The organism is Micromonospora sp. NPDC049836 (genome assembly GCF_044465125.1).
Lineage (GTDB): Bacteria > Actinomycetota > Actinomycetes > Mycobacteriales > Micromonosporaceae > Micromonospora.
Genome location: NZ_JBITLH010000005.1, coordinates 224,436 through 280,381, shown reverse-complemented (window position 1 = coordinate 280,381; position 55,946 = coordinate 224,436). Strand labels below are relative to the sequence as shown.

Sequence of the window (55,946 nt, the reverse complement as noted above, 5' to 3'; positions counted from 1 at the left end):
TCTCGGATGTCGGCAAAGCCACCAAGTTTCAGAATGGCACCGGGCGTAATAGTCTCGAAGTGCAGCGGCTTGCGATGGAAGCGAAGGCAGTGCTCGGTGGCTACTTCCGTGAATTCACCTTCGCCAAGAAGCGCACAGTTGGCTGGACTGACTGCGGGCACGGCACACCCGCGCGTGGCGTAGTCCTTGACCCCTTCGCTGGCACTGGGACAACTTTGAAAACCGCAAATGCAGAAGGCCGCGACGCGGTCGGTGTCGATCTAGTACCCCTAATGAATCAGACCGAGGTCGGCGGCTGACCGATGGGTAGCCCGGCGAGGCTGGCCATGGTCGACGCCATGTCGGCCAGTGCTTCATCGGTGCCGTCGTCCGTAGACAGATCAAGCCTGTAGTCGTAGACGTCGACGGAGCGCACGCGACCGACGTAAACGAGCCCCTTCGTACCCTTGAACCACGGGTGGATTAACACGGTGAAGTTGAGGCCGTAGCGCAGCGCGTAGGTGACTGCCTGCTCGACCTCATCACGCTCGGGCAGGACGTCTTTCGCTTTTGCATTCTTACCGTGAACTGTATTTTTGACCTCGGCTATGAGCCGGAAGCTGCCGTCGGTCCCCCGCAGGACGACGTCGGGCTGCGCCTTTCCCGGATCAACACTAGCGAGCGCGTTAATCGGCGTTCCGAGGGGCGAGGGCAGAGGGTCTGGCACATCGTACAGGTCGACTCGGCCCTCGGCGTTTCCGTCGAGGACCTCCACCGGCCAAGACTGTCTGGCTGCATCTTTCGCCAAGCTGACGCGAACAAAGTTCTCGAACAGCTTATTGGTGTCGATGAGGAGCGAACTCAATCGCACGTCGGTGCCGCCAAGTTCCAGCCCAATACCGATGCCACGAAGGATCACGACCGACAGGTCAAGCGCCGATCGGTAATAGGCGCGCGAGTCGGGCAGTGGCGTCAGCCCGAGCACCACTGAGTCATCGAGAAACCGGAATTCGGGGTCTTCGCCGACCTCCTCGAAGGCGAGCAACTGTCCAGCTAACCGGGCGAGCTTTGCGCGGTCGCCCTTCCGCGGCTTCGCCTTTGACTTCATCAGATAGGCGTGGACCGCCTCCATTGCCGCCTTGATACAGCGGTTGACCGGGGTGTCAACGGTGCGCTCGAACCACGAGTAGGCGGCTTTGTTCGGCACGGCACGCGCGGTGAAGCGCTGCATAGTCTCAGTGAAGTCGATGCGGCCATGTGGGAAGTGGCCCTGATCTTCACGGCGCTCATAGGACCGCATCATGCCGGCGTCGAGTAGCTCATCTAGGTAGTCGAGCAAGGCGTCGGCGTAGACGTTCATGGCCCAGTCGTCGGCAGTGCCGCGGCTGGAGTACTCGCGGAAGGCGGATAGAGCCAGTACGTCATGCCCAGTCTCGATTACCATGCGCGTCAAGTTGGCGATCGGGACGCGAGGCTTAACTCGGACAATGACTCGGTCGTTTAGGGGGATGACACCGACGTATGACGTAGCCTGGAGCCGAAGCACGCCCCTGCGGAAGCTCGCCCGGAGGATATCCCGCCCGTCGATCTCCGAGTTCAGGATCAACTGGTGATCGTCATTCAGCCAGAGCGCTGCGTCGATCTCGATACTGTCGTGTTCAGCGCACTCCACTATGACTAGGTTCGCGGCGGCTTCGGTCACTTCGGCGGCTCAGGTGACGGCTGTCCGGTCGGGGCAGTTGCCAGTTCCGGCGTTGGAAAAATATGTGTCCATGCCGTCTCCAGATCGGCCCGGGTACTCTCGTCGCGGCGAAAGGCTCGCTGCACGAGGTACTTTAGCTGGTACTCCCAGATGTCCCGAAGAGATGCCTCGTCCGTCGCGTTGGAGAAGTAGGCGTGTCCCACTGAGGCGGCAGGGTTTTTCCGGGCATGCCCGTTGATCCGTCCGAACCAGCGAATCACCCCTGCCTTGAGCTCTTCCTCCATCCCGTTGTCATCGAGCATCTCCTCTAGGACACCCCTGTCCGGATCCATTGAGATCTTGGCGAAGCGCCGCTCAAAGGCAGCGTCAACGTCGTCCACTCCTCGATCGAAGGGATTCATCGTCGCCAGAATGACTAGGTTGGAAGGCACCCAGATCTCTATACCGTTGGCGATGGTGAAGCGCAATTCGCGCTTGCTGCGATCGACATATGTCAGCGCCTCGCCGAACACCCGTCCGACATCGGCGCGGGACAACTCATCGATGACGAGGACGTAAGTGTTGCCCCGATCCAGATGCGCGGCGGCCGCCAGCCTTAGGAACGGTCCCACCTTGAATTCAAACCCGCGTGGCGTAGGAGCGAATCCGAGCATGAAATCTTCATATTGATAGCTGGCATGGAACTGAACAAATGCGCAGCGAGCCTTTTCGCCGCCTGCAAGCGCCAGCGCCGCCGCGTGAGCAAAAAACGACTTGGAGGTTCCCGGCGGACCAGTGAGGATCACGCCACCGTAGATGCCGGCAAGGCGGGCGATTTCCTGCACACGAGGGTGATCTCCAGGGATTACTGGCGCGTCCGGAGCAGAGGAGGCATGACTGATCTCCGCCTTCGCCGTTGCGCCAAGACCCAGGTCGTCGGCGGTCAGCGTTCGAACATTGGGGATGAGTTTCTCAAGCATTGGCCGCCCTCGGTCAGGCGTTAACGGTGAAAGAGGGATCTGATTCTGCGAACCATTCGAAATCAACGTTCATTGGCACGTCCGTCTTGAATAGGGTCGCGAACTCCTCCTGTACATCGTCGGGATAATCAAATTTCAACCGGAACGCTGCGATCAGGTCACTGGGACCTGCAGCGCCTGAGATGATGAAGCCGTCGTTGCGCAGAAAATAGGCTCCCAGCGCGAGCGCCGAGACCGGTGCTTGGTAAAGCAATTCGCGCAACGCTCGGTCGACGTGATCCTCAGGAAGTGCGTACCCGCCGGTCGAGAGGCCCATCCATCCGCCGCCCTTGAGGCGGTAGATTGAGCCTGGTGACCAACTACCAGGAATGTTCTCCGCGCGCCAGAAGCTGGACAATAGTTGCCCTGGATACCGCTTCCCGCGGTCTATGAGCGGAAAGTAGTACGGCTTCGCCGGGTTGCCAGGCATCCGGATCAGGGCAAGCAACTCGTCTGATGACGCAGATGCCTCGCCCAGCTTCCCTGCTCGCTGCTGTTTGCGCAGATGGAGGTACATTACGAACGTCGGGTGCAGCCGCTGGGACGCGAGAGTTTCAATCCCCCAGCGCACGGCTTCGGCTGTCAGGACGTGCATCGGCGTGTGTTCGCTGTCAGGCACCCGATGAGCCTAGCGATGCATCCACAGTTGCCCCAGGCTTACATGCCCCAGGCTTACACCTTTGCCGATTTGGTCTGTTCTGGATCAAGGCGCCGCGCTCCGCGCGTCGCGGGGCGGTAACCCGGGCCGGCGGCAAGCCGCCCCGGCTGCCTTCGGCGCCGGGGCGGAGAGCCACCGACTGCCGCCGGACGGCCGCCCCTAGTCTGTTGATCCGGCCGGCGCCACGATCACGGCCAGGCGGTACGGAAGCCGAACCGGTCGACCTCGTCGACGATCAGGGCTTCCGACTGCCGCGCCAGTCCAACCCCGGGACTGGCTTGCCCCCGGCCCCTCTCTCGCAGCCTGCGACATCTCACCGCGGTCCCCTCAGCCGACCGCTACACGCACGGACTCCGCCGGACCGGACCCGGACACCAACCCCAGCGTTCGCAGCCCAGAAGAGCCCTCAGAGGGCAAGATCGACCCGCCCACCATCTGCCCACAACCAGTCGTAGACGGCTGGACCAAGCCGGACCCGACCGGACAAACGACAACGGCCCCCGATCAGCATTTCTGCTGGTCAGGGGCCGTTCTCGCACCTGGTGGCGGGTAGAGGATTCGAACCTCTGTAGCTTTCGCGACGGATTTACAGTCCGCTCCCATTGGCCGCTCGGGCAACCCGCCAGGGCACACCACCGCGTCGCAACGCGGCGGCGGAAGCAAGGATAGCGGTTGTCCCCCGGGCCGCCGCAAGCGGGTACCGTCAGGGGGCCCCACCCGGTCAGGGTGGGATGGAACAGGACAGACCGCCGGACAGCAGGAGCATGAGCATGGCAGCGAACCCGTCCTTCGACATCGTGAGCAAGGTCGACCGGCAGGAGGTCGACAACGCCGTCCGCCAGACGGAGAAGGAGCTCGCGACGCGGTTCGACTTCCGCGGGACGGGTGCGGAGATCTCCTGGTCGGGCGAGGAGGCGATCAGCCTCCAGGCGGAGACCGAGGAGCGCGTCCGGGCCGCGCTGGACGTCTTCAAGGAGAAGCTGATCAAGCGGAACATCTCCCTCAAGTCGCTGGACGCCGGCGACCCGCGTTCCTCCGGCAAGATCTTCAAGGTTGACGCCAAGGTGATCCAGGGCATCGACTCGGACAAGGCCAAGGCGATCAGCAAGAAGATCCGCGACGAGGGCCCCAAGGGCGTCCAGGCGCAGATCCAGGGCGACCAGCTCCGGGTCACCGGCAAGAAGAAGGACGACCTGCAGGCCGTCATCGCGCTGCTCAAGGGTGAGGACTTCGGCGTCGCCCTGCAGTTCACCAACTACCGGTAAGTCGGCTCCGGCCGGCCTCAGGACGAGGCCGGCCAGTCCCTGTCACCCGGGCGCCCAGATCACGTGGTCAGTGGCCGAGCGGGCGGTACCGCAGGTGGACGACGCCGTTGCCGAAGCGGCGCTCGTCGAGGAGCGCGAAGTCGGTGCGCACGTCGGTGGGCAGCCCCGGCTTGCCGCCGCCGACCGCCGTGGGCCAGACCAACAACTGGCACTCGTCGACCAGTCCGGCCCGGATGGCCTGTGCCGCCAGGTTGGCGCCTCCGATGGCGATGTCGCTGCTGGCCGTGGCCCTCAACTGGCGTACGGCGGCGGGGTCGAAAGTGCGCTCCACGCTGGTGGCGGCCGTTGACACCGCGGTGAGCGTCGTGGAGTAGACGACCTTGTCCGCCGCTTGCCAGACGCGCGCGAAGTCAGCCATGAGGCTGGACCGCGCGGCCAGGGAGGGGTCGGTCTCCCAGACCGCCATCTTTTCGTACAGGCGCCGCCCGTACAGGAGCGTGCCCACCGACCGCAGGAGGTCGGTGGTGAACGTGAACACCTCGTCGTCGGGCGGGAACCAGGCGAAGTCCCCCTTTTCGTCCTCGATGTAGCCGTCGAGCGACACATTGGTCACGTAGATCAGCTTTGCCATACCTCTGCCTCCCGGTGCGCGTAGGACCCGTTGGGGACGTCACCCTCGCCTGCTGGCTGGGCGTCACGTCCGTTCCGGGACCGGGCAGACCTCTCCGCCCTCGCCCGTACTACGAACGACTCGGCCCGGATCCGACGCCATCCCGAGAGAAAGTTCCACGGACTCCGCTGCTGTCGCTGACCGGCGTCCTGAGCGGCTCCAGGATGGCATGCCCAGCGACGGGCGGCCCGCCCAGTTGCACGCTGAGACAGCCGAGCCCGGAGCGGCAGCCAACTGGCGCCCCTCGGGTGCAGCTGATCTGTAACGGATCAACTAAACCGACGATGCCGGGGAGGCGGTCCGGCCCACCGCCGCCGGCTCCCCGGGCGATCCGTGCGGGGAGCCGGTCAGCGGGTGAAGATCAGCAGCAGCACCACGGTCAGGATCGCGCTGATCAGGATCGACCCGAGACAGCCGATCCGGTTCGAGAAGAAGAGGAACATCCCGCCCGGGTACCCATCGGAACGGATGTGATCCGTCCCGGTCAGGCGGCCACCGGCTGCTCGGCGCGGACCGCGGCGGCCTCGGCGCGGGCGATCGGGCCGGTGGGGAGCGCGGCGACCGCGGCCCCGACGGCGACCGCCGCGCCGGCGAAGACGAAGGCCCACGGCACGCCGCCGGCATGGTCGACGATGAGGCCGGCCACCGCGCCGCCCGCGGCGCTGGCCGCCACCGACATGGTGACCACCCAGGTGTACGCCTCGTTCAGCATGCCCGTCGGGGCGATCCGGCCGACCAGGGTGTTCTCCAGGGTCAGCGCGGGGGCGATGGTGGCCCCGCCGATCACCAGGGCGACGCCGAGCGCCACCGGGCCGGGCATCAGCGCGAAGACGCCGAAGCTGGCCGCCACGGCGCCGAGCAGCCAGGCGAACTGGCGGGTCATGTTGGCGGCCGGCGGGCGTACGCCGAACCAGAAGCCACCGGCGGCGCTGCCGATGCCCCAGACCGCGAGCAGCACGCCGGCCAGGCTCTCCGGGTCGCCGGTGCCGGCGGTCCCGGCGAAGGCCGGGACGATCACGCCGGCCGCGCCGAACGCGATGCCGATGGTGGCGATGCAGAACAGCAGGGCCGGGAAGCCGCCGACCCGCAGCGGGCCGAGGCCCTTGGCGTGGTGCTCGCGCGGATGCGGCCGCCAGCCGCGCATCACCCGGCCGAGCGCGACGGCGGTGGTGCCGACCAGGGTGACCACGGCGGCGCCGACCAGCGCGGCGGCGGCGTCGGCGAGCAGCACGAACGCGGCCACCAGCAGCGGACCGAGGACGAAGACGACCTCGAAGAGCGAGGTCTCCGCGGCAAGCGCGGTGTTGCGCAGGTGGGCCCGGCCGGAGGCCGGGGCGGTGAGGTCGTTCCAGGCACCCCGGAGGGCGGCCGTGAGCGGCGGGTAGGTGGCGCCGGCGACGCCGGCGGCCAGGTAGATCAGGCCCAGGTTGCCGGCCCCGGAGCGGCTGGCCCCGAGCAGCCCGAACAGGGCGAGCGGGTGGGCGACCGCGGTGGCCAGCAGCACGGGGGTGGGGCCGACCCGGTCGGCGATCCGGCCGGCCACCGGGCTGAGCGCGGCCCCGGAGAGGGCGTAGACGCCGCCGGCGACGGCGGCCAGCGCGTACCGGTGGGTCACGTCCTCGACCACGAGCAGGAGCGCCAACGGGGTCATGCCGATCCCGAGCCGGCCGACGATGCCGAGCACGAGCAGCATCGGCGCGCCGGGGATCCGCCAGACGCCGAGGTATTGGCGCAGTGCGGCCAAGGGTGCACCTCCGGTAGGGAGTGGTAACGAGTGGATTTCCCTCCGACCCTAACGCCGCAGGTCGCCGGGGAGATGGTCGGCTGGCTCACACCACCGTCCGGGGCGGGGGTGCTTCGACAGCGCGGAAAGGGTAGGTTGCTGATCGAACTGGGTCCATGGCTCCGCAGACTCCGCCCGACGCCGTACGGAGGTTTGATGACCGGCACCGCTGTCGAGTCGCCACCGGTCGGGGCTGGGCCCCGGCGCGGCGGGAAAGCGGACCAGCCGAGCCGATGACCGACGCCGACGAACGGCTCGCGCCACCCCCCGGCTACCGGGCGCTGTTCCGCCACCCGGTCGCGTCCCGGCTGGTCATCGCCCGCGGCGTGTCCGAGTTGGGCGACTTCGTGGGGCTGGCCGCGCTGCTGCTGCTCGCCTACGACCAGACGCAGTCGGTGCTCGGCCCGGCCGCCGTGTACGCCGCCCGCGCGCTGCCCGCCCTGCTGGTCGCCACCGTGTTCAGCGGCTGGCTGGACGTGCCGGCCCGGCGCACCATGCTGGTCGGGCTGTCGCTGGCCGGGGCGGCGCTGATCGCCGTCCCCACGGTGACCCCCCGGGCGCTGCCGGCGATCGTGGCGGCCGGCCTGCTGGGCGCGGTCCGGGCCGCGTACTCGAGCGTGAACGTGGCGATCGCCGCCGAGGCCGTGGACACCCCGCTGCGGCTGCCGCTCTTCGGCCTCTCCGCGTTCGCCAACCAGGTCGGCCAGGTGACCGGCCTGCTCGCCGGGGCCAGCGTGACCGTGGCGCTCGGCCCCCGGGTGGCGCTCCTGGCGGACCTCGTGTCCTTCCTGATCGCCGCGGTCATCCTGGCCGGGCTGCCGGCCGGCGGGGGGAAGCACCGGACGGCGCGGCCCCCGGCCACCGCGGGCGTACGCACCATCGCCGGCCATCCGGTGCTGCGCGGCGTCGCGGTGCTCACCCTCGGCACGGTGCTCTCCGGCGCGCTGCCCGAGACCCTGGCCCCGGACCTGGCGGGCGGCGGCTGGCGCCCCCTCGTGCTGGCCGCCGCGCCGCTCGGCGGCGCGATCTTCGTGCTGGTCGCCGGGCGGCGGGCGTGGCTGGGCCGGGTCGGCGGTCAGGTGGTCGCGGTCGGGGCGCTCGGCGGGGCGTTCCTGCTGGCCTCGGCACTGGTCGCCGGGCACGCGCCGGTGTGGGCGCTGGCGGCGGCGAACGCGTTGATCGGCGCGGGCGGCGGCTGGCTGATCGGGGCGCAGGCCACCTTCGCCCGGCTCGCGCCGAAGGAGCGGATGGGGCAGGTCGAGGCGACCATCGTGGCCTCGAACATCGTCGTCGCCGGCTGCGGGATCTTCGTGCTCGGCAGCACCGCCGAGCTGTTCGGCCCGGCCGCCGCGTACCTGGCCGCGGGAGTGGTGCTGCTGGTCGCGGTGCTGGTCACCCGCCCCGATCGGCTGCCCGGGGCCACCGCCTGAGGCACCGTTCCGGCTGCGACACGACTCCGCCCGCGTCCGGGCGGACGCGGGCGGAGGTCGCTGGGATCAGCGCTGGAACTGCACCGGACCGGCGTTGCCGGCCATCTGCTCCAGGCGGGCCACCCGCTGTTCCATCGGCGGGTGGGTGGCGAACATCGCGGCGATGCCGCCGCCCCGCTTGAACGGGTTGTCGATCATCAGGTGCGCGGTGCTGGTGAGGTTGCCCTGCGCCGGCAGCGGGCGCAGCTGCGTACCCGCGTGGATCTTGCGGAGGGCGCTGGCCAGCGCCAGCGGGTCCCGGCTCAGCTCGGCCCCGGACTGGTCGGCCTGGAACTCGCGGCTCCGGCTGATCGCCAACTGGATCAGGGTGGCCGCGATCGGGCCGAGGATCAGGGTGAGCAGCAGCACGGCCGGGTTCGGGCCGTCCTCGTCGTCGGAGGAGCCCAGCGGGATGAACCAGGCCAGGTTGGCCAGCATGGTGATGATGCCGGCCAGGCCGGCCGCCACGCTGGAGATCAGGATGTCCCGGTTGTAGACGTGCGACAGTTCGTGCCCGATCACGCCGCGCAGCTCCCGGTAGTCCAGGACCTCCACGATGCCCTGGGTGACGCAGACCGCCGCGTGCTGCGGGTTCCGCCCGGTGGCGAACGCGTTCGGCTGCGCCGTCGGGCTCACGTAGAGGCGGGGCATCGGCTGGCCCGCCTGGGTGGAGAGCTCCCGCACCATCCGGTACAGCTCGGGGAACTGTGCCTCGCTGACCGGTTGCGCCCGCATCGAGCGCAGCGCGAGCTTGTCGGAGTAGAAGTAGGTCACGCCGTTCATCAGCAGCGAGATGACAACGGCGATGACGAGCCCGCCGCTCCCGCCGAACCAGTAGCCGACCGCGAGGATGAGCGCGGTCAGCAGGCCGAGCAGCGCTGCGGTCTTGAAACGGTTGTGATGCACGATCGCTCCTTCGGTGCGCGGGCCCGCGCGGGGACCCGCTGACCGGTTCAACACACCGGTACCCGTCAACCATCCGGCCCATGGCTGAAAGTTGGCTGAGGAATCCTGTGTGCCGGCTGTGCAGGTCGGGCACCGGGGGACGAAACGCCCCCTCAGCGGCCGGCCACCTCCAGCACCACCTGCGGGGCGAAGCCGAGCAGCACCGCCAGCGCGGTGGCCACCCCGAGCGCCAGCGCCACCGTCCGCGCCGGCCGGGCGGTCGCCGGGCCCGGCGCCGCGTACAGGGTGGCGGCCAACCGCAGGTAGTAGGCCAACCCGAGGACCGCGTTCACCGCCACCACCAGGGCCAGCCAGCCGGCGTGCCCGGCGAGCAGCGCGCGGACCACGGTGACCTTCGCGAACAGCCCGGCCAGGCCGGGCGGCAGGCCGGCCAGCCCGATCAGCGCGAGCGCGAAGGCGCCACCCACCCAGGGGTGCCGGCGGGCCGCGCCGGACAGGTCGGCCAGGGTGCCGCCGTCACCGGCCGCCGGCCGCAACGCCACCACCCCGGCGAACGCGGCCAGTTCCAGCAGCACGAAGAAGACGGCGTACGCGACGGCCGCCGCGTACGCGCCCGCCCGGGCGTCGGCGGTGCGGCCGCCGGCCAGCGCCAGCGCGCCCAGCGGGGCGAGGATGTAACCGGCCTGGGCCACCGAGGACCAGGCGAGCAGCCGGACCGTCCGCCGCTGCCGCAGCGCCACCAGGTTGCCCACCGTCATGGTCAACACGGCCAGCGCCGCCAGCACCGGCCCGGTGACGCTCGCCGGCAGCGCCCGCTCGACCACCGCCAGCACGGCCACCACGCCGCCCAGCTTCGAGGCGGTGGAGAGGTACGCGGCGACCGGCAGCGGCGCCCCGTCGTAGGTGGCCGGCGCCCAGGCGTGGAACGGCACCGCGACGACCTTGAAGGCCAGCCCGGCCACCACCAGCGCCACCGCGACCGTGGTCAGCGGCAGGTCGAGCAGGTCGTCCCGGGCCGCCAGGGTGGCCCCGAGCCGGTCCAGGTGCAGGGTCCCGGCGACCGCGTAGAGCAGCGCCGCGCCGAGCAGGGTGAGCGTGGTGGCGACCACGCTGACCACGAAGAAGGTGACCGCCGCCTGCGCCCCGGCCAGGCTGCCCCGGCGGAGGCCGACCAGCACGTACAGCGGCAGGGTGAGCGTCTCCAGCGCGACGATCAGGGTGATCAGGTCGCCGGCCGCGCCGAGCACCACGCCACCGGTCAGCGCGCAGGCGAGGAGGAAGCAGTACTCCCCCACCGGCACCCGGCCGGAGCGCAGCAGCGGACCGGAAAGCGCCAGCACCCCGAGGGTGAGCAGCGCGAAGACCACGGCGACCAGGGCGGCCCGGCCGCCGTACAGCCAGGAACAGTCGGCGCCGACGCAGAAGGTGCGGCGGGTGCCGCCCGTACCGGCCAGGCCCGCGCCCAGCGCGGTGACCGCCGACCCGGTCGCCGCCACCGCCACGGTCACCGCGGGACGGGCCAGCAGCAGGTCGACCAGGAGCACCAGGACGGCCGTGCCGCCGGCCAGGTACGCCGGCAGCAGCGCCACGTGGTCCACGCTCTGCACCAGGCTCATGCCGGCACCTCGCCGCGCTGGCAGGCCGCTCGCCGACGCTCGCTGATCATCGGGTGACCACCCCCAGCAGGGCCGCGACCGGGCCGGCGGCGTAGGACAGGACGAGCGCGGGGACCAGCCCCACGGCGAGCGCGAGCAGCACCAGCGGCGTCCAGGCGGTCAACTCCGCCCCGGCCAGCCCCGGGCCGAGCCGTACCACCGCCGGGCTGGGCCGGCCGTGGGTGACCCGCCGCAGCAGCCGCAGCACGTACCCGGCGGTCAGCGCCCCGCCCAGCGCGGCCAGCACGGCCAGGGTGGTCCACAGTCCGCCGCCCCGCTGGACGGCGGCCACCACGGCGAACGCCTCGCCCCAGAAGCCGGCCAGGCCGGGCAGCCCGAGCGAGCCGATCGCCGCGAAGCCGAGCAGCCCGGCCAGCCGGGGTGCGCTCTCCCGCAGCCCGGACAGCTCGGCGAGTGACCCGGTGCCGGCCCGGTCCTTGATCGCCCCGGCCAGGAAGAAGAGCAGCCCGGTGAGGACGCCGTGCGCGATGTTGCCGATCAGCGCGGCCTGCAGGCCGGTGGCGGTGAGCGTGGCGACGCCGAGCAGCACGAAACCCATGTGCCCCACGCTGGAGTACGCGATCAGCCGCTTCAGCTCGTCCTGGGCCAGGCAGACCAGCGCGCCGACCAGGATCGCCGCGACGGCGAGCGCCCCGAGCACCGGGGCGGCCCAGCGGGCGCCCTCCGGGGCCACCCCGACCGCCACCCGGATCAGGCCGTAGGTGCCCATCTTGAGCAGCACTCCGGCGAGGATCACGCTGCCCACGGTGGGCGCCTGGGTGTGCGCGTCGGGCAGCCAGGAGTGCAGCGGCCAGAGCGGGCTCTTCACCGCGAAGGCGAGCGCCAGCAGGGTGAACGCGGCCAGTTGGGTGCCCCGGGACAGCCCGGCGCCGCCGGTCAGCACCATCAGGTCGGCGGTGCCGGCGGCGGCCACCACGACGTAGACGCCCACCAGCAGCAGCACCGAGCCGAAGAGGGTGTAGAGCGCGAACTTGCGGGCCGCCCGCCGCCGGTCCGCGCCGCCCCAGCCGGCGATGACCGCGTACATCGGCAGCAGGACGACCTCGAAGAAGAGGAAGAAGAGCACCAGGTCGAGGGCGAGGAAGGTGCCCAGGATGCCCACCTCGACCACCAGCAGCAGCGCCACCAGGGCCCGCCCGCTGCCGCCGGCGGGCACCCGCCACAGCGAGTACCCGCAGCAGAGCACAGTGAGCAGGGCGGTGAGCACCACCAGCGGCCAGGAGATGCCGTCCACCCCGAGGTGGAAGCGCAGGTCCAGGCCGGGCACCCAGGGCAGGTCGAGCTGGTGCCAGGGCTGGACGGCGGGCCTCGGCCCGTAGCCGAACCAGCCGTGGTCGCCGCCGACCAGCGGCAGGGTGGCCAGCAGGGTCAGGCCGGCGGCGACCGTGCCGACCAGCCGGCCGGCGCGGTCGCCCGGGACGACGGCCGCCGCGACCGCGCCCAGGGCCGGCAGCGCGAGCACCGCGACGAGCAGGAACTGTCCCCACGTCATGCGGCCACCCCGATCAGTGCCACGGCGATCCCGATCAGCAGGGCGCCGGCCAGCACCGTCGCCGCGGCCCGGGGCAGGGCCGCCCGGTGCAGCCCGGCCAGCCCGCCACCGAGCGCCATCGCCGCGCGCCCGCTCCCCTCCACCAGGCCGTCCACCCCCAGCTCGTCACCGGCCCGCACCACCCGCGCCAAGCCGGTGGTCGGGCGTACCACGAGGGCGTGCTGGACGTCGTCGAGCCGGAACGCCCGGGCGAAGAGCGGCCGCAGCGGACCTAGGAAGCGGGCCGGGTCGGCGGCCGGGTCGCGGCGCCAGCCGGCCCAGGCGACGCCCGCCCCGACCAGCAGCAGCAGGAACGGCAGGAGCAGGTTCGGCGCGAGGTGGACCAGCTCGACGGCGGGCCCGCTGCCGTCGGCGGGCACCCGGAGCCGGTCGGCGAACCAGGGCGCGAACGCGGCCAGCCCGAGCAGCGCCGCCGGGACGGCGAGCAGCAGCACCGGCCAGCGCAGCACGGCCGGCGGGTCGTGCGGCCGGGCGAGCGGCATGCGGGCGGTGCCGAGGAAGGTACGCAGCAGCAGGCGGGTGGCGTACCAGGCGGTGACCGCGACGCCGAGCAGCCCGCCCAGCCAGACCAGCCAGCCCACCCAGGCCGGCGCGGGGCCGGTGCCGTCCAGCGCGGCGGCCTCGGCGGCGGCGAGCACGCCGTCCTTGCTCCAGAAGCCGGCCAGCGGCGGCACGCCGGCCAGCGCGCCGAGCCCGACCACCATGCACCAGAACGTCACCGGCATGGCCGGGCGCAGGCCGCCCATCCGGGACATCAGGGTGGTGCCGACGGCGTGGATCACCGCGCCCGCGGCGAGGAAGAGCAGCGCCTTGAACGCGGCGTGGGTGAGCAGGTGGAACAGCGCCGCGGCGGGCGCCCCGACGGCGAGCGCGCCGGTCATGTAGCCGATCTGGGAGACGGTCGACCAGGCCAGCACCCGCTTGATGTCGTCCTGGGCGGTGGCCGCGAACGCGCCGAGCAGCAGGGTGACGGTGGCCAGCACGCCGAGCACGGCGAGCGCGGCCGGGGCCTGCGCGAAGAGCGGGTAGAGCCGGGCCACCGCGTACACGCCGGCGGCGACCATGGTGGCCGCGTGGATCAGCGCGGAGATCGGAGTGGGGCCGGCCATCGCGTCCGGCAGCCAGGTGTGCAGCGGGAACTGGGCGCTCTTGCCGGCCACCCCGGCGAGCAGCAGCAGGCAGGCCACGGTGAGCGTGCCGGCCGGGTAGTCGTGGGCCAGCACGTCGGCGATCCGGAAGCTGCCCGCGCCGACGCCGAGCAGCGCGATGCCCAGCAGGAAGCCGACGTCGCCCACCCGGGTGACCAGGAACGCCTTCATCGCGGCGGCCGGGGCCTCGGGCAGCCGGCGGTCGTGGGCGATCAGCAGGTACGAGCAGATGCCCATCACCTCCCAGCCGACCAGCAGCAGGATCAGGTCACCGGAGACCACCACGGTCAGCATCGCGGCGGTGAAGAGGCTGATCTGCGCCGCGTACGGCGGGTAGCGGTGGTCCACGTCGACGTCGTCGTGCGGCCCGCGCCGCAGGTAGCCGATCGAGTAGACCTGCACGGCCAGGGCCACCGCGCTGACCGCCACGGCGACCAGCAGCGCCGCCCCGTCCAGCCGGTACCCGAGGGTGACCGGCAACCCGCCCAGGTCGACCCAGGTGGTCGAGCCCTCGACCGGGCCGTCCACCCGCAGCACCAGCAGCACCGCGACGACCAGCGCGACCGCCGCGCCGGCCACGCCGAGCGTGATCGCCGCCCGCCGGGCCCGGTCCGCCCCGGCCGCCGCGCCCGCCGGCAGCAGCAGCAGCCCGAGCAGGCCCACGAGCAGGGGTACGCCCGGCAGCGCCACCGCGAGCAGCCCGGTCACCTCGCCTCCTCCGCCCGGTCGTCGCCCGCGCTCCCGCCGCTGGTGGCCGGTGCGCTCCCGCCTGCGGTCGGCGTGCTGCCGCTGGCGGCGGCCGCGGCGGTCGCCGGCACGGGCGCCTCGGTGAGCGGCACGTCGTCGACGGTGACGCTGGCCCGCAGCCGGTAGAGCTGGAGCACGATGGCCAGCCCGACGCCGATCTCGGCGGCGGCGAGCACGATCACGAAGAGCGCGAAGACCTGGCCGGAGTGCGGCAGTTGGGCCCGGACCGTGGTGTCGGCGGTGACCAGGATCAGGTTGACCGCGTTCAGCATCAGCTCGACGGCCATCAGCACCAGCACCGCGTTGCGGCGGCGCAGCACGCCGTACGCGCCGAGGCCGAACAGGAGCGCGGCGGTGACGTACGGGATGACGGGTCTCACCGGCTCCCGCCCTCCTCGCTGCTCCCACCGGCCGCGACCGCCGCCGGTCCGCCGCCCGGCGCGGCGGTGCCCGGGCCGGCCGGGGTCGGGCCGGTGGCGGCGGTGGCCGGGCGCGGGCCGGGGCGGCCGGGGCCGGCCGGTGCGGCCGCCGGGTCGGTGCCCGGGCGGCCGATCTCCGGGCGGGACAGCACGATCGCGCCGACCAGGGCGGCGAGCAGCAGCACCGAGAGCACCTCGAACGGCAGCACCCAGGAGCGGAACACCTGCTCACCGAGGCGTTCGGCGGTGCCCGCGGCGGGCAGGTCCACCCGGGACCAGCGGAACGCGTCCACCAGCAGCACCGCGAGGCCCAGCGCGCTGCCCCCGCCGATCAGCGCGGCCGGCCAGCCGGGCCGGTCCAGGTCGTCGGAGACGCCGATCGGAGCCCGGGTGAGCATCACCGCGAAGAGCAGCAGCACCACCACCGCGCCGACGTAGATGAGCACCTGCACCCAGGCCACCAGCTCGGCGCTGAGCACCAGGTAGTCGCCGGCCAGCGCGCCCAGGCAGACCACCAGCCAGAGGCCGGCCCGGACCAGGTGCCGGGTGCCGACCACCAGGGCGCCCGCGCCCACCGCCACCGCGCCGAGGGCGAGCAGCAGCACGTCCGCACCCGTCATGACGGCGCGCCCCCGCCCTGCCCCGCGCCGGGCTCGGGGCGTACCCCGGTCGGCCGGGCGGTGGGTGCGGCGGCCTTGCGGGCCGCGGTGGTCTCCTCCTTGGACGGGTCGCCGTGCGGGTCGTGGGCCGGCGGCGGCGGGACGGTGCCCATCCACTCGCCCAGGTGGTCCTTGTCGTGCAGCAGGTTCTTGATGTCGTACTCGGCGTACTCGAACTCCGGGGACCAGTAGAGCGCGTCGAACGGGCAGACCTCGACGCAGATGCCGCAGTACATGCAGAGCGAGAAGTCGATGTCGAACCGGTCGAGCACGTTGCGCTGGCGAGGGCGGGCGGCGCCGGGCACCGCCACCTCCTCCTTGTGCGAGTCGATGTAGATGCACCAGTCCGGGCACTCGCGGGCGCAGAGCATGCAGACCGTGCAGTTCTCGGCCAGCAGCGCGATCACGCCCCGCGAGCGCGGCGGCAGCTCGGGGGCGACGTCCGGGTACTGCTGGGTGGTCGAGCGGCGGGTCATCGTCCTCAGCGTGACCGCGAGGCCCTTCACCAACCCTTCGCCGTGCCCGCCAACGCGCTCGCTCATGCCGCCCATCCTGCCCTGTGGCCCCGGCGCGCGCGACCACCACCCGGGCACTGGCGGCGGTATCGTGAGCGCGGGGAGAACGACGCACCGGGAAGGGCCCACCGATGACCGCCGCGTTGGAGAGCGACCACCTGCCGGAGCGCGAGTGGACGACCGACGAGGACTGCCCCGACGGGTACGACGTGACCCAGGCGGTCGGGGTGCGGATGCGGAGACCGGCCGGTGGACCAAGTTCGTCGACACCGGCGAGCCCTTTCCGGTGAACCTGCCGATCAGCCGGATCACGCCTCGCCGGGTGTGAGCGGCGGCAGCATCTCCACGCCGAGCTGCTGGAGCACCTGGAACAGCTCGTTGACGCTCCACACGTCCACGATCCGGCCGCTGTCGTCGAAGCGCAGGAACGACGCGCCCGAGTAGCTGACCACCCGGCCGCTCGGCGGCACCGGGCCGAACTGGCCGGCCTGGGTGCCGGCGGCCCGCCAGTGCACGGCCACCCGGTCACCGGCGGCGACCAGCTCGACGATCTTGTAGCGGAGATCGGGGAAGGCCGCCCGCCGGTCCCGGTGCCAGGCCAGCGCGGCGGCCGGCCCGGTCCCGCCCAGCCCCGGGCAGTCCCCGGCGACCAGGTCGTACGCGCTCTCCTCGCGGCCGGCGTTCCACACGTCGGCGATGAAGCGTCGGGCCGCCGCCTCCAGGTCGGTCACCGCGGCAGCGTAGCCGGCCGGCCCACTCGGCCTGCCGGCGGCAGCGTGCGGCCGGCCCGGTCGGCCTGCCGGCGGCAGCGCCAGCGGCCATGATGGGAGCCGACGACAACCTCGGGAGGCGGCGTGAGCGACAAGGGCGACGAGATCCTCGACCGGACCGGCGGCAAGTACGTCGAGCCCGGCGGCGAGTTCACCCGGGACCAGCGCTACATCGCCACCCGGATCACCGCCGACGGGCGCGACGGCTGGCCGGTGGAGCCGGGCCGGTACCGGCTGGCGGTGAGCCGCGCCTGCCCGTGGGCGAACCGGTTGATCATCGTCCGCCGGCTGCTCGGGCTGGAGGACGCCCTCTCGATGGCGGTGGCCGGCCCGACCCACGACAAGCGGAGCTGGACCTTCGACCTCGACCCGGACGGCCGGGACCCGGTGCTCGGCATCGAGCGGCTGGCCGACGCCTACTTCAGGCGGTTCCCCGGGTACGAGCGGGGCATCACCGTGCCGGCGCTGGTGGACGTGCCGACCGGGCAGGTGGTCACCAACGACTACGCGCGGATGAGCCTGGACCTGTCGACCGAGTGGACGCAGTACCACCGGCCGGGCGCGCCGGACCTCTACCCGGAACCGCTGCGCGACGAGATCGACGAGGTCAACGCGGTGGTCTTCGCCGACGTGAACAACGGGGTCTACCGGTGCGGCTTCGCCGGCAGCCAGGACGCGTACGACACGGCGTACCACCGGCTCTTCGACCGGCTGGACTGGCTGGGCGAGCGGCTGGCCGGGCAGCGTTACCTGGTCGGCGACACGATCACCGAGGCGGACGTGCGGCTGTTCACCACGCTGGTCCGCTTCGACCCGGTCTACCACGGGCACTTCAAGTGCAACCGGCAGAAGCTCAGCGAGATGCCGGTGCTGTGGGCGTACGCCCGGGACCTGTTCCAGACCCCGGGCTTCGGCGACACGATCGACTTCGACCACATCAAGCGGCACTACTACGAGGTGCACCGGGACATCAACCCGACCGGTGTGGTGCCGCTCGGCCCCGACCTGTCCAACTGGCTCACCCCGCACGGGCGGGAGCAGCTCGGCGGCCGCCCGTTCGGCGACGGCACCCCGCCCCCACCGCCCCCGCCCGCGGAGCGGGTCGACCCGGCGCACACGCCGCTGCGCTGAGACCACGGGTCGGGCAGTCCCCGCCGCTGCCGAACGCGCACGGCGGGGACCGCCCTCGCGACGCCAGCCGGACGGCGGGGACCGCCTACATCGCCAGGCGGACGGCGGCGGTGAGGACGAGCTGGGCCAGGGCAAGGGGGACCAGGACGAGCCAGCAGAGGCGCTGGAGCTGGTCCTCGCGCAGGCGCGGGTAGCTGACCCGGAGCCAGATGATCACGAACGCGACGGCGAACACCTTGATCAGGGTCCAGAGCCAGCCGAGCTGGGCGTCGGCGAACGGGCCCTGCCAACCGCCGAGGAAGAGCACGGTGGTCAACGCCGCGATCACCACGATGCCGACGTACTCGGCGAGCAGGAAGAACGCGAAACGCAGGCCGGTGTATTCGGTCATGTAGCCGAAGACCAGCTCGGAGTCGGCCACCGGCATGTCGAACGGCGGCCGCCGGATCTCGGCCAACCCGGCGACGAAGAAGATCACCATGGCCGGCGCCTGCCAGAGCAGCCACCACGGCCGCCACGCCTCGACGATGCCGGAGAGGCTGAGCGTGCCGGCGGCCATCGCCACCGAGGCGGCGGCCAGCACCAGCGGCAGTTCGTAGCCGAGCAGCTGGGCGGCGCCGCGCAGCCCACCGAGCAGGCTGTACTTGTTGGCCGAGGCCCAGGCCGACATGAGCACCGCGAGCACCCCGATGCCGACCACGGCCAGCACGAAGAAGAGCCCGATGTCCAGCGGCTGCCCGACCAGGTCGCCCGGACCGAGCGGGATCACCAGCAGGGCGAGCAGGTACGGCACCAGCGCCACCGCGGGCGCCAGCCGGAACACCGGCCGATCCGCGTCGCGCGGGGTGACGTCCTCCTTCTGCACGAACTTGATCCCGTCGGCGACGAGCTGCGCCCAGCCGTGGAAGCCGCCCGCGTACATCGGGCCGAGCCGGCCCTGCATGTGCGCCATGACCTTGTGCTCGGTCTGGCCGACGATCAGCGGCAGGACGAGGAAGGCGACCAGCACGCCCGCCACCCGCAGGACCACCTCCAACCAGGCGGGCATCAGGACTCCTCCGCCTCGGGCGCGGCGTCCCCGGTCGGCTCCTGCCGCGCCGGGCCGGTCGGTCGCTCACCCGGCGTGGGCCGCACGGGCCGCTCCGCCGCGTCCGCGGGACGGTCGCCCGAGGCCGGGCGCGCGGGACGGTCACCCGCCGCCGGACGCGCGGGACGGTCACCCGCCGCCGGACGCGCGGGACGGTCGCCCGGGGCCGGGCGCGCGGGGCGTTCCCGGGCCGGGCGGGCGGGCGTACCGCCGCGCGGGCCCTCGCCCACCCCGGCCGCGCCGGCGGGCGTGGGCGTCGTCCCCCACTCCCCCGGCGCCGGTACCCCCGGCGGCCGGATCGGGCGGCGGCCACCGCCGGCCTCGGACTCGCCCGGCTCCTTGGCGCCCGGCCAGGGCTTCGCCACCCGGGAGGCGAGCACGAACTCCTTGCGCAGCGGGTGTCCCTCGAACTCCGCCGGCAGCAGCAGCGGGCGCAGCTCGCCGTGCCCGTCGAACCCGATGCCGAACATCTCGTACGTCTCGCGCTCGTGCCAGCCCGCGCCGGGGAAGAGGTCGACGACCGATGCCACCGTGGGCGCCGCGCGGGGCACCCGGGTGCGCAGCAGCAGCCCGTGCCGGGCCCGGGTGGACCACAGGTGGGCCACCACGTCGAAGCCGTCGGCCAACTCGTCCACCGCCGACAGCCAGTCGAAGAAGTCGAGGTCCAGCTCGGCGTCGTCGCGGACCGCGCGCACCGCGTCCCGCCAGCTCGACGGGGGTACGTCGACGGTGGCCCGGGCGTACCCCTGGCCGCCGGAGACCGACGCGGCGACCTCGACGGGGGCGAGCAGCGCGAGCACCCGCTGGCCGACCTGGTCCGGAGTCATGCCGCTGATCCTAGGGCCTGCCCGGCCGGGCCCGCCCCGGCGAGCCGGGCCCCCCGGGCCGGCCGGGATCCGCCGCTTTCGCCGGCGGACGACGCCGGGCCGGGTAAGGATGGGTCTCGTGCGCGCTGTGACTGTGACCCCAGGGGTGGCCGACTCGCTGCAACTGACCGAGGACTGGCCGGAGCCGGCCGCCGAGGAGGGGGCGATCCTGGTCCAGGCCCTCGCGGTGGGGATCTGCGGCACCGACCAGGAGATCATCGCCGGCCACTACGGTGAGGCGCCGCCCGGCCAGGAGCGGCTGGTGCTGGGGCACGAGTCGCTGGGCCGGGTGCTGGAGGACCCGACCGGCACCCTGCAGCCCGGCGACCTGGTGGCCGGCGTCGTCCGGCACCCCGACCCGGTGCCCTGCCGGAACTGCGCCGTGGACCAGTGGGACATGTGCCGCAACGGCCGGTACACCGAGCACGGCATCAAGGGGCTGCCGGGCTTCGCCCGGGAGCGGTGGCGGGTGCAGCCCAAGTTCGCCGTGGGCATGGACCGGGCGCTCGCCCCGGTGGGCGTACTGCTGGAGCCGACCAGTGTGGTGGCGAAGGCGTGGGACCACATCGAGCGGATCGGCCGCCGGGCCGAGTGGAAGCCGGAGAGCGTGCTGGTTACCGGGGCCGGGCCGATCGGCCTGCTCGCCGCCCTGCTGGCCACCCAGCGCGGGCTGTCGGTGCACGTGCTGGACCGGAACACCACCGGGCCGAAGCCGGAGCTGGTCCGGGCCCTCGGCGCCACCTACCACACCTCGACGGTGGACGAGCTGGACTTCGAGCCGGACGTGGTGGTCGAGTGCACCGGGGCGCCGGTGGTGGTGATCTCGGCGATGTGCAAGGTCGGCCCGACCGGCATCGTCTGCCTGACCGGGGTGTCCAGCGGGGGCCGCAGCCTCGACTTCGACGCCGGCGCGCTCAACCGCGCCCTGGTGCTGGAGAACAACGTGGTGTTCGGCTCGGTGAACGCCGGCCGGCGGCACTGGGACCTGGCCGCCGCGGCGCTCACCCAGGCCGACCAGGCCTGGCTCGCCTCGCTGATCACCCGCCGGGTGCCGCTCTCCTCGTACGCCGAGGCGTACTCCACCGGCGGCGAGGACATCAAGGTGGTGCTGGACTTCGAGCCGTGAGGCCGGGCGGGGCGCGGCCCCGCCCGACGCTCAGATGCCGGGCAGCCGGCCGTTGCGGAACAGGTCCACGAAGAGCTGGTGGTCCTCGCGCGCCCGGATCCCGTACGCGTGCGCGAAGTCGACCAGGTAGCCGGTGAACCCGTCGGCGTCGGCGTCGACGGCGGCGACGATCGACTCCTCGGTGGAGTAGTCGACCAGGTCGTGGCTGGACTCGTCGTCGGCCACCGAGTGCATCCGGGCCACCGCCCGGCCGAGGTCGGTGAGCACGCCGCGCAGTTCCTCCGGCTCGTTCACGTCGGACCAGTCCAGGTCGGCCGCGTACGGGGAGACCTCGGCGACGAGCTGGCCGACCCCGTCCAGCTCGGTGAAGCCCAGCCACGGGTCGGCGTGCGCCTGCAACGCCCGCTGCGACTCGGCCGTCCGGTGCCCCTGGTGCCGGAAGTACGACCGGACCCGCTCGTCCTCGATGTGCCGCGCCACGGCCGGCACCTGGGCCTGCTTCATGTAGATGACGACGTCGTTCTCCAGCGCCTGGGTGTGCCCCTCCAGGAGGAGGTTGTAGGACGGCAGCCCGGCCGAGCCGATGCCCACACCCTTGCGGAGCACCACGTCCTTGATGTTGGTGGCGACCGGGCGGAGCGCGGCGGTCGCCTCCGGCAGGGTGCCCAGGTAGTCCTGGAACGCCGCGCAGACCTTCTCCCGGGTCGCGCCGTCGATCTCGAAGACGCCGTCGCCGACGGAGAAGCGGCGCTCGTAGTTGTCGATGGTGGTCTGCACCGCGAGCAGGTCCACCCGGGTGTTCAGCCGGGCCTGCTGGAGCACCCGGCGCAGCACCCCGTCGGCGTTCTCCAGGGTGATCGAGCCGATCGCGTCGTCGCCGCCGGCCGCGATGGCCCGCAGCTCGGTCAGGTACGACCGGGCGAAGCCGGTCACCAGCTCGCCGATCACCCGGTCGGAGAGCGCCTTGGCGTAGCCGAGCAGCGCCACGCTGGCCGCGAAACGCTTCAGGTCCCAGGTGAACGGGCCGACGTACGCCTCGTCGAAGTCGTTGACGTTGAAGACCAGTTGCCCGGACCCGTTCATGTAGGTGCCGAAGTTCTCCGCGTGCAGGTCGCCGTGGATCCACACCCGGCTGGTCCGGTCGTCGAGGAACCGGTCGCTGGCGAAGTCGCCGCGCTGGTCGGCGTAGAAGAGCGAGGCGCTGCCCCGGTAGAAGGCGAACGGGGAGGCCGCCATCTTGCGGAACTTGCGGCGGAAGGCCGCCGGGTCGAGCGCCATCGACGCGCCGAACTCTTCGGTCAGCACGTCCACGATGAAGGCGGAGCGCTGCTCCGCGGAGTGGGTCATGGCCGCAGGCTAGCCCGGGACCGCCACCCGGCGGGTCAGCCGGCCGGGGGACGTACCGGTGGCGCGGTGAGCGATTCGACCGGGCGCGGCCCGGCGTCGGCCGGCGCGGCGAGCCGGTCCGGGCGGGGCACCCCGCCGACGCCGGACTGCTCGGCGGCGATCTTCTCCTGGAGGCGGAGGATGCCGTGCAGCAGCGCCTCCGGGCGGGGCGGGCAGCCGGGCACGTAGACGTCGACCGGGATGAGCTGGTCGACCCCCTTGGTCACCGAGTAGGAGTCCCAGTACGGGCCACCGCAGTTGGAGCAGGCGCCGAAGGAGATGACGTACTTCGGCTCGGGCATCTGGTCGTAGAGCCGCTTGACCGCCGGGGCCATCTTGTCGGTGACGGTGCCGGAGACCACCATGAGATCGGCCTGCCGGGGGCCGTGCGCGAACGGGATGACGCCGAGGCGCATGAAGTCGTGCCGGCCCATGCTGGTGGCGATGAACTCGATCGCGCAGCAGGCCAGGCCGAAGTTGAACACCCAGAGCGAGTAGCGGCGGCCCCAGTTCAGCACGAACCGGATCGGCTCGCCGAGCACGGCCGGCACCTGCACGTTCGGGCCTCCCTCGCCTGTCCCTGATACGACAGTCAACCACAGCCCCGAGGCGGCAACCGACGCAACCGGCCCCGGCGTCGACATGTGTAACTGACATGGCCGCGGGGCGGTCGTCGCACGGGGAGGACCGGATGATGGTGATGAGGGAACCGCGGCTCGGTGAGCCGCCGCCGGAGGGGACAGCGGACCGGCCGGTGCGGACGGCACCCGCCGACAGGGTCGACTTCGACGGGCTCTACCACGCCCACTTCCGGTCCCTGACCCTGCAACTCGCCGCCTACAGCGGCGACCTCTCCCAGGCCCAGGACCTGGTCCAGGAAGCCTTCTGCCGGGCGTACGCCCGCTGGTCGCGGGTGTCCGGCTACGACGACCCGGTGGCCTGGGTACGCCGGGTCGCCTGGAACCTCGCCACCAGCCGCTGGCGGCGGTTGCGTACCGCCCAGTCCTGGCTGCACCGGCAGCGTGAGGAACACGTGCCGGGTCCTGGCCCGGACCGGGTGGCGTTGACCGCCGCGCTGGCCCAACTGCCGGCCACCCAACGCCGCGCCGTGGTGCTGCACTATCTGGCCGACCTGCCGGTGGGGCGGATCGCCGAGCAGGAAGGCGTCCCGGAGGGCACCGTCAAATCCTGGCTACACCGCGGACGCGCCGCGCTGGCCGCACAACTCGCCAGCACGAACGAGGTGAACGACCGTGAGTGAGTTCGAGGACGTCCTGGTCAGTGCCGAGTTCGCGGCGTTCCGCCAGACGTACGCCCCGGACCTGCGGCCCGCCGGGCCCGCCGCCGTACGCCAAACCGTCCGCCGCCGCCGGCGACGCGCCGCGGTGGCCACGGCGGCAGCCATGGTGCTCGCCGTGGCGATCCCGGTCGCGGCGAACGCGACCCTGCACGCCCGTCGCCCGCCCGCACCGGCGCAGAGCGTGCAGCCGAGCCCGTCCGGGTCGACCCCGTCGCCGTCCGCCAACCCGTCGGCCACCCCGAGCACGGCCAGCCCCACCCCGGCCGCGCCGGACGGGCGGATCAGCCGGGCGCAGCTTCTCGCCGCCCGCCTCGACCTGGCCCCCTGGCCGCCCGATATCGTGCCGAAGTCCTGTATCACCCGCGACGTCCGGCTCCCCGCCGGTCCGGACGCGGGGGACGTCGGTGTGCCACGGCTGCTCGGCAACCCGGAGTACGGGGACGTGGACGGCGACGGCGCCGCCGAGACGGTGGTCCTGGTCGGCTGCCGCTACGGCGAGGCCTCGGCGAAACAACTGCTCGCCTTCGACCGGGACGCCCGACGGCGGATCGTCACCCTGGGCCGGGTGGTCGGCACCAGGAAGGGGATGGACGACATCACCGACTTCGCCGTCCATTCGGACGGGACGGTCCGTGCCCGCGTGGCCGACATCCAGCCCTGTTGCAGCACGCCGGAGTGGTCGGCGCAGCGGCAGTGGCGGACGTACTCCTGGACCGGCGACGGGTTCGACCAGATCGCCGGGCCGACGAGGTTCGGCCCGGATCCGCGGCTGACCGACCTCACCCTGACCGCGGGGGACCTCATCGTCGCCGCCGCGGACGCGGCCGGCGACCGCTACGCCACGGTCACCGTCACGGCCACCAACAAGGGGCCGGTCGACGTGCCCGCGCTCGGCTTCACCGAGTACTACACCGTCGGCGAGCCGGCCGGCGGCGATCTGGCCCGCTGTCGGATGACCTCGATGGCGGGGGCCGCCGTCTGCGCGCTGGACGGCCTTCCGGCCGGCCGGAGCCGGACGTACACCTTCCGGTTCCGCTTCGACCCGGTGCCGCCGCCCGGGGACGAGCAGCGGACCCTGCGCGTGGTCCATCTCGACAGGCAGGAACGGTGGTGGGACGACCGGGTGCCGCGGAACAACGCGGCAGTGCTGCGCGTGCGGCAGTGAGCGACCTCCACGATGGACGCGGGCCCGGTTGGTTGCCGGGTCTCCGCGGGCTACATCGGAACGCTGACCGCCACGCTGACCACCGTCCGCGACTACCCGATGGTGGCCCGGGACGGCCACCGCACCTGCCGCGCCTCCACCCGCGTGTCCTGGCGCGACCTCCCGGCGCTGGAAACCGGCGCAACCGGACTCGGGGCCGACACGTGTGACCGATGTGACCGCGGCGCGGCCACCGCACGGGGAGGACCAGGTGACGGTGATGCGAGGACCACGGCTCGGTGAGCCGCCGCCGGAGGGGGCAGCGGACCGGCCGGTGCGGACGGCACCCGCCGACAGGGTCGACTTCGACGGGCTCTACCACGCCCACTTCCGGTCCCTGACCCTGCAACTCGCCGCCTACAGCGGCGACCTCTCCCAGGCCCAGGACCTGGTCCAGGAAGCCTTCTGCCGGGCGTACGCCCGCTGGTCGCGGGTGTCCGGCTACGACGACCCGGTGGCCTGGGTACGCCGGGTCGCCTGGAACCTCGCCACCAGCCGCTGGCGACGGCTACGCACCGCCCAGTCCTGGCTGCACCGCCAACGCGAAGAACACGTGCCAGGACCCGACCCCGACCGGGTCGCACTGACCACCGCCCTGGCCACCCTGCCCACCAGCCAACGCCGCGCGGTGGTCCTGCACTACCTCGCCGACCTGCCGGTGGGGCAGATCGCGGAGCAGGAGGGCGTGCCGGAAGGCACGGTCAAGTCCTGGCTGCACCGAGGGCGGGCGGCGCTGGCCGCGCAGCTCGCCGGGACGAACGAGGTGAACGACCATGACTGACGCCGAAGACCTCCTGGTCAGCGAGTTCGCCGCGTTCCGCCAGACGTACGCCCCGGACCTACGGCCCGCCGGACCCGCCGCCGTACGCCAGACCGTCCGCCGGCGCCGGCGACGCGCCGCCGCGGCCACCGCCGCCGCCGTCGTAATCGCGGTAACGATCCCGATCGTCGCGACCGCCAGCCTCAAGGGGAACTCCGAACCCCAACCGGGACCCGCCCACACCGGCGTGCCGACCCCGTCGGTCACCACCCCGCCGCCGACCCCGTCCGCCACGGCCAGTCCGACGCCGGCCCCGAACGGCCGGATCAGCAGGTCACAACTCCTCGCCGCCCAGGTCGACCTGCCGTCCTGGCAGCCCGGTCGGGGCTGCAAGGCGGGGCCGACCCGGATCGCGGCCACCCACGGCGGCACTGACGGCGAGGTCCTGCTGGAAGATCTCGCCTACGGGGACGTGGACGGCGACGGCGCGGTGGAGACTGTCGCGCTGCTTCGGTGCGTCATTCTCCGCGGCGGCGCATCACAGGTGGTGGCGTTCGACCGGGATTCCGCTGAGCGGATCGTCACCCTCGGACAGGTCGTCCGGTCGGATCAGCCGGCGCCGGGGTGGCCACTCGCGGCGCAGATCACCAGCGCCGGGACGATCCGAGTGGACATCGCCGACATAGGCCCCGGATCCGGCTGGTCCATGGACTGGTCGCAGCGCCAGTGGCGCGGTTACCGGTGGACGGGCAAACGGTTCACTCAGGTCGACGGGCCCACCTCGTTCGGCCCCAACCCCCATCGGCCGGACCTGTCCGTGACCGCCAGCGATCTGGCCTGGGGGCCGCGGGAAGCCGACGGCACCCACGCCGGGACGGTGACCGTCACCGTCCGAAACCTCAGCGGGGTCCCGGCCGGCCTGGTGGAACTGCGGCTCGGGATGCGGCCGGGGGTGACGGCGGACGGCGGTGACTGGACCGCTTGCCAGGGCGCGTCACCATCCGACGATGCCCTGAGCTGCCGGTTCGGCCCGCTCGCTCCGGGTGCGATGCGTACCTTCCGGTTGGGACTCCGGAGTCCAGGTGTCGTCTCCGGAACCGGCATCGCCGAGGTGACGCCGATCGGCACCGAGACCGATCCGCTGCTGGACCCGTCCGTCGAGAACAACGAGGACCGCTACCGCTACGGCTGATCCCGGCACGGCCGGCTACCGCGCCTTTCGGTCCTCCAGCGACGACCTGGCGTCGGGTGACAACCTGGCGGAGCTGCGTTCGGCGGGGTGAGCGCGCCCTCCACGATGGACGCGAGGGCCCGGTTGGTTGCCGGGTCCTCGCGTCGTATTCGTGACAAAAACTGATGCAACGGTCAGTCGGTGCGGGACGTGTCCCCTGAGTCGGGCGGCGGAGACGCCGCCGCCCACCCCACGGGGATCACGGGAGGAAGCACCATGACCACACCTACGGCACGCATCGCCACCGCCCTGCTCGGCGGCACCGCGGCGCTGCTCGCCCTCGCCGCGCCGGCCGGCGCCGCGACCAGCCGGACGGCCGGCCCCGACATCAGCACCCAGCGCCTGGTCCTCACCCCCACCGACGAGGGGTACGTCGGGACCCTGACCGCCACGGTGACCAACCCGGGCCGGACCGCCACCACCGTCGACCTGATCCTCGCCGAGCCGGCCGGCGCCTCGTTCACCACCATCGAGCCGGGCGGCCCCTGCCTCTACACGGACCTGGTCGACAACCGCCAGGTGAGCGAGTGCTACGGCGGCCGGATCGAGCCGCACAGCACGATGACCTTCCAGCTCGGCTTCCACGTCTGGACCACCGTCCGCGACTACCCGATGGTGGCCCGGGGCGGCGAGATCGCGGTGCGGCCCTCCGGCGCCACCCGCCCCTCGGACACCGCCGCGTTCACCACGCTCTTCGCCTCACCCACCGGCGAGCTGCGCCACCCCCGCGCCTACCAGCAGGCGACCGCCACCGACCTGACGATCCACGGCGCCGACGTGGTGCTCACCCGCCAGCCCGACGGCAGCCTGCTGGGCCGGATGCCGGTCACCGTCCGGTACGGCAACGACGCCCCCTCCAAGCACGTCTACGCCACCGCCGACCTGCCGGCGGGCGTCACCGTCTGGGGCACCGACCCGCAGGACGACGTGAGCTTCCCCGACTCGTTCACCGTGCCGGGCGGCCGGTTCATGCCGGGTGAGGTGTCCAGCTTCGACGTCATCCTCCGGGCCCCGGCCGGCACCTCGGCCGGCGACCTGGGCAGCGGATCGTTCACCGTCGCGGCGAGCTACCACCCGCTCACCGAGGTGCCGGACGTCGACCCGGCCGACAACACCACCTCGTTCACCGTGCGGGCCGTCGAGGCCGGCTGACGGATGGCGACAGCGGGTGGGGCGGTCCGGCAGCACCGGGCCGCCCCACCGGCCTGTTAGCACTACGTACGCCTTCCGGTTCCTCGTCGATCCGGTGGCGCCACCAGCGGACGGCCAGCCGAAGGCTGAGTAAGGCAGTGAACACACTCTCCACGGTGGACGCGGGGGCATGGCGGTTGCCGGGCCCCACGTCGCATTCGCGACAAAAGCTGACGCAACGGCCAGCCGGAGCGGCACGTGTCACCTGTGTCGGGCGACGGAGACGCCGCCGCCCACGGGGATCACGGGAGGAACCGCAATGACCACACGTACGACACGGATCGGCACCGCCCTGCTGGGCGGCGCCGCCGCCCTGCTCGCCCTGGCCGCGCCGGCCGCGGCCGCGACCACCCGGGTGGCCGGCCCGGACATCACCGCGCAGCGCCTGGTCCTGACCCCCACCGACCGGGGGTACGTCGGAACGCTCACCGCGACCGTGACCAACCCGGGCCGGACCGCAACCACGGTGGACCTGGTCATCACCGAGCCGGCCGGCGCGTCCTTCACCAGCATCGAGCCCGGTGGCGGCCCTTGCTTCTACACCGAACTGGTGGAGAACCGGCTGGTCAACGAGTGCTACGGCGGCCGAATCGAGCCGGGGGCGAGCGTGACCTTCCAGCTCGACTTCCACGTCTGGACCACCGCCCGGGACTACCCGATGGTGGCCCGGGGCGGGCGGATCGCGGTGCTGCCGTCCGGCGCCACCGACCCCTCGGACACCGCTCGGTTCACCACCCTCTTCGCGTCCACCACCGGGGAGCTGCGCCACCCGCGCCCGTACCAGCAGGCCACCGCGACCGACCTGGCCATCCGCGGCTCCGACGTGGTGCTCACCCGGCAGGCCGACGGCAGCCTTCTGGGCCGGATGCCGGTGACCGTCCGGTACGGCAACGACGCCCCCTCGTTCGACGTCTACGCGGCCGCGACCCTGCCGGCGGGCGTCAGCGTCTGGGGCACCGACCCGCAGGACCTGCCGAGCTTCCCCGACTGGTTCACCGTGCCGGGCGGCCGCTTCATGCCGGGTGAGGAGCGGACCTTCGACGTCATCCTCCGGGCCCCGGCCGGCACCCCGGCCGGCGACCTGGGCAGCGGGTCGTTCACCGCGGCGGCGAACTACTTCGTCGGAGTGACGGTGCCGGAGGTCGACCCGGCCGACAACACCACCTCGTTCACCGTGCGGGCCGTCGAGGCCGGCTGACCAGATCAGGCGACAGCGGGTGGGGCGGTCCGGCAGCGCCGGGCCGCCCCACCGGTCTGCCGGCCCCCGGCCGAGGGGGCGTACCCGCTGGACACGCCGGACCGGTCCGGGCGAGGGTGCAACCTACCGGGCCGCTCGCGCGTGTGAGGGTGGATCCGGGGACCACCCGCGGGGAGGACAGGCATGACGGTCGGCATCTACGAACTGTTCGAGGAGCCTCCCGACGTGGCCGGGTCCACCGCCGACGAGTCGCGCGCCGCCGCCGACTTCGACGAGGTGTACGAGTACCACTTCCCGTCGCTCGCCGCCGAGCTGGCCGCCTACTGCGGGGACCTGGCGATGGCCCAGGACCTGGTCCAGGAGGCGTTCTGCCGGGCCTTCACCCGCTGGCCGACGGTCTCCCGCTACGACGACCCGGTCGGCTGGATCCGCCGGGTGGCGTGGAACCTCGCCACCAGCCGCTGGCGGCGGCTGCGTACCGCCCGCTCCTTCCTGCGCCGGCAGCGTGAGGAGCACGTGCCCGGCCCCAACCCGGACCGGGTGGCGGTGCGGGAGGCGCTGTCCCGGCTGCCCGCGCACCACCGCCGCGCGGTCGTGCTGCACTACCTCGCCGACCTGTCGGTGGCGGAGATCGCCGCCCAGGAGCAGGTGGCCGTGGGCACGGTGAAGTCCTGGCTGCACCGGGCCCGTACCGCGCTGGCCGTCCACCTGAGCAGCACGAGCGAGGTGTCCGATGAGGCCTGACCAGGGCGACGACCGGCTGCGCGGCGAGCTGACCGCGTACCACGGCAGCCTGCTGGCGCAGGTGGAGCCGGCGGGTTCGGTCGCGGTCCGCCGGGCGGTGCGCCGGCGGCGGCGCGTCGCGGCCGCGCTGGCCGGGGCGGGCGTGCTGGTGGTGATCCTGCCGCTGGCGAGGTGGGCGGGGTCCGGCCACGACGGCCCGGTCCCCACCGCGGCGGCCACGACCGCGCCGGCCGCCGCTACCCACGGGGCCGGGCCGGCCGCCGCGTCGCTCGCCCCCAACGCGGCGATCACCCGCGACGACCTGCTGGCCGCCACCGTCGAGCTGCCGGCCTGGCCGGACGGTACGCCGTGCCCGGCCGGCCCGGTCCGGCTGGTGGACCCGCCGGGCCGCCCCGGCGAGGTGATCCTGTCGACCTTCGCGGGCGGCTACGGCGACGTCGACTCCGACGGCCTCGCCGAGCCGGTGGTGCTGCTCCGCTGCCTGCGCGACAGCGGCGAGTACCCGGTGCAGGTGCTGGCCCTCGACCGCAACGCCAACGGGCGGATCGTCGTGCTGGGCGAGGTCTTCCGGTCCGACAGCACCAGGCCGGAGCAGGTCTACTCGCTCACCGTCCGGCCGGACGGCCTGGTCAACGTCGAGGTGACCGACGTGGTCCCCGCGTCCGGCGAACCCGGACCAGAGCACCGGCAGTGGCGCGGGTTCCGCTGGGACGGCCAGGCATTCCAGCAGGTCGACGGCCCGACCGGTTTCCCGGGCTGAGCCGCCCGGGGCGGGCGGACCGGAAAGTCACCCGGCGGGCGCAACCGGTCCCGGCGCTCGCGCGTGTCACCCCTGTGGCACCGCCGCCGTCTGGGGGGACGGCGTGACATCGGGGGCCGACGCCGGCCGGCCGGGTGACCTGCCGGCCGGCGTCGGTGGTCGGCCGTTCGCGGGCGCGGCCTCCGGCGCGCGGCCGGCCCGGCCGGCCCGCCGGCCTCACCAGGTCGGGCGTTGCAGCAGCCCGACGAACTCCACCAGCAGGCGCTCCCGCAGCGCCACCGGGGCGGCGTCGAGCAGGGTGTTCACCGCCGCCATCCGGTCCGGGGCCGGTCCCGCCCCGAGCCCCAGCCCGGCGGCGAGCTCCCCGATCAGTTCGGGGGTGAGCGCCGCCGGGCTGAGGGTGCCGGCCAGGGCCAGCAGCTCCGGCGGGAGCGCCACCGGCCCGGCCGCCCGGGCCGCCGCCACCGCGTCGGCCAGCGCCGGCCCGAACTCGGCCACCCGGGGGGCCACCGAGGCGGTCACCGTGAGGTGCACGCTGGCCGGCAGGCCGGCGTACCGGAGCTGCGGCTGGGTGTGCCAGCCCCGGGCGGTCAGCTCGTCGACCAGCACGAACAGGTCGAGGTCGGGGTCGCCGTCGGTGGTGAAGCAGACCACCGTCGACTGCGGTTCGGCCATCAGCCGCAGCCCGTCGACCGCGCGCACCGCGTCGGCCAGCCCGGCCACCGCCGCCCGGGTCTGCTCCGCCAGCCGCAGGTAGCCGTCCTCGCCGAGGTGGCGCAGGGTGGCGTACGCGCCGGCGATCGGACCGCCCGAGCGGGTCGAGGCGATCACCGGGTTGATCATCGTGTAGCCGGGCCAGTCCGCGTACGCGAAGTACTGCGGGGCCCGCAGCGCCGGGTTCCGGTGCAGCAGCACCGACACCCCCTTCGGCGCGTACGCGTACTTGTGCAGGTCGACGGAGATCGAGGTGACCCCGTCGACGGCGAAGTCGAACGCCGGCACCGGCGCGCCGAGCCGGCGCAGCCAGGGCAACGCCCAGCCGCCGAAGCAGGCGTCCACGTGGCAGCGCACCCCGGCCGCGCCGGCCACAGCGGCGATCTCCGCCACCGGGTCGACCACGCCGTGCGCGTACGACGGGGCCGAGGCGGCGACCAGCACCGTCTCCGGCCGGATCGCGGCGGCCACGTCCGCCACGCCGGGGCGCAGGGTGACCGGGTCGACGTCGACCGGGTCCAGGGTCACCCGCAGGTAGTGCGCCGCCTTGGCGAACGCGGCGTGCCCGCTGACCGGCACCACGATCCGCGGCTCGGCCACGTCCGGACGGGCGTCCCGGGCCGCCTTCACGGCCAGGATCAGCGACTCGGTGCCCCCGCTGGTGACGTTGCCGACCACCTCCGGCGCGTTCGTGCCGGGGCCGCCGCCGAGCAGCCGGGCGGCCGCCCCGACCAGCGCGTTCTCCATCGCCAGCAGGGACGGGAAGGCGGTCGGGTCGAGCCCGTTGACGTGCGCGCTCTCGGCGTACGCGGCCTGCGCCAGCTCGTCGAGCCCGGCCACGCCGGGGTCGTACACGTAGGCGAACAGCCGCCCCCCGTGGGTGGGCCGGTCGGCCGCCCGCAGGGCGCGGATCTCGTCGAGCACCCGCGGCGCGGGCACCCCCTCGACGGGGAGCGCGGTCGTTCCCGGCGCGTCGGTCATGGCTGTCGGGTACCTCTCTGGGTGCGGAACGGCGGCATGGGCCGGCGCGGGTCGGAACGCCGGTGCGGCGTGGGCCGGCGCGGGTCGGAACGCCGGCGCGGCGTGGGCCGGCGCAGGTCGGGGCGGCTCACGCCCGCGCCCCGGGTGCGACCGCCGGGCCGGCCCCGGCGGCGGCCAGCAGGGCCGGGGTCAGGGTGTAGCCGCGCAGCAGCAGCACCGGCAGCGCCACCAGCACGGCCGGCAGCACGGTGAAGCCGAGCAGCACGCCGAGCCGGGCCGTGCCGGACTGCGCCGCCGCGACCCCGGTGGACGAGGAGACATAGCCGGAGAGCTGGAGGACCAGGCCGTAGATCCCGGGACCGAGGGCGAGGCCGAAGGTCTCCCCGGCGGTCCAGAGCCCGGTGAACACCCCGGCCTGCCGGCGTCCGGTGCGCGCGGTGTCGTGGGCGATGCAGTCCGGCAGCATGGCGAGCGCGAAGACCTGCTGGCCGGCGTACCCGACGCCGATGAGCGCGACCACCGCGTACACCGCGGCGGCGGGCAGCGCCGGGGCGGCGACCAGGGCCAGCGCACCGGCGGCGAAGAGCAGCGACGCGAGGGCCAGCGCGCCGCGCTTGCCGAGCCGGGCGCCGGCCCGGGTCCACAGCGGCATGACCAGCAGCGCCGGCCCGACGAAGCAGGCGAAGAGCAGGGTCGGGCCGCCGTCCGGGTCGCGCAGCACCTGATCGGCGAAGTACTTGACCCCGGCCAGCACGGTGGCCACCCCGGCGGACTGGATCACGAAACAGATCAGCAGCACCCGGAACGGCCGGTTGCGGCCGGCGACGGCGAGCTGGGCGCGGAGGCTGGGCTCGCTCTCGCCCACCGTGCCGGTCGGCGCCGAGCGGGTGCCGAGGAACGCGCCGACCGTGCCGACCACGATGAGCGCGGCGACGAAGAGGCCCATCCAGCGGTGTCCCGGCACGCCGTCGCCGCCGGCGGTCACCACCGCCGGGGCCACCGCGCCGGAGACCAGGATGGCCAGCGCGAGCACCGCGATCCGCCAGCTCATCAGCCGGGTACGCTCCGCCGGGTCGTCGGTCAGCTCGGCCGGCATGGCCACGTACGGCACCTGGAAGAAGGCGAACGCGGTGGCCGTGGCCAGGAAGGCGACCGCCACGTACGCCCCGGCGGCCGGGCCGGCCCCGAACGGCGCGGCGAAGATCGAGGCGAAGAGCACCGCCAGCGCGAGCCCACCGCCGAGCAGGTACGGCCGGCGCGCGCCGTGCCGCGACCGGGTCCGGTCGGAGATCCGCCCGGCGACCGGGTTGACCAGCACGTCCCAGGCCTTGGGGAGCAGCACCAGCAGGGCGGCCACCCCGGCGGCCACGCCCAGGGTGTCGGTGAGGTACGGCAGCAGGAGCAGCCCGGGCACCGTGCCGAACGCCCCGGTGACCAGCGAACCCGTCGCGTAGCCGAGATGCACCCGGCGGGGCAGCCCTCCGGTGGGCCCGGCCCCCGTCCCTGTCATGGGGCCGAATGTTACTCACGTTATGTCCTGGCTCACACCCCCTCCTCCGGTGACCAGGCCGCCGCCGCCATGTCCACCCCCGCCGGGCGCAACGGGCAGCCCTCGGCCCGCAGCCGGGCGCGCGCCTCCCGCTCGTGCCCGGGTGGCAGCCGGCCGGCCGAGTTCACCACCCGGTGCCAGGGCACCCCGCCCCCGTGCCGGGCCATGATCGAGCCGACCAGCCGGGCCGAGGCGCGCCCGGACCGCTCGGCGAGCGCGTCGGCCACCGCCCCGTACGACATCACCCGGCCCGGCGGGATCCGCTCGACCAGCTCGAGCACCGCCTCCACGTACTCGTCAGGTGTCATGACCGGCCACGATATGGGAACGCGCCGGGGTCCGGCGGACCGCAGCGCGCAGAATGGTCCGGTGCGCGAAGCAGTCACCTCGGCCCGGCGGATCGTCGTCAAGATCGGTTCGTCCTCGCTGACCACCCCGGCGGGCGGGCTCGACGACGCCCGGGTCACCGCGCTGGTCGACAGCCTCGGCGCGCTCGCCGCCGACGGCCGCGAGGTGGTGCTGGTCTCCTCCGGCGCGATCGCCGCCGGCCTCGCCCCGCTCGGGCTGGCCCGGCGCCCCCGCGACCTGGCCACCCAGCAGGCCGCCGCCAGCGTCGGGCAGGGCCTGCTCATCGGCCGGTACGCGGCCAGCTTCGCCCGGCACGGGCTGACCGTCGGGCAGGTGCTGCTCACCGTCGACGACGTGACCCGACGGGCGCACTACCGCAACGCGTACCGGACCCTGCGCAAGCTGCTCGACCTGCGGGCCGTGCCGATCGTCAACGAGAACGACACGGTGGCCACCGAGGAGATCCGGTTCGGCGACAACGACCGGCTGGCCGCGCTGGTCGCCGTGCTGGTCGACGCCGACCTGCTGGTGCTCCTGTCGGACGTGGACGCGCTCTGGACCGGCGACCCGGCCCGCGCCGGCAGCACCCGGATCACCGAGGTGCACGGCGAGGGGGACCTCGCCGGCGTGAACATCGGCGGGGCGGGGCGGGCCGGGGTCGGCACCGGCGGCATGGTCACCAAGGTCGAGGCCGCCCGCATCGCCACCGGCTTCGGCATCCCGGTGGTGCTCACCGCCGCGCCGCTGGCCGGGTCCGCGCTGGCCGGCGAGGCGGTCGGCACCTTCTTCCACCCGAGCAGCCGCCGGCCGGCCGCCCGGCTGTTCTGGCTGGCGCACGCCACCGCGCCGCGCGGCCGGCTGCACCTCGACCCGGGCGCGGTGCAGGCGGTGGTGGGCCGGCGCAAGTCCCTGCTCCCGGCCGGGATCACCGCGGTGGACGGCGCGTTCACCGCCGGCGACCCGGTGGACCTGGTCGACGCCGAGGGCGCGCCGGTGGCCCGAGGGCTGGTCAACTACGACGCGGTGGAGCTGCCAGGGCTGCTCGGCCGGTCCACCTCCGAGCTCGCCGCGGCGCTCGGCCCGGCGTACGAACGGGAGGTCGTCCACCGCGACGACCTCGTCCTGCTGTGAGCATTGGCCCCCGGTGGACGCGTTCCGCGGTGCCGGGGGCCGGCCCGAACACCTGAAGGAGTACGTGATGAGCGAGCGCCAGCGAGCGGGTCAACGGTTCGGCGCGGCCGCGCCGCGTGGCGGCACGGAGTGCGGCGGAGTGCCGGAATGAGCGTCACCGAGCAGGCCCGGCGGGCCCGGGTCGCGGCGCAGGCGCTGGCCGTCGCCACCCGTACGGTCAAGGACGCCGCGTTGGTGGCGATGGCCGACGCGCTGCTCGCGCGTACCCCGGAGATCCTGGCCGGGAACGCGGCGGACCTGGCGGCCGGGCGCGCGGCCGGGCTGAGCGCGGCCGTGCTGGACCGGCTCGCCCTCGACGAGGGCCGGGTGGCCGGCATCGCGGGCGCGCTGCGGCAGATGGCCGCGCTGCCCGACCCGGTGGGCGAGGTGGTCCGCGGCGCGACCCTGCCCAACGGGCTGGAGCTGCGGCAGGTCCGGGTGCCCTTCGGGGTGGTCGGCATCATCTACGAGGGCCGGCCGAACGTCACCGTGGACGCCGCCGGCATCTGCCTGAAGTCGGGCAACGCGGCGCTGCTGCGCGGCTCCTCCTCGGCGGCGCACTCCAACGCGGCCCTGGTCGCCGTGCTGCGCGACGCCATCGCCGGGGCCGGCCTGCCGGCCGACGCCGTCCAGCTGCTCGATGCCAGCACCCGCGACTCGGTCAAGGAGCTGATGCGCGCCCGGGGCCTGGTCGACGTGCTCATCCCGCGCGGCGGCGCGTCGCTGATCCGGACCGTCGTCGAGGAGTCGACCGTGCCGGTGATCGAGACCGGGGTGGGCAACTGCCACGTCTACGTGGACGCCGCCGCCGACCTCGCCAAGGCCGTTTCGGTCACCCTCAACTCCAAGACGCAACGCCTCTCCACCTGCAACACCGCCGAGTCGCTGCTGGTCCACGCCGACGTCGCCGACGCCTTCCTGCCGGCGATGCTGGCCGCGTTCGCCGAGGCCGGGGTGACCGTGCACGGCGACGCGCGGGTCGCCGGACACTCCGACGCCGTGGTGCCGGCCACCGAGGAGGACTTCGACACCGAGTACCTCTCGGCCGACATCTCGGCCGCCGTGGTCGACTCGCTCGACGCGGCCGTCGCGCACATCCGCCGGTACGGCACCGGCCACACCGAGGCGATCATCACCGACTCGCAGTCGGCCGCCCGGGAGTTCGTGGCCCGGGTCGACGCGGCGGCGGTGATGGTCAACGCCTCCACCCGGTTCACCGACGGCGGCGAGTTCGGCTTCGGCGCCGAGATCGGCATCTCCACCCAGAAGCTGCACGCCCGCGGCCCGATGGGTCTGCCCGAGCTGACCAGCACCAAGTACGTCGTCACCGGCGACGGCCACCTGCGCTGACCCCGCCACACGGCCACCTCACCGGACCTCCCCGCAGGGCCACCGCGCAGGGCCACCGCGCGGGAGCAGCGCGCAGGGCCACCGCGCAGGGCCACCGCGCGACACCGCCGCGCGAGGCCACCACGGATTGCGGCAAGTCGTGGCATCCCAGCGCAGGGATGCCACGACTTGCCGCATCCCGCTCCCCGGGTGCTCGGCCCGACACGGGCGCAGGCCCGGCACGGGCGCAGGCCCGGCACGGGCGCAGGCCCGGCACGGGCGCAGGCCCGGCACGGGCGCAGGCCCGGCACGGGCGCAGGTCAGCCGGTCGGGGCGGCCGGTTCCGGTGGCGGGCCGGCCGGCTTCGGCCGCGGCAGCGGCACGACCGGCGGCGCCTGCTGGTCGATGTCCAGTGACGGCTCGACCACCCATGGGCTGAACGGCGACGGCGGCTCGGCCTCCGCCAGCGGCTCGGCTCCGCCCAGGGCCGAGAAAAACGCCGACGGCGCGTCGCCGCCTAGGGCCGAGGGGGACACCGGGGGTTCGGCGCTGCCCGGGGTCGACGGGGGCGCCGGCGGCGCGGGGGCCGGCGACACCGGTCCGGCAGGCGGCGGGGTCGACGCCGGAGCCGGGACCTCCGGCGGCGGCACCGGGCGGGGCGCGGGCACCAGCCGCGGCGACGGCGGTACGGCCGGCTGCGGCGGGAGGAGCGGCGCCCCGGAGACCGGGGCCTCGGGGATGCCCGGGCGGCAGGCCCGGATCGCGCGCAGCGTGGTGTGCACGTCGAACTGGTGGCCGTCGTCGCTGTCCCAGCCGCCGTCGCTGCGCTGGGTCTCGGCGAGCCGCCGGCGGGCGGCCACCAGCAGCCACTGTTGCTCGCCCACGTCGACCCGGCGCAGGGTGGCGGCGAGCCAGGCCACGTCGGCCGGGGACATTTCCGGGATCCGGTCGGCCAGCACCGCCTGGATCCGCGCCGACTCGTAGTACATCTGCTGGCGGTGCAGCACCGCGGCGGCCAGCCACCCGGCCGGCAGGAAGGACGGCCAGCTCCCGTCCGGGAGGAGCTGCGCGGCGAGCGTCTGTGCCGCCGCCTGCACCACCCCGGCGTACGCCCCGCCGACCCGGTGGTCGAGCGGCCCGCCGGCCCGGGCGTCCAGTCCTGCCACGGTCAGCCAGAACCCGGCGTTGGCGGTCAGGTAGAGGCGGGCCTCCGGATCGCCCGGGGTGGCCCACTCGGGGGCGAACCCGGCCAGCGACGGGTCCTCGTCCCAGCCGCCGTCGGGCAGTTGCCGGGCGGCGAGCCAGTCCAGCGCGTGCCGGGCGGCCGGACGGCCCAGCGCGCCGAGGTCGTCCAGCTCGGCCAGGCGGAAACAGGTCGCGTCGACGGAGGCGACCGCACCGTCCAGGATGGCGGGCCAACCGCCGCCGGGCGCCTGCCCGGCCTCGGCCGAGTCGAGCAACTCCGACGGCACCGGCGCGCCGGTGCGCAGCCGGTGCAGCCGGGCCCGGTCGACCGTGTCGCCGTGCGCCACGACGAAGCCGATCGCCGCCTCCAAATCCACCACGGCGGACACGCTACCGGCGCAAACGCGGTTACGCCTCGGTAGCTCGGCCAGGGGTGGCCCGGCCCACCGGCGACCCGCGCAGGCCCGTCCGGTGTCCGGGCGGACCTGCGGCGGAGGGTCAGTACGCCGGCAGCGACGGATCGATCTGCTTCACCCAGGAGAGCACCCCGCCCTGGACGTGCACGGCGTCCTTGAAGCCCGCCGCCTTCAGCGCGGCGAGCGCCTCGGCGGAGCGGACGCCGGACTTGCAGTGCAGCACGATCTGCTTGTCCTGCGGGAGCCGTGCCAGCGCCTCACCGGAGATGATCTCGCCCTTGGGGATGAGGGTCGAGCCGGGGATCCGGACGATCTCGTACTCGGCGGGCTCGCGGACGTCGACCAGGAAGATGTCCTTGCCGGCGTCCTGCCACTCCTTGAGCTCCAGCGCGGTGATGGTCGCGTCGACCACCGCCTCCTGGGCCTCCTCGGAGACCGCGCCGCAGAAGTCCTCGTAGTCCTCCAGCAGGTCGGTGACCGTGGGGTTCTCGCCGCAGAGCGCGCAGTTCGGGTCCTTGCGGACCTTGATCTTGCGGTAGCTCATCTCCAGGGCGTCGTAGACCATGAGCCGGCCGACCAGCGGCTCGCCGATGCCGGCGAGCAGCTTGATCGCCTCGTTGACCTGGATCGACCCGATGGACGCGCAGAGCACGCCGAGCACGCCGCCCTCGGCGCAGGACGGGACCATGCCGGGCGGCGGGGGCTCCGGGTAGAGGCAGCGGTAGCAGGGGCCGTGCTCGGCCCAGAACACCGACGCCTGGCCGTCGAACCGGTAGATCGAGCCCCAGACGTACGGCTTGCCGAGCAGCACGGCCGCGTCGTTGACCATGTAGCGGGTGGCGAAGTTGTCGGTGCCGTCGACGATCAGGTCGTACTGGGAGAAGATCTCCCGGACGTTCTCCCGGTCCAGCGCGGTGTTGTGGATCTCCACGTTGACCAGCGGGTTGATCTCCCGGATCGAGGCGGCGGCGGACTCGGCCTTGGACCGGCCCACGTCGGAGACGCCGTGGATCACCTGGCGCTGCAGGTTCGACTCGTCGACGGTGTCGAAGTCGATGATGCCGAGCGTGCCGACCCCGGCGGCGGCGAGGTACAGCAGGGCCGGCGAGCCGAGGCCACCGGCGCCGACACAGAGCACCCGGGCGTTCTTCAGCCGCTTCTGCCCCTCGACCCCGACGTCCGGGATGATCAGGTGGCGGGAGTAGCGACGGATCTCGTCTACGGTCAGCTCGGCGGCGGGCTCGACGAGCGGGGGCAACGACACGGTGGACTCCCCGGGATCGGCGGTGGGACCGCGCCATTGTCGCTCGACCGGGCAGGGATCGGCCATGATGAGGGCCACGTCGCCCGACATGCGGGAGCGGGAATAACTCAGACCCCGTCGACCGGCTCCCCCTCGTAGCGAGCCCCGTCGACGTACGGCCAGGCGTTGGCGACGCAGCCGTCCAGCCCGTACGTCTGCTGTTGCATCACCGGGGCCGGCGCGCCGGGGCCGGGACAGGCCTGGTGCAGCTCGCCGAGTTCGTGCCCGACCTCGTGGTTGATCACGTAGGTGCGGTAGACCGCCAGCGGGGCGCCGTAGTCCGGCACCGCCTCCATCCACCGGGCCAGGTTGATGATGACCCGGCCGGGCAGCCGGCAGGAGGTGTACCGCTCGGTGGCCAGGCCGCCCTCGGCGCACATCCGCTCGGAGGTGGCCGGGGTGGCCAGGTAGACGGTGAAGTCGGCGGCGGCCGCCTCGGCGACCCGCTGCACCCGCAGCTCACCCGAGGCGATCCAGCTCCGCGGGTCGGCGAGCACCTCGTCCACGGTGGCGGCGAACCCGTCGGCGTCCTGGCCGCTGCCCCGTTCGACCTCCACCCGGTAGCGGTGCAGTGGTCCGTCGTACCCGCGCACCGGGGAGCGGCCGCCGGCTGCGGCGAAGCTGCCGGGTCCGTCCGTCGGGTAGCCGGTCGGCTCGTCCCGGGCCCCGGCGCCGACGCCGTGCGCCAGCCGGGCGTCGCCGGCCGCCACCGGCGCGGGGTCGGCGGGCCGGCGGACCAGGTCGGTCAGGCCGGCCGCGGCGCCGGCCAGCGTCCCGGCGACGAGCAGGAGCAGCAGGGTACGGCGCCGGCGGCGGCGCATCCGCCGCAGGCCGGGGCGGGCGGGCGCGCCGGTACGCGGCCGTGCCGGCGGGCGGTCGAAGTCGAGCCGAACGGGACGGGCGCCGGCTCCCGGCGACGCCCCGGCCTGGGCAGGCGGGTCGGAAGGGGACGACGACGTCATGGCACCAGCGTGCCATGCAATTCGGGCATTTGGCTGCTTTTACCGCTTGTTCCGCGAAATACTTCTCATCGCCACGATCAGGTCTTTCACCCCTGAGGGCCGGTGTAGCGCCGGCCGTTCAGGTACGGCCACGGGTTCGGCCGGCAGCCGTCGAGGAAGAGGGTCTGCTGCTGCATCACCGGCGCCGCCCGCCCGACCCCCGGACAATCCTCGTGGTGGTGTCCCAGCTGGTGCCCCACCTCATGGTTGACCACATAGAGCCGGTAGGTGTCCAGGGGCATCCGGGCGGCCACCAGATGCGGCGCCGAGGTGCGCCACCGGTCCAGGTTGATGACCACCTTCCCGGTCACCCGGCAGGAGGTGTACGGCACCCCGCCCTTGCGGATGTCGATGCCGCCACGCCGGCACAGCTGGGCGGCGGTGTCCCGGGTGGCGAGGTAGACGGTGAACTCGGACCGCGCCCCGGGGGCCACCCGCTGCAACCGCAGCCGACCACTGTCCACCCAGCTCCCCGGCCCGGTCAACGCCCGCTGCACGGCGTCGCCGAAGGCTTGGACATCCTCGCCGGACCCGTTCTCCACCGCCACCCGGAACCGCCGCAGCGTGCCCGATTCGCCCAGCACCCGCCCCGGCCGCGCGTCGTAGCCGAAGGTCCCCCGGCCGTGCGCGGGCACCGGGCCGGGCAGCGCCAGCACCGGCGCGGACGGCTTCGGGCTCGGCGACGGGCTCGCCGGGACCGACGGCGACGGCGGCGGCGACGACTCCACCGGCTGCGCCACCGACCCGTCGCTGACCAGCAGCCCCACCCCGGCGGAGGGGCGTTGCACCGCCACCCCCACCCCGACCGCCGCGGTGGCCAGGAACGCGAGCACCACCAGCGCGGACCGCCAGCGGCGGGCGGCCGGGCGGCGGCGCGGGGCGGTACGGGTGACGGCGCGGCGCGGCGGTGCGGAGGCGGGCATCCGGGTCAGCCTGCCATGTCCCGGCCCGGCCCGCTCTCCCCCGTTCCGGCAAACGGCCTGTTCCCGGCCTCGGCGAGCAGCCCCAGCACCGCCCGGGCCACGATCCGGGGCACCTCCAACTGGGCCACGTGCCCGACCCCGTCGAGCATCAACAGCCGGCTGTCCGGGATCACCCGGGCGGCCTGCGGGGCCACCCGCACGTCGACCAACCGGTCCTGCCGGCCCCCGATCACCAGGGTGGGCACCGGCACCGTCGCCGCCAGCCGCCACAGCGAGCCCGAGCCCGGCAGGTACGACCGCAGGAAGCTGGAGACCAGGCCGCGGAACGTGCGGACGTACGCGGCCGCGTAGTGGGTCGCCTCGTAGCGGATCCGGATCTCCTCCACCGCCTCCCGCCGGCGCTGCTCGCTGATCCGGGTCAGGTCGGCGATGCACGCCTCCATCACCTGCTGGGCCATCACCTCGGGGGCGAGCTGGGCCAGCCGCCAGGCGGCCACCCGCTCGGCCCGGGGGATCGCCAGCAGGGGCAGCATCCGGCCCTGCAACGAGCGCCGGAAGTCCAGGAACGGCAGCGCCGGGGAGATCAACGTCAGGGTGCGGACCAGGTCGGGCCGGAGCGCCGCCACCCGGACCGAGACGGCACCGCCCAGCGAGTTGCCGAACAGGTGCACCGGCCCCCGGTCGCTCTGCTCGATCCAGCGCACCACCCGGTCCGCGAAGGCGGGAATCGTGTAGCGCGGGCCGGGCTCGCTGCGGCCGAAGCCGGGCAGGTCGATCGCCTGCCCCGCCAGCCGGCCGGCGAGCAGACCGGCCAGGTCCGTCCAGTTCTGCGCCGACCCGCCCAGCCCGTGCACGTAGAGCGCCGGCTCGGCGTCCGGACCGGTCGCCGGGGTCTCCCGGACGTAGCTGACCGTGCCGTCGAGGAGCACCTCCCGCCCCGGCCACGGCGGCGGGAGCGGGAGGTGGGGCGCGGGCAGGCTGTCGTCCGGCCAGAGCGAGGCGGGCTTCATGACCCCAGTCTTCCCCGCGCCGGAGCCGGACCACACCGGCCGGCTCAGGCCAGCAGGGCCTCCAGCCGCCGGTTCACCGCCGCCAGGGTCGCCCGCACCACGGCCTGCCGGGGATCCCCGGCGACCAGGGCGGACCCGGCGAGCTGCTCCACCCAGCCGTCGCAGACCAGCAGCACCACCACGGTGGCCACCTCGCAGTTGCCGAACGGCACCACGGCGGCGTGCTCGACGAAGCAGCGCCCCCGCTCCCCGGTCAGCACCGCCTGGCCGAGCAACTCGTCCACCGAGGCCGCGGCGGCCACCGCGCAGAGCCGCAGCACGTACCCGTCGACCGCCGGCCCGGTGGCGTGCCCCTCCGCCGTCCGGTCGCCGGCGATCAGCCGTACCTCCACGGTGGCGTCGAGACCGAAGGTGCTCACCTGGACGTGGTCGATCACCGCCCGCGGGCCGGGCAGGCCGCCGGTGTCCAGCGGGCGCGACGGCGCGGTCTCCGTCGTGGTCATCTGCCCACCGGAGTACGACGTGCCGACCGTGGCCGGGCTGCCGGTGGGCGTACCGGTCGGGGCCGACGCCAGCGACGACTCCTCCACCGCCGCGCGGCCCCGGTGCGTCGTGCCGGGGCGGCGGCGGCGCGGCGGCTCACCACCCGGCTCGTCGTCGACCTCGGCGGGCGGCTCGGCGAGCCGGCTCCCGCGCGCCTCGGTGCCGCCGAAGCGCCCCTCGCCGGCCCGGTTCTCCGCGACCCGGCCCTCGGCGGCGCGCCCCGGCCAGTGCCCGGCGGGACCGTCCTCGCCCTCGCGCGACCCGGTCGAGCGCGCCCCGGCCGCCCGGGACTCGGCCGGGCGGGACTCGGCGGCCCGGGACTCGGCCGCCTGGGTGTCGGCGGCCCGGATGTCGGCGGCGCGGGACTCGACGGCCCGGGACTCGGCGGCGCGGGACCCGGCGGCGCGGGTGTCGGCGGCGCGGGTGTCGGCGGCGCGTGGCGAGACCGAGCGGCGGCGTACCGGCGGCGGGGTGGCCGGCGTGCCAGGCAGGTTCTGCGGGGCGGCGGCCAGCCCCATCCGCTCCTGGAGCAGGCGGGCCACCATCCGGCTCACGTCGGCCGCGTCGGCGCCGTCGGCGAGGTCGAGCCGGAGGCTGTGCGCGCCGGCCGGGGTACGCCGCAACGCCGCGTCCCGGACGCCGGGCACCTCGCGGACCGCGTCCAGGATGGCGTTGACGTCGAAGCCCTCGGGGCGCTCCCGCAGCGGCGCCGGCTCGTCGTCGCGGCGCAGGTGGGTGGCGATGCGGGCGAGTTCCGGCGTCTCGGCGGACGGTTCCACGGCTGGCGGCTCCGGCACGACGGGCACGTCCGGCTCGGCGGGGACGCGCTGCGGCAGCACCACCGGGGCGGCCTCCGCCGCCTCGGGCTCGGCGACCGGCTCGGCCGGCGGCGCGGTCTCGGGTGCCGACCGGCGGGCCGCGTAGGGCGGGGCGACGGTCGACTCGGCGGCCGGCACGCGCTCGACGCCGGCCGGGCCGATGGCGGGCGCCGCCGGCTCGCCGGGCGGCTCCGCGACGGCGCGCGGCCGGTACGGGCCGCTGTCGCGCTCCTCGGCCCGCCGGGCGCCGGGGGCGGGCCCGGCCGGCCCGGCGTCGGCGGGAGCCGGGCGAGGAACCGGCGGAGCGCTGGTCGGTGCGGCGTACGGGGGCGCGCCGAACGGGGTCACCGGGACGGGCGGCCCGGCCCAGGACGGCCGCTCCGGGACCTCCCGGGTCGCCGGCTCGGGTACCGGTGCCGGCTCACCACCGCGGGGCGTCTCGTAGGGTCGGCCCGCCTCCGCCCAGGACGGCTCGTATCTCGGTGACGGCTCGGCGCGCACCGGCTCGTACGGCCGCGCCGGCTCGGCGCGCGCCGGCTCGTATCCCGTCGCTGGCTCGTATCCCGTGGCCGGTTCGTATCCCGTGGCCGGCTCGGTGCGGGGCAGCTCGTACCCCGGAAACCGCTCGGCCCGGGGTGGCTCGTGCCCCGCGGGCTGCTCCGCCGGGCGCGGCTCGTACCCGCCCGGCTGCTCCGCCGGGCGCGGCTCGTATCCGCCGTGCTGCTCCGCCCGCCGCGGCTCGTACCCGCCGGCCGGCTCGGCCCCGGGTGGCTCATAGCCCCCGGACCGCTCGAGCCCGGGCTCGTACCCGCCCGACCGCTCGGCCCCGGGCTGCTCGTACCCGCCCGACCGCTCGGCCCCGGGCTGCTCGTACCCGCCCGACCGCTCGGCGCCCGGCAGCTCGTACCCGCTCGGGCGCTCGGCCCCGGCAGGCGGATACCCAGCGGACCGCTCGCCGCCGGGTGGCTCGTACCCGCCGGGTCGCTCGGCCCTGGACGGCGCGTACCCCGTGGGCTGCTCGGCGCGGGTCGGCTCGGACGGCGGGGTTGGCCCCGGCGCCCACTCGTCGCGGGCGCGGCGGGCGGCCGGGCCGTCCTCCCGGCCCGTCGCCGCGTCGGCTTCCCGGGCGCCCGGCTGCTGCTCCTCGCCGACGGCGCGGAGCGCGGCCGGTCCGGGCTCGGCGCCGCCCCGGTGGCCGCTGACCGTGTCCGGCCGGCCCCACGGCGGCGCCCAGGCCCCGCTCCTGCTCGGCTGGTTCCAGCTCGGCGCGGCCCAGTCCGGTGCACCGGGCGGGCCGGCCGGCTGCTCGGCAGCCGGGCCGGTGCGCTGCTCGTCGGCGGTGCCGCGCGGCGGGCCGGCCGGGGTCGGGTCGGGTCCCGGCGGGGTGGTGCGGTCGGCCCAGCGCGGCTGGGCGGGCGGCGGGCGGTCGCCCCAACCCTGGGCGGCCGGGGACACCGGATGCTCCGGTTCGGCCGGCGGCGCGGACGACGGCCGAGCGGACCGGTCCGGCTCGGCCGGGGGCGCGGAGGACGGCCGCCCGGCCCATCCGGCGGAGAGCGATGGCGGCTCGGTCGGGGGCCGGTCGGCCCAGCCCCGGGAGAGCGACGGTGGTTGCTCGGCGGACCGGTCGACGGCCGGGGCGTGGAAGCCGGGCGGCACCTCGAATCCGCTGGCGGCCGCGCCGACCGGCGGCACCTGGAGGGCCGGCGGCGCGGAGGACGGGACACCGCCGTCGGCCCAGCGCCCGGCCGGCGGCTCGTCGGAGGCGTGCCGGGCCGGCCCGGACTCCGCGTCGGCGGCCGGCTGCTCCATCCCGGGCGCCGGCCGCTGGGCCGGCACGACCGGCCGGTCGGTCTCCCGGTGCGGCGGGTCGACGGGTGGGGCACTCACCGGTGCCTGGCGGGCCACGGGCGATTCCTCCCCGGCGTGCGGCACGCCGTTGACGTGTCGGCCGTTGACCCGGACCGACGGCTCCTCGACGGGCAGGGCCGGCAGTGGGGCCGGAAGATCGCCGTAGCGGGGTGAGGAGGCGGCCCAGCCGGTGGCGGGCTCGGACCGGGGCCAGCCGCCGGGCGCGTCCGCGCCCCGGGCCCAGCCGGTCGCCGGGGGCGCCCACCCGCTGCCGGTACGGGCCAGGTCGTCCTGCCGACCCGTCCCGTCGCCGTGCTCTCCCGGGGTGGGGGCTCCGGGTTGCCCTGATTCACTCACCGTGCGCTCCTTGGTCGCCCCCGCTGAGGCTACCGTGTGGTGACAGTGGCGATAAGTTACAGCGGCGGGCCAATTCCGGGACGGGTTCACCTACCCCGACCGGTTCGGGTGATAAGTGCCGGCTCGTACTAGGAACTCGGAGGATCCCATGACCGCTGTGGGGAACGGTGCGCAGACCACCGGCCGGCCCACCCGGCTGCCCCGCTCGGCTCGCCGCAAGCAGTTGCTCGCGGCGGCGCAGGAGGTGTTCGTCGCGCAGGGCTACCACGCCGCGGCGATGGACGACATCGCCGAGCGGGCGGGAGTCTCCAAGCCCGTGCTGTACCAGCACTTCCCGGGCAAGATGGAGCTGTACCTGGCGCTGCTGGACACGCACTGCGACGCCATCGTGGCCAAGGTGCACGACGCGATGCGCGGCACCAACGACAACAAGGAGCGGGTCGGCGCCGCGGTGCGCGCCTACTTCGACTTCGTCGACCACGAGAGCGAGGCGTTCCGGCTGGTCTTCGAGTCGGACCTGCGCAACGACCCGGCCGTCCGGCAGCGGGTGGAGCGGGTCGAGCAGGGCTGCATCGCCGCGATCACCGACACCATCATCTCGGACACCGGCGTGAGCCGGGCGCACGCCGAGCTGCTCGCCTCGGGTCTGGTGGGGGCGGCGGAGACGGCCGCGCAGTTCTGGCTGGCCGGCGGCCGGCAGGTGCCGAAGGCCGAGGCGGAGGCGCTGGTCGCGGCCCTGTCCTGGCGGGGTATCGCCAGCTTCCCGCTGCAAGGTGAGTCAGCCTGAACATGGCGCCGCCAGATCGGATAGCCTTCCCACGGCGGCACTTTCGCCCCAGTTGAGGAGGCACAGTGGAGGTCAAGATCGGCGTGCAGTACGCGCCGCGGGAGCTGGTCCTGGAGAGCGCGCAGTCGCCGGCCGAGATCGAGCAGATCGTGACCGACGCTCTCGCCAAGGGTGAGGGCAGCCTCTCCCTGACCGACGAGAAGGGCCGTCGGGTCATCGTGCCGGTCGGCAAGGTCGCCTACGTCGAGATCGCGGAGTCCTCGCCCCGCGCGGTCGGGTTCACCGTCCGCTGATTCCCTGCCAGGTGGCCGTGGCGGGGTGACCCGCCACGGCGCCACGGCCCCGCGCCAGGGGTCCTCGCACCGGCCGGGGACGGCGCCACCGGGCCTCAGTTGTTCAGCCCCGCGGCGGTCATCCGCGCGGTGTGCGCGTCGGTGATCCGCCGGAACAGCCCGGGCACGTCCACGCCTTCCCGGCGGGCGATCAGCGCGGTGAGCGCGCCCCGGTCGGCGGCGGCCACCCGTCCGGCCTGCGACAGCGCCTCGCCGAGCAGCCGCCGGGCCCACATCGAGAGCCGGTTGGCGACCCGGGGGTCGGCGGCGATGCCGGCGCGGATCTCGGCGGCCGCGAACTCGGCGTACCGGGTGTCGTGCAGGACGTCGAGGACGAGCCGCCGCTCCGGCCCGTCCAGCCCGTCGGCGATCTCCCGCAGGAAGTCGTCGGTGATCGCGTCCCCCACGTACGCCTTCGTCACCGCCTCCAGCCAGTCCCGCGGCTCGGTCGAGTCGTGGTACGCCTCCAGCGCCTCGGCGTACGGGGCCACGGCGTCCTCGGGCGTGGCGCCGAGCGCGGCGATCCGGTCGGTGATCCACCGGTAGTGGGCGATCCCGGCGGCGGCCAGCTCGCTGAGCGCGGCCCGTCGACGCAGGTCGGGGGCGAGCCGGGCGTCGGCGGCGAGCCGGTCGAAGGCGAGCAGTTCGCCGTACGCCACGAGGCCGAGCAGGTCGACCGCGGCGGGGTCGGGGGCGGGCACGAGGGCAGGCTACCGCCCGGATGATCTGTGGTCCAGGTCACATCTGTCACCCCCGGACGCCGCCCGCTCACCCGGAATGAGGACTGCCCAGGGGTGGTTCAGGTAGGATGAGACAGTTGCCGTGGGCACCGATCCGACCAGCTGAGCTGGTCACCGCCGGTCCCCGGCGCGCGTGCGGCCCGGTCCGGCTCGGCGTACCGCCCCCGACCGTGTGGCCCGCGCCATACCGAACGCGCCCTGAGGACATGAGGGGCGCACCACGAGAGGGCACCCCCACATCCAGATGAGTGAGCAGACTGAAGGCCAGCCACTGGCCCCCACCGCTCCGGTCCGTCCGGAGGCCCCCACATTCGCCGCGCTCGGCGCCCGCCCGGAGACCGTCGAGGCCCTGGCCGCCGCCGGCATCACCCGCGCCTTCGCCATCCAGGAGTACGCGCTGCCGATCGGGCTGCGCGGCGTCGACCTGATCGGCCAGGCGCCGACCGGCACCGGCAAGACCCTCGGCTTCGGCATCCCGCTCCTGGAGCGGGTCTTCGCCCCGGCCGAGGGCAGCGACGGCGTGCCCCAGGCACTGGTCGTCGTCCCCACCCGCGAGCTGGGCCTCCAGGTCGCCAAGGACCTCGACGCCGCGGGCCGCACCCGGGGCGTCCGGGTGCTGCCGATCTACGGCGGTGTGGCGTACGAGCCGCAGGTCGAGGCGCTGCGCAAGGGCGTCGAGATCCTGGTCGGCACCCCGGGTCGGCTGCTGGACCTGCAGAAGCAGAAGCACCTGCGGCTGGACCGGGTGCGCGCGCTGGTGCTCGACGAGGCCGACCGGATGCTCGACCTGGGCTTCCTCGACGACGTCGAGAAGATCCTGGCGATGCTCCCGGAGGACCGCCAGACCATGCTCTTCTCGGCCACCATGCCGGACCCGATCGTGGCCCTGTCCCGGCGCTTCCTGCGCCGGCCGGTGACGATCCACGCCGGGCACACCGCCGAGACCGGCCCGTCGCCGCAGACCACGCAGCTCGCCTACCGCACCCACTCGATGAACAAGGTCGAGATCGTGGCGCGGATCCTCCAGGCGGAGGGGCGAGGGCTGACCATGATCTTCACCCGGACCAAGCGGGCCGCCGACCGGGTCGCCGAGGACCTCGACTTCCGCGGCTTCGCGGTCGCCGCCGTCCACGGCGACCTGGGCCAGGGCGCCCGGGAGCGGGCGCTGCGGGCGTTCCGGGCCGGCAAGATCGACACGCTGGTCGCCACCGACGTGGCGGCCCGGGGCATCGACGTCACCGGCGTCACCCACGTCATCAACTACGACTGCCCCGAGGACCAGGACACCTACACCCACCGGATCGGCCGCACCGGCCGGGCCGGGGCAACGGGTGTCGCGGTGACCTTCGTCGACTGGGACGACATGCCCCGCTGGCGGATCATCGACAAGACCCTCGGTCTCGACATGCCCGAGCCGCCGGAGACGTACCACACCTCCCCGCACCTCTACACCGACCTGGACATCTCGCGCGAGATCAGCGGCACCCTGCCGACCGCCGAGCGGACCCGGGCCGGGCTCGCCGCGGAGGTCGAGGAGGACCTCGGCGGCCGGTCGCGGCGCGGTGAGCGCGACCGCGGTGAGCGTGGCGGGCGGCGCGGCGACAGCCGGGGCCGGGAGCCGCGCCGGGGTCGGGCTGGCGATGCGCCCGCGGCGCCGGCCGAGGCCAACGGTGCCGAGACCGCCGAGGGCGAGCGCACCCCGCGTCGGCGGCGGCGCCGCCGGGCGGGCGAGGCGGTCGCCGGCGAGCCGACCGCGGTGATCTCCAACGACGGCGGTGCCGAGCCGGCCGCGTCGGCCGTCGAGGGCGAGTCGGTGCCGAAGCCGCGCCGCCGCCGGCGCCGTCGTGGTGGCAGCGGATCGGGCAGCGGTACGCCGGCCGAGGCGACCGCCGACTGACAAGCGACAGGTGACGGCCCTCGGACTCCGGTCCGGGGGCCGTCGTCCGTCCCGGGTGATCCACCGCCGGAAACGCCCGTTCTCCGCAGCCCGCGCCGCCGCCCGCCACGACGAGAAAGATCGAGTGATGCCGGAACCGTTGGACGCCGCCCTCGCCGAGGTGCGGGCGCTGCTGCTCGACCCCGCCCTGACCCGCGCGGTCGCCGCCGGCCGGCGACGCGGGCTGCGGCCCACCGTGGTCCGGGCCGAACTGCGGCCGGTCACCCTCAAGGCCGGCCCCCGGCTCCAGATCTCCACCTCCGACGGCGCCCGCCCGTACACCCGGAACGTGGCGCCGGGCGCGGAGGCCGGCGCGGCGGTCGACGCGCTGCTCGCCGAGCCGTTCGGCAACTGGCACGTGGAGACGGCCGACGCCACGCTCCAACTGCGGGTCACCAAGTCCGGCGAGGCGCAGGTGCACCGCGCGGCGGCCAGCCGGCCCGCGCCGGAACCCGGCGGCCACGACCGGGCCAAGGACTGGCTGCTCGACCCGGGCGACCCGCTCTTCGCCGAGATCGGCGGCTCGGCGGCCAAGCGCCGCCAGGTGGACGCCTTCCTGCGCGCGCTCGCCGCCACCCTGCCGGACGACCTGACCGGGCCGCTCCGGGTGGTCGACCTGGGCTGCGGGAACGCGTACCTGACCTTCGCCGCGTACCGGTTCCTGACCGGGCGCGGGCTGGACGTCGACCTGGTCGGGGTGGACGTCCGCGAGGACCAGCGCCGGCGCAACAGCGAACTGGCCGGGCGGCTGGGCTGGGCCGAGCGGGTGCGCTTCGTGGCCGGCACCATCGCCGACGCGGTGGTCGAGCCCGCCCCGGATCTGGTGCTGGCGCTGCACGCCTGCGACACCGCCACCGACGAGGCGCTGGCCCGCGCCGTACGGTGGGGCGCCCGGTGGGTGCTCGCCGCCCCCTGCTGCCACCACGATCTCGCGGCCCAGTTGCGGTCCCGGCCCGCGCCCGAGCCGTACGACCTGCTCACCCGGCAGGGCATCCTGCGGGAGCGGTTCGCGGACGTGCTGACCGACGCGCTGCGGGCCGGCCTGCTGCGGCTGCACGGCTACCGGGCCGAGGTGGTGGAGTTCGTCGATTCCCGGCACACCCCGCGCAACCTGCTGATCCGAGCCCGGCTGACCGGGACCGCGCCGACCGACGCGCAGCGCGCCGAGTACCGGGACCTGGTCGGTCAGTGGGGCGTCGCGCCCCGGTTGGCGACCCTGCTCGCCGACCCGCCGGGCCTGACCGCCCCGGACCGGCCCGCCTCGGTTGGCGCCCCGCGCCCCGACTCGCCGGCCTGACGGCACCGGACCGGCCCGCCCCGGTTGGCGCCCCGCGCCCCGACTCGCCGGCCTGACCGCGCCGGACCGGCCCGGCGCCGCCCGCCGCGTACGGCCGGAGCGGCGGATCGAGTCCCGGTCACGGGACCTTCCGACCGATCAGTCAGTTGTTTCCGGGCCCGGCCGTACTACCCTCGATGCGCAGAGTCGAGTGCGCCCGCGGAAGGGGAAGACCCGAAAGGATGGGGTCCGCAGAGGTTTCACCGCAGATGGCCTTCGCGCGGTTCGTCCGGCGCGCGATCGACGACGCCCGCGAGGAGCGCGGCTGGACGGTCACCGACCTGGCCACGCACACCGGCGTGGGGCGCTCCACGGTGTTCCGCTGGCTGGCCGGTGACTGGCAGGACTACCCCGAGCTGGCCAAGGTGCGCGGCTTCTGCGCCGCGCTGGACCTGCCGGTGGCGGCGGCGTTCCGGGCCCTGGGCCTGCCCGACGCCGGTCACGTCCCCCGCCGCCGGGGCGACGACGCGCCGGTGGAGGCGGACGTGCGGGTGATCCTGGAACGACTCGCCGACCCGACGGTGCCCGCGGAGGAGAAGCACCACATCCGGGACCTGCTCCGCTACCTGGCCCGCCGCCCGGTGCGCCGGGCCGGCTGAGCCCTCAGTCGACGGTCAGGGTGAACGCGGCGGTCCGCACCACGCCGCCCACCTGGAAGTCGAGGAACATCCGGTAGCGACCCGGCCCCGGCGCGGTCATCCAGAACGTCACGCTGCCCGGCTCGGCCTGCGGCCCGGGGTGCACGTGCAGGTAGCCGAGGTCGCCCTCGCGCACCGCGACCAGGTGGCCGTACGAGCCGAGGTAGGGCTCCAGCGGCGCGGGGCCGGTCGCGCCGCGCACGGTGAACCGCACCGGCAGGGTCTCCCCCGCCCGGGGTGTGCCGTCGTACCCGACGGTGAACCCGTCGACCGTGGCCGAGGTGGCCGGGGCGGGCAGCGGCCGGGGCGCGTACGGGCCGGGCGCGGCCAGGTCGGCGCCGAGCGTGGCGGCGGTCTGCCGGCCGTCGTCGGCGACCACGGTGAAGTCGGCGTACATCCGCCACACCCCGGCCTCGGGCAGGGTCAGCGGCACCGACCAGGTGCCGTCCGCGGCCATCGTCGGGTGCAGGTGCTGGAAGCCGGTGAGGTCGCGGCGCACCACGATCAGGTGCATCGGCTTCTCGTGCACGATCGCGAACCGGGTGGCCGGCCGCCGCCGCTCGTCCCGGATCTGGAAGCGCAGTTCCCCGGCCCGGCCGGGGACGAACCGCACGGTCGACGGGGTCAGCGTGTAGCCGCCCGCGCTGACCGAGAGTCCCCCGGCGTCCGCGCCGCCGGCCTGCGTGACGTCGGCCCCGTCGTGGGAGTGCGCGCCGGTGCCCGGCGGATGGGTGTGCCCCGCGCTCGCCGGGGCGGCGCCGGCCGCGCCGGACGCGGCGGTCGGCGGCGGGTTCAGCCGGCCGAGGCCGAAGCCGAGCAGCACCGCGAGCACCAGCCCGCCCACCACCAGCGCGAGCCGCAGCGTGCCCCGGTCCACCCCGAGGGGCGCGTCGGGTGCGCTGGGCGACGGCTCAGGCAATGCCGCCGGCCAGGTCGTAGCCGGCCTCGTCGACGGCGGCCCGGACGGACTCGACGGGCAGCGGTTCGCCGCTGGTGACCGTGGCGGTGCCGGCGGCCAGGTCGATCCGGACCTCCTCCACCCCGGGCAGGGCGGAGAGTTCCGCGGTGACCGCCCGTACGCAGTGCTCGCAGGTCATTCCGGTGACGGCGTACGTCTGGACGACGGGTCGCTGCTCGGTCATGGGACCCACGGTACCGGCCCCCGCCGTGCCGACCCGCGGACGGTCCGTGACGGTGGCGGCGCTCGCAATCCGGCCGGCCCGGGAACTTCCGCCGCCCGTCCGGCGACGGATCAGCGGGCGACGGCTCAGCCGGCCGCGGATCAGCCGGTTACGGATCAGCCGGTCACGGATCAGCCGGCCACCGCGAGCGCCAGCGGCAGCACCTCCGGAGCGCCGGCCCGGCGCAGCAGCCGGGCCACCATGGCCATCGTCCAGCCCGAGTCGACCAGGTCGTCGACGAGCAGCACCGGCCCGCCCAGCCCGGCCAGGGCGTCCGCCAACTCGGCGGGCACGGCGAAGGCGTCGTGCAGGGCGCGTACCCGCTGCGCGCTGTTGCCGCGCGGCCCGCCGGCCGGCGACGGGCCGGTCGGGACCACCTGGCCGAGCAGCGGCAGCCGGCCCACGGCGGCGATCCGCTCGGCGAGCGAGCCGACCAGCGCCGGCCGGGCGCGCGACCCGACGGCGACCACCCCGGCCGGGCGGCGCGGCCAGGGGTCGTCGCCGTGCGCCCACGCCTTCAGCACCTCGACCACCGCCGCCGCCACGTCGTCCGGCACCGGGGCGTCCGGGGCGTCCGGCCCGACCAGGCCGCGCAGCCGCCCGCCCCAGCCCAGGTCGGAGAGCCGCCCCACGGCCCGCCCGGGCAGCGCCTGCTCCGCCGGGGGGATGCGGCCCTTCAGGGGTACGCCGACCGCGTCGAGCCCGGTCGGCCAGAGCTTCTTCGGCGGCACCACCACCCCGGGCCGGCCGAGGAAGGTCTGCGCGGCGGTCAGCGCGGCGTCGGACACCTCGGCGGTGAAGAGCGGGCCGGCGCAGGTGTCACACCGCCCGCAGTCCGCCGCGTCGGCGTCGTCCAGGCACTCCCGCAGGTAGCGCAGCCGGCAGCCGGTGGTGGTCGCGTACTCCCGCATGGCCTGCTGCTCGGCGGTGCGCGCCTCGGCGACGCGGCGCAACCGGGCCTGGTCATAGACCCACGGCTCGCCGGTGGCGAGCCAGCCGCCACGCACCCGGCGGACCGCGCCGTCGACGTCGAGCACCTTGAGCATCAGCTCGAGCCGGGCCCGGCGCAGGTCGACGATCGGTTCGAGGGCCTGGGTGGAGATCGGCCGGTCCGGGTGCAGCGCGGCCAGCACGGCGCGGACCTGCTCCTCGGGCGGGAAGGCGAGCGAGGCGAAGTACCGCCAGATGGCCGCGTCCTCGGCGCCGGGCAGGAGCAGCACCTCGGCGTGCTCGACCGCCCGCCCGGCCCGGCCGACCTGCTGGTAGTAGGCGATCGGCGACGGCGGGGCGCCGAGGTGCACCACGAAGCCGAGGTCGGGCTTGTCGAAGCCCATGCCGAGGGCGCTGGTGGCGACCAGCGCCTTGATCTTGTTGTCGAGCAGGTCCTGCTCGGCCGCCCGCCGGTCCGCGTCCTCGGCCTGCCCGGTGTAGGCGGCGACCGACCAGCCCCGGGCGCGCAGGAACTCGGCCGTCTCGCCGGCCGCCGCCACGGTCAGCGTGTAGATGATCCCGGAGCCGGGGAGCCCGTCCAGGTGGTCGGCGAGCCAGGCCAGCCGGTGCGCCGGGCTGGGCAGGTCGAGCACGGCCAGCCGCAGTGACTCCCGGTCCAGGGTGCCGCGCAGCACGAGCGCGTCACCGAGTTGCTCGGCGACGTCCTGGGTGACCCGGGCGTTGGCGGTGGCCGTGGTGGCCAGCACGGGCGTCCGCTGGGGCAGGTTGCCGAGGAAGGTGCGCAGCCGCCGGTAGTCCGGCCGGAAGTCGTGCCCCCAGTCGGAGACGCAGTGCGCCTCGTCGACCACCAGCAGGCCGGTGGTGGCGGCCAGCTTCGGCAGCACGCCGTCCCGGAAGTCCGGGTTGTTGAGGCGTTCCGGGCTGATCAGCAGCACGTCCACCGCGCCGGCGTGGATCTCGGCGGTGATCTCGTCCCACTCGTCGAGGTTGGCCGAGTTGATGGTGCGGGCCCGGATGCCGGCCCGGGCCGCCGACTCGACCTGGTTGCGCATCAGCGCCAGCAGCGGCGAGACGATCACCGTGGGGCCGGCTGGCTCGGTCTGGTCGCGCAGCAGGGCGGTGGCGACGAAGTAGACCGCCGACTTGCCCCACCCGGTGCGCTGCACGCAGAGCACCCGGCGGCGGTCCACCACCAGCGCCTCGATGGCCCGCCACTGGTCCTCGCGGAGCCGGGCGTGCTCACCGGCCAGCCGCCGCAGCACCGCCTCGGCCCGCTCCCGTACGGCTGTCCGATCCTGGCTCATCCGGCATTTCTACCAGGCGTCCGGCCGGCGGCCGGGCGCACGCGGGCCGGGCGGGCGGCAGGAGGAGCAGCACGTCGCGGAGCGTCTCCGGCGGGTCAGCGGCCGAGGACCGAGCCGCCGTTGACGCCGAGGACCTGGCCGGTGACGTAGCCGGCGGCGGGGCTGACCAGGTAGCGGACCGCGGCGGCGATGTCGTCCGGTACGCCGGCGCGGCCGACCAGGGTGGCGGCGACCCGCTTGGCGTGCCCCTCCGAGGTCATCCGGTCACCGAAGAACTCGGTCTCGGCGACGTAGCCGGGGCTGACCACGTTGACCGTGATCTGGTCCGGGCCGAGCTGCCCGG

At 74.5% G+C, this 55,946-nt stretch carries 50 protein-coding genes, 1 tRNA gene and 2 pseudogenes (2 of these 53 cut by a window edge); 21 read left to right on the top strand and 32 right to left on the bottom strand.

All coding sequences use genetic code 11. The features are described 5' to 3' along the window. A protein-coding gene (locus ACIBPB_RS15930) for a DNA-methyltransferase (protein WP_396840344.1) crosses the window boundary here: on the top strand, nucleotides 1-299 show its end. 769 nt of this gene lie to the left of the window's left edge; the window shows 299 of its 1,068 coding nt (coding positions 770-1,068); its start codon lies beyond the left edge, outside the window; its stop codon occupies nucleotides 297-299. Here the strand turns inward: ACIBPB_RS15930 and ACIBPB_RS15925 are convergent. From ACIBPB_RS15925 to ACIBPB_RS15910, 4 genes are all read right to left on the bottom strand, one after another. Continuing rightward, entirely contained in the window at nucleotides 278-1,681 is a 1,404-nt protein-coding gene (locus ACIBPB_RS15925) for a hypothetical protein (RefSeq protein WP_396840343.1), read from the bottom strand. The two genes, ACIBPB_RS15930 and ACIBPB_RS15925, sit on opposite strands and share 22 nt — an antisense overlap. Next, nucleotides 1,678-2,640: an McrB family protein gene (locus tag ACIBPB_RS15920; protein ID WP_396840342.1), complete on the bottom strand. Its 963-nt coding sequence runs from the start codon at nucleotides 2,638-2,640 to the stop codon at nucleotides 1,678-1,680. Before ACIBPB_RS15920 ends, ACIBPB_RS15925 begins: the two co-directional genes overlap by 4 nt. 13 nt (nucleotides 2,641-2,653) lie before the next feature. Then, nucleotides 2,654-3,298: a hypothetical protein gene (locus tag ACIBPB_RS15915; protein WP_396840341.1), complete on the bottom strand. Its 645-nt coding sequence runs from the start codon at nucleotides 3,296-3,298 to the stop codon at nucleotides 2,654-2,656. A gap of 579 nt (nucleotides 3,299-3,877) precedes the next feature. Further along, a tRNA-Tyr gene (locus ACIBPB_RS15910) sits at nucleotides 3,878-3,961 on the bottom strand. 146 nt (nucleotides 3,962-4,107) lie between these two features. On the opposite strand from ACIBPB_RS15910, the gene ACIBPB_RS15905 reads away from it, so the two are divergent. Further along, on the top strand, nucleotides 4,108-4,602 hold the full coding sequence (locus ACIBPB_RS15905; RefSeq protein WP_396840339.1) for a YajQ family cyclic di-GMP-binding protein: 495 nt from the start codon (nucleotides 4,108-4,110) through the stop codon (nucleotides 4,600-4,602). A gap of 67 nt (nucleotides 4,603-4,669) precedes the next feature. On the opposite strand, the gene ACIBPB_RS15900 is transcribed toward ACIBPB_RS15905, so the two are convergent. Both ACIBPB_RS15900 and ACIBPB_RS15895 read right to left on the bottom strand, forming a co-directional pair. Continuing rightward, nucleotides 4,670-5,233 (bottom strand): dihydrofolate reductase family protein, encoded by a 564-nt coding sequence (locus ACIBPB_RS15900; protein ID WP_396840338.1) that lies wholly within the window; start codon nucleotides 5,231-5,233, stop codon nucleotides 4,670-4,672. Nucleotides 5,234-5,756: 523 nt separating this feature from the next. Continuing rightward, a complete protein-coding gene (locus ACIBPB_RS15895; protein WP_396840337.1) occupies nucleotides 5,757-7,016 on the bottom strand; it encodes an MFS transporter in 1,260 nt (419 codons plus the stop codon). A 272-nt stretch (nucleotides 7,017-7,288) separates the two neighbouring features. On the opposite strand from ACIBPB_RS15895, the gene ACIBPB_RS15890 reads away from it, so the two are divergent. Beyond that, nucleotides 7,289-8,485, top strand: a complete 1,197-nt coding sequence (locus ACIBPB_RS15890; RefSeq protein ID WP_396840336.1) for a hypothetical protein — start codon at nucleotides 7,289-7,291, stop codon at nucleotides 8,483-8,485. Nucleotides 8,486-8,551: 66 nt separating this feature from the next. On the opposite strand, the gene htpX is transcribed toward ACIBPB_RS15890, so the two are convergent. The 7 genes from htpX to ACIBPB_RS15855 form a co-directional block, all read right to left on the bottom strand. After that, a complete protein-coding gene (htpX, locus tag ACIBPB_RS15885) occupies nucleotides 8,552-9,430 on the bottom strand; it encodes a zinc metalloprotease HtpX (protein ID WP_357314373.1) in 879 nt (292 codons plus the stop codon). Nucleotides 9,431-9,582: 152 nt separating this feature from the next. After that, a complete protein-coding gene (locus ACIBPB_RS15880) occupies nucleotides 9,583-11,046 on the bottom strand; it encodes an NADH-quinone oxidoreductase subunit N (RefSeq protein WP_396840335.1) in 1,464 nt (487 codons plus the stop codon). Between the two features lie 46 nt (nucleotides 11,047-11,092). After that, nucleotides 11,093-12,598: a NuoM family protein gene (locus ACIBPB_RS15875; RefSeq protein ID WP_396840333.1), complete on the bottom strand. Its 1,506-nt coding sequence runs from the start codon at nucleotides 12,596-12,598 to the stop codon at nucleotides 11,093-11,095. Beyond that, nucleotides 12,595-14,514: an NADH-quinone oxidoreductase subunit L gene (locus tag ACIBPB_RS15870; protein WP_396840332.1), complete on the bottom strand. Its 1,920-nt coding sequence runs from the start codon at nucleotides 14,512-14,514 to the stop codon at nucleotides 12,595-12,597. Before ACIBPB_RS15870 ends, ACIBPB_RS15875 begins: the two co-directional genes overlap by 4 nt. Further along, nucleotides 14,511-14,933, bottom strand: a complete 423-nt coding sequence (gene nuoK / locus ACIBPB_RS15865) for an NADH-quinone oxidoreductase subunit NuoK (RefSeq protein ID WP_396840331.1) — start codon at nucleotides 14,931-14,933, stop codon at nucleotides 14,511-14,513. Before nuoK ends, ACIBPB_RS15870 begins: the two co-directional genes overlap by 4 nt. Then, nucleotides 14,930-15,592, bottom strand: coding sequence for an NADH-quinone oxidoreductase subunit J (locus tag ACIBPB_RS15860; protein ID WP_396840330.1), 663 nt, complete (start codon nucleotides 15,590-15,592; stop codon nucleotides 14,930-14,932). The genes nuoK and ACIBPB_RS15860 overlap by 4 nt, the downstream gene beginning before the upstream one ends. Next, complete coding sequence (locus ACIBPB_RS15855; RefSeq protein WP_396840329.1) at nucleotides 15,589-16,173, bottom strand: NuoI/complex I 23 kDa subunit family protein; 585 nt, start codon at nucleotides 16,171-16,173, stop codon at nucleotides 15,589-15,591. The genes ACIBPB_RS15860 and ACIBPB_RS15855 overlap by 4 nt, the downstream gene beginning before the upstream one ends. A 104-nt stretch (nucleotides 16,174-16,277) precedes the next feature. Between ACIBPB_RS15855 and ACIBPB_RS15850 the strand changes: the two genes are divergently transcribed. Further along, nucleotides 16,278-16,436 (top strand): hypothetical protein, encoded by a 159-nt coding sequence (locus ACIBPB_RS15850; protein WP_396840328.1) that lies wholly within the window; start codon nucleotides 16,278-16,280, stop codon nucleotides 16,434-16,436. Between the two features lie 18 nt (nucleotides 16,437-16,454). Here ACIBPB_RS15850 and ACIBPB_RS15845 read toward each other — a convergent pair whose 3' ends face one another. Then, nucleotides 16,455-16,877 carry an ester cyclase gene (locus tag ACIBPB_RS15845; RefSeq protein WP_396840327.1) on the bottom strand — a complete coding sequence of 141 codons (423 nt, stop codon included), beginning with the start codon at nucleotides 16,875-16,877 and terminating at the stop codon, nucleotides 16,455-16,457. Nucleotides 16,878-17,000: 123 nt separating this feature from the next. On the opposite strand from ACIBPB_RS15845, the gene ACIBPB_RS15840 reads away from it, so the two are divergent. Then, entirely contained in the window at nucleotides 17,001-18,047 is a 1,047-nt protein-coding gene (locus ACIBPB_RS15840; protein WP_396840326.1) for a glutathione S-transferase family protein, read from the top strand. 85 nt (nucleotides 18,048-18,132) lie between these two features. Here ACIBPB_RS15840 and nuoH read toward each other — a convergent pair whose 3' ends face one another. Then, a complete protein-coding gene (nuoH, locus tag ACIBPB_RS15835; RefSeq protein WP_396840324.1) occupies nucleotides 18,133-19,095 on the bottom strand; it encodes an NADH-quinone oxidoreductase subunit NuoH in 963 nt (320 codons plus the stop codon). Nucleotides 19,096-19,337: 242 nt separating this feature from the next. Next, a pseudogene (locus ACIBPB_RS15830) lies at nucleotides 19,338-19,961 on the bottom strand (NADH-quinone oxidoreductase subunit C); the annotation flags it as partial. Nucleotides 19,962-20,079: 118 nt separating this feature from the next. On the opposite strand from ACIBPB_RS15830, the gene ACIBPB_RS15825 reads away from it, so the two are divergent. After that, on the top strand, nucleotides 20,080-21,126 hold the full coding sequence (locus ACIBPB_RS15825; protein ID WP_396840323.1) for a glucose 1-dehydrogenase: 1,047 nt from the start codon (nucleotides 20,080-20,082) through the stop codon (nucleotides 21,124-21,126). A 30-nt stretch (nucleotides 21,127-21,156) separates the two neighbouring features. Here ACIBPB_RS15825 and ACIBPB_RS15820 read toward each other — a convergent pair whose 3' ends face one another. Both ACIBPB_RS15820 and ACIBPB_RS15815 read right to left on the bottom strand, forming a co-directional pair. Further along, nucleotides 21,157-22,473: a DUF2252 domain-containing protein gene (locus ACIBPB_RS15820; protein ID WP_357314402.1), complete on the bottom strand. Its 1,317-nt coding sequence runs from the start codon at nucleotides 22,471-22,473 to the stop codon at nucleotides 21,157-21,159. Between the two features lie 35 nt (nucleotides 22,474-22,508). Then, complete coding sequence (locus ACIBPB_RS15815; RefSeq protein ID WP_357314404.1) at nucleotides 22,509-23,069, bottom strand: NADH-quinone oxidoreductase subunit B family protein; 561 nt, start codon at nucleotides 23,067-23,069, stop codon at nucleotides 22,509-22,511. Nucleotides 23,070-23,203: 134 nt separating this feature from the next. Here ACIBPB_RS15815 and ACIBPB_RS15810 point away from each other — a divergent pair, with 134 nt between their 5' ends. The 8 genes from ACIBPB_RS15810 (at nucleotide 23,204) to ACIBPB_RS15775 (ending at nucleotide 30,900) form a co-directional block, all read left to right on the top strand. Then, on the top strand, nucleotides 23,204-23,773 hold the full coding sequence (locus ACIBPB_RS15810; RefSeq protein WP_396840321.1) for a SigE family RNA polymerase sigma factor: 570 nt from the start codon (nucleotides 23,204-23,206) through the stop codon (nucleotides 23,771-23,773). Continuing rightward, the gene (locus tag ACIBPB_RS15805; protein WP_396840319.1) at nucleotides 23,766-24,977 is read left to right on the top strand and encodes a hypothetical protein; all 1,212 of its coding nucleotides are present in this window, start codon (nucleotides 23,766-23,768) and stop codon (nucleotides 24,975-24,977) included. The genes ACIBPB_RS15810 and ACIBPB_RS15805 overlap by 8 nt, the downstream gene beginning before the upstream one ends. A gap of 250 nt (nucleotides 24,978-25,227) precedes the next feature. Next, nucleotides 25,228-25,797: a SigE family RNA polymerase sigma factor gene (locus tag ACIBPB_RS15800; RefSeq protein WP_396840318.1), complete on the top strand. Its 570-nt coding sequence runs from the start codon at nucleotides 25,228-25,230 to the stop codon at nucleotides 25,795-25,797. Then, a complete protein-coding gene (locus ACIBPB_RS15795; RefSeq protein WP_396840317.1) occupies nucleotides 25,790-26,968 on the top strand; it encodes a hypothetical protein in 1,179 nt (392 codons plus the stop codon). Before ACIBPB_RS15800 ends, ACIBPB_RS15795 begins: the two co-directional genes overlap by 8 nt. Nucleotides 26,969-27,223: 255 nt before the next feature. Then, nucleotides 27,224-28,159, top strand: a complete 936-nt coding sequence (locus ACIBPB_RS15790) for a hypothetical protein (protein WP_396840316.1) — start codon at nucleotides 27,224-27,226, stop codon at nucleotides 28,157-28,159. A 298-nt stretch (nucleotides 28,160-28,457) separates the two neighbouring features. Continuing rightward, nucleotides 28,458-29,396 (top strand): hypothetical protein, encoded by a 939-nt coding sequence (locus ACIBPB_RS15785; protein WP_396840315.1) that lies wholly within the window; start codon nucleotides 28,458-28,460, stop codon nucleotides 29,394-29,396. A 183-nt stretch (nucleotides 29,397-29,579) separates the two neighbouring features. Beyond that, nucleotides 29,580-30,140, top strand: coding sequence for an RNA polymerase sigma factor (locus ACIBPB_RS15780; protein ID WP_396840314.1), 561 nt, complete (start codon nucleotides 29,580-29,582; stop codon nucleotides 30,138-30,140). Further along, nucleotides 30,130-30,900, top strand: a complete 771-nt coding sequence (locus tag ACIBPB_RS15775; RefSeq protein ID WP_396840313.1) for a hypothetical protein — start codon at nucleotides 30,130-30,132, stop codon at nucleotides 30,898-30,900. The genes ACIBPB_RS15780 and ACIBPB_RS15775 overlap by 11 nt, the downstream gene beginning before the upstream one ends. A 216-nt stretch (nucleotides 30,901-31,116) precedes the next feature. Here the strand turns inward: ACIBPB_RS15775 and ACIBPB_RS15770 are convergent, their stop codons facing one another. From ACIBPB_RS15770 to ACIBPB_RS15760, 3 genes are all read right to left on the bottom strand, one after another. Beyond that, nucleotides 31,117-32,595 (bottom strand): pyridoxal phosphate-dependent decarboxylase family protein, encoded by a 1,479-nt coding sequence (locus ACIBPB_RS15770; protein WP_396840311.1) that lies wholly within the window; start codon nucleotides 32,593-32,595, stop codon nucleotides 31,117-31,119. 127 nt (nucleotides 32,596-32,722) lie between these two features. Further along, nucleotides 32,723-34,105 carry an MFS transporter gene (locus ACIBPB_RS15765; protein WP_357314419.1) on the bottom strand — a complete coding sequence of 461 codons (1,383 nt, stop codon included), beginning with the start codon at nucleotides 34,103-34,105 and terminating at the stop codon, nucleotides 32,723-32,725. A gap of 32 nt (nucleotides 34,106-34,137) precedes the next feature. Continuing rightward, nucleotides 34,138-34,452, bottom strand: coding sequence for an MGMT family protein (locus ACIBPB_RS15760; protein WP_396840310.1), 315 nt, complete (start codon nucleotides 34,450-34,452; stop codon nucleotides 34,138-34,140). Nucleotides 34,453-34,465: 13 nt separating this feature from the next. Here ACIBPB_RS15760 and proB point away from each other — a divergent pair, with 13 nt between their 5' ends. Together proB and ACIBPB_RS15750 are read left to right on the top strand one after the other, a co-directional pair. After that, nucleotides 34,466-35,623, top strand: a complete 1,158-nt coding sequence (gene proB, locus ACIBPB_RS15755; protein ID WP_357314472.1) for a glutamate 5-kinase — start codon at nucleotides 34,466-34,468, stop codon at nucleotides 35,621-35,623. 147 nt (nucleotides 35,624-35,770) lie between these two features. Beyond that, nucleotides 35,771-37,012 (top strand): glutamate-5-semialdehyde dehydrogenase, encoded by a 1,242-nt coding sequence (locus ACIBPB_RS15750; protein ID WP_396840309.1) that lies wholly within the window; start codon nucleotides 35,771-35,773, stop codon nucleotides 37,010-37,012. Nucleotides 37,013-37,737: 725 nt separating this feature from the next. Here the strand turns inward: ACIBPB_RS15750 and ACIBPB_RS15745 are convergent. From ACIBPB_RS15745 to ACIBPB_RS15720, 6 genes and pseudogenes are all read right to left on the bottom strand, one after another. Next, nucleotides 37,738-38,607, bottom strand: a pseudogene (locus ACIBPB_RS15745) (hypothetical protein); the annotation flags it as partial. Between the two features lie 67 nt (nucleotides 38,608-38,674). Continuing rightward, on the bottom strand, nucleotides 38,675-39,922 hold the full coding sequence (gene moeZ, locus ACIBPB_RS15740; RefSeq protein WP_396840590.1) for an adenylyltransferase/sulfurtransferase MoeZ: 1,248 nt from the start codon (nucleotides 39,920-39,922) through the stop codon (nucleotides 38,675-38,677). A 41-nt stretch (nucleotides 39,923-39,963) separates the two neighbouring features. Further along, nucleotides 39,964-40,857: a DUF3152 domain-containing protein gene (locus ACIBPB_RS15735; protein WP_357314424.1), complete on the bottom strand. Its 894-nt coding sequence runs from the start codon at nucleotides 40,855-40,857 to the stop codon at nucleotides 39,964-39,966. Between the two features lie 86 nt (nucleotides 40,858-40,943). Then, nucleotides 40,944-41,819, bottom strand: a complete 876-nt coding sequence (locus ACIBPB_RS15730; RefSeq protein ID WP_396840308.1) for a DUF3152 domain-containing protein — start codon at nucleotides 41,817-41,819, stop codon at nucleotides 40,944-40,946. 5 nt (nucleotides 41,820-41,824) lie between these two features. Then, nucleotides 41,825-42,829: an alpha/beta fold hydrolase gene (locus tag ACIBPB_RS15725; RefSeq protein ID WP_396840307.1), complete on the bottom strand. Its 1,005-nt coding sequence runs from the start codon at nucleotides 42,827-42,829 to the stop codon at nucleotides 41,825-41,827. Between the two features lie 44 nt (nucleotides 42,830-42,873). Further along, nucleotides 42,874-45,090: a hypothetical protein gene (locus ACIBPB_RS15720; RefSeq protein WP_396840589.1), complete on the bottom strand. Its 2,217-nt coding sequence runs from the start codon at nucleotides 45,088-45,090 to the stop codon at nucleotides 42,874-42,876. Between the two features lie 1,456 nt (nucleotides 45,091-46,546). Between ACIBPB_RS15720 and ACIBPB_RS15715 the strand changes: the two genes are divergently transcribed. Next, nucleotides 46,547-47,185: a TetR/AcrR family transcriptional regulator gene (locus tag ACIBPB_RS15715; RefSeq protein ID WP_046563003.1), complete on the top strand. Its 639-nt coding sequence runs from the start codon at nucleotides 46,547-46,549 to the stop codon at nucleotides 47,183-47,185. A 65-nt stretch (nucleotides 47,186-47,250) separates the two neighbouring features. Next, nucleotides 47,251-47,478, top strand: a complete 228-nt coding sequence (locus ACIBPB_RS15710) for a DUF3107 domain-containing protein (RefSeq protein WP_357324220.1) — start codon at nucleotides 47,251-47,253, stop codon at nucleotides 47,476-47,478. A gap of 95 nt (nucleotides 47,479-47,573) precedes the next feature. Here the strand turns inward: ACIBPB_RS15710 and ACIBPB_RS15705 are convergent, their stop codons facing one another. Next, a complete protein-coding gene (locus ACIBPB_RS15705) occupies nucleotides 47,574-48,218 on the bottom strand; it encodes a ferritin-like fold-containing protein (RefSeq protein ID WP_396840306.1) in 645 nt (214 codons plus the stop codon). A gap of 283 nt (nucleotides 48,219-48,501) precedes the next feature. Between ACIBPB_RS15705 and ACIBPB_RS15700 the strand changes: the two genes are divergently transcribed. The 3 genes from ACIBPB_RS15700 (at nucleotide 48,502) to ACIBPB_RS15690 (ending at nucleotide 52,128) form a co-directional block, all read left to right on the top strand. Next, entirely contained in the window at nucleotides 48,502-50,154 is a 1,653-nt protein-coding gene (locus ACIBPB_RS15700) for a DEAD/DEAH box helicase (protein ID WP_396840304.1), read from the top strand. Between the two features lie 127 nt (nucleotides 50,155-50,281). Further along, the gene (locus ACIBPB_RS15695; RefSeq protein WP_396840303.1) at nucleotides 50,282-51,490 is read left to right on the top strand and encodes a class I SAM-dependent methyltransferase; all 1,209 of its coding nucleotides are present in this window, start codon (nucleotides 50,282-50,284) and stop codon (nucleotides 51,488-51,490) included. Nucleotides 51,491-51,711: 221 nt separating this feature from the next. Further along, nucleotides 51,712-52,128, top strand: a complete 417-nt coding sequence (locus ACIBPB_RS15690) for a helix-turn-helix domain-containing protein (RefSeq protein ID WP_046562998.1) — start codon at nucleotides 51,712-51,714, stop codon at nucleotides 52,126-52,128. Nucleotides 52,129-52,132: 4 nt separating this feature from the next. On the opposite strand, the gene ACIBPB_RS15685 is transcribed toward ACIBPB_RS15690, so the two are convergent. From ACIBPB_RS15685 to ACIBPB_RS15670, 4 genes are all read right to left on the bottom strand, one after another. Next, a complete protein-coding gene (locus ACIBPB_RS15685) occupies nucleotides 52,133-53,086 on the bottom strand; it encodes a hypothetical protein (protein WP_396840302.1) in 954 nt (317 codons plus the stop codon). Continuing rightward, nucleotides 53,079-53,309, bottom strand: a complete 231-nt coding sequence (locus ACIBPB_RS15680) for a heavy metal-associated domain-containing protein (protein ID WP_357324203.1) — start codon at nucleotides 53,307-53,309, stop codon at nucleotides 53,079-53,081. The genes ACIBPB_RS15685 and ACIBPB_RS15680 overlap by 8 nt, the downstream gene beginning before the upstream one ends. Nucleotides 53,310-53,479: 170 nt before the next feature. Continuing rightward, the gene (locus ACIBPB_RS15675; protein WP_396840301.1) at nucleotides 53,480-55,603 is read right to left on the bottom strand and encodes a RecQ family ATP-dependent DNA helicase; all 2,124 of its coding nucleotides are present in this window, start codon (nucleotides 55,601-55,603) and stop codon (nucleotides 53,480-53,482) included. 95 nt (nucleotides 55,604-55,698) lie between these two features. Continuing rightward, nucleotides 55,699-55,946 carry the 3' end of an SDR family NAD(P)-dependent oxidoreductase gene (locus ACIBPB_RS15670; protein WP_396840300.1) on the bottom strand. Its footprint extends 502 nt past the window's final position, so only the last 248 of its 750 coding nucleotides appear in the window; its start codon lies off the right edge, out of view; the stop codon is at nucleotides 55,699-55,701.

What these genes read in the sequence shown, in the direction of transcription:
- ACIBPB_RS15905 (WP_396840339.1), top strand. Translation starts at nt 4,108, where the DNA reads ATGGCAGCGAACCCGTCCTTCGACATCGTGAGCAAGGTCGACCGGCAG.
- ACIBPB_RS15900 (WP_396840338.1), bottom strand. Translation starts at nt 5,233, where the DNA reads ATGGCAAAGCTGATCTACGTGACCAATGTGTCGCTCGACGGCTACATC.
- ACIBPB_RS15820 (WP_357314402.1), bottom strand. Translation starts at nt 22,473, where the DNA reads ATGACCCACTCCGCGGAGCAGCGCTCCGCCTTCATCGTGGACGTGCTG.
- ACIBPB_RS15715 (WP_046563003.1), top strand. Translation starts at nt 46,547, where the DNA reads ATGACCGCTGTGGGGAACGGTGCGCAGACCACCGGCCGGCCCACCCGG.
- ACIBPB_RS15680 (WP_357324203.1), bottom strand. Translation starts at nt 53,309, where the DNA reads ATGACCGAGCAGCGACCCGTCGTCCAGACGTACGCCGTCACCGGAATG.
- ACIBPB_RS15860 (WP_396840330.1), bottom strand. Translation starts at nt 15,592, where the DNA reads ATGACGGGTGCGGACGTGCTGCTGCTCGCCCTCGGCGCGGTGGCGGTG.
- ACIBPB_RS15850 (WP_396840328.1), top strand. Translation starts at nt 16,278, where the DNA reads ATGACCGCCGCGTTGGAGAGCGACCACCTGCCGGAGCGCGAGTGGACG.
- ACIBPB_RS15735 (WP_357314424.1), bottom strand. Translation starts at nt 40,857, where the DNA reads ATGACGTCGTCGTCCCCTTCCGACCCGCCTGCCCAGGCCGGGGCGTCG.
- ACIBPB_RS15760 (WP_396840310.1), bottom strand. Translation starts at nt 34,452, where the DNA reads ATGACACCTGACGAGTACGTGGAGGCGGTGCTCGAGCTGGTCGAGCGG.
- ACIBPB_RS15795 (WP_396840317.1), top strand. Translation starts at nt 25,790, where the DNA reads ATGACTGACGCCGAAGACCTCCTGGTCAGCGAGTTCGCCGCGTTCCGC.
- ACIBPB_RS15855 (WP_396840329.1), bottom strand. Translation starts at nt 16,173, where the DNA reads ATGAGCGAGCGCGTTGGCGGGCACGGCGAAGGGTTGGTGAAGGGCCTC.
- ACIBPB_RS15695 (WP_396840303.1), top strand. Translation starts at nt 50,282, where the DNA reads ATGCCGGAACCGTTGGACGCCGCCCTCGCCGAGGTGCGGGCGCTGCTG.
- proB (WP_357314472.1), top strand. Translation starts at nt 34,466, where the DNA reads ATGGGAACGCGCCGGGGTCCGGCGGACCGCAGCGCGCAGAATGGTCCG.
- ACIBPB_RS15810 (WP_396840321.1), top strand. Translation starts at nt 23,204, where the DNA reads ATGATGGTGATGAGGGAACCGCGGCTCGGTGAGCCGCCGCCGGAGGGG.
- ACIBPB_RS15890 (WP_396840336.1), top strand. Translation starts at nt 7,289, where the DNA reads ATGACCGACGCCGACGAACGGCTCGCGCCACCCCCCGGCTACCGGGCG.
- ACIBPB_RS15775 (WP_396840313.1), top strand. Translation starts at nt 30,130, where the DNA reads ATGAGGCCTGACCAGGGCGACGACCGGCTGCGCGGCGAGCTGACCGCG.
- ACIBPB_RS15790 (WP_396840316.1), top strand. Translation starts at nt 27,224, where the DNA reads ATGACCACACCTACGGCACGCATCGCCACCGCCCTGCTCGGCGGCACC.
- ACIBPB_RS15690 (WP_046562998.1), top strand. Translation starts at nt 51,712, where the DNA reads ATGGGGTCCGCAGAGGTTTCACCGCAGATGGCCTTCGCGCGGTTCGTC.
- ACIBPB_RS15780 (WP_396840314.1), top strand. Translation starts at nt 29,580, where the DNA reads ATGACGGTCGGCATCTACGAACTGTTCGAGGAGCCTCCCGACGTGGCC.
- moeZ (WP_396840590.1), bottom strand. Translation starts at nt 39,922, where the DNA reads ATGGCCGATCCCTGCCCGGTCGAGCGACAATGGCGCGGTCCCACCGCC.
- ACIBPB_RS15730 (WP_396840308.1), bottom strand. Translation starts at nt 41,819, where the DNA reads ATGCCCGCCTCCGCACCGCCGCGCCGCGCCGTCACCCGTACCGCCCCG.
- ACIBPB_RS15875 (WP_396840333.1), bottom strand. Translation starts at nt 12,598, where the DNA reads ATGACGTGGGGACAGTTCCTGCTCGTCGCGGTGCTCGCGCTGCCGGCC.
- ACIBPB_RS15920 (WP_396840342.1), bottom strand. Translation starts at nt 2,640, where the DNA reads ATGCTTGAGAAACTCATCCCCAATGTTCGAACGCTGACCGCCGACGAC.
- ACIBPB_RS15750 (WP_396840309.1), top strand. Translation starts at nt 35,771, where the DNA reads ATGAGCGTCACCGAGCAGGCCCGGCGGGCCCGGGTCGCGGCGCAGGCG.
- nuoH (WP_396840324.1), bottom strand. Translation starts at nt 19,095, where the DNA reads ATGCCCGCCTGGTTGGAGGTGGTCCTGCGGGTGGCGGGCGTGCTGGTC.
- ACIBPB_RS15725 (WP_396840307.1), bottom strand. Translation starts at nt 42,829, where the DNA reads ATGAAGCCCGCCTCGCTCTGGCCGGACGACAGCCTGCCCGCGCCCCAC.
- ACIBPB_RS15785 (WP_396840315.1), top strand. Translation starts at nt 28,458, where the DNA reads ATGACCACACGTACGACACGGATCGGCACCGCCCTGCTGGGCGGCGCC.
- ACIBPB_RS15770 (WP_396840311.1), bottom strand. Translation starts at nt 32,595, where the DNA reads ATGACCGACGCGCCGGGAACGACCGCGCTCCCCGTCGAGGGGGTGCCC.
- ACIBPB_RS15700 (WP_396840304.1), top strand. Translation starts at nt 48,502, where the DNA reads ATGAGTGAGCAGACTGAAGGCCAGCCACTGGCCCCCACCGCTCCGGTC.
- ACIBPB_RS15765 (WP_357314419.1), bottom strand. Translation starts at nt 34,105, where the DNA reads ATGACAGGGACGGGGGCCGGGCCCACCGGAGGGCTGCCCCGCCGGGTG.
- ACIBPB_RS15880 (WP_396840335.1), bottom strand. Translation starts at nt 11,046, where the DNA reads ATGAGCCTGGTGCAGAGCGTGGACCACGTGGCGCTGCTGCCGGCGTAC.
- ACIBPB_RS15675 (WP_396840301.1), bottom strand. Translation starts at nt 55,603, where the DNA reads ATGAGCCAGGATCGGACAGCCGTACGGGAGCGGGCCGAGGCGGTGCTG.